This window comes from Verrucomicrobiia bacterium, from assembly GCA_035765895.1.
Lineage (GTDB): Bacteria > Verrucomicrobiota > Verrucomicrobiia > Limisphaerales > DSYF01 > DSYF01.
In genome coordinates this window covers 1-41,384 of the sequence record DASTWL010000024.1, presented here as the reverse complement: position 1 = coordinate 41,384, position 41,384 = coordinate 1, and the positions used below count along the sequence as shown (strand labels likewise).

At 63.0% G+C, this 41,384-nt stretch carries 41 protein-coding genes and 1 pseudogene; 33 read left to right on the top strand and 9 right to left on the bottom strand.

The window, feature by feature from the left end; all coding sequences use genetic code 11:
• The coding region (locus VFV96_05555) for a fatty acid desaturase (GenBank protein ID HEU5069867.1) at positions 1-965 on the bottom strand (965 nt) is incomplete at its 3' end.
• A gap of 137 nt (positions 966-1,102) precedes the next feature.
• Positions 1,103-1,909 (bottom strand): NIPSNAP family protein, encoded by an 807-nt coding sequence (locus VFV96_05550; GenBank protein ID HEU5069866.1) that lies wholly within the window; start codon positions 1,907-1,909, stop codon positions 1,103-1,105.
• A gap of 121 nt (positions 1,910-2,030) precedes the next feature.
• On the opposite strand from VFV96_05550, the gene radC reads away from it, so the two are divergent.
• Positions 2,031-2,741 (top strand): DNA repair protein RadC, encoded by a 711-nt coding sequence (gene radC / locus VFV96_05545; protein HEU5069865.1) that lies wholly within the window; start codon positions 2,031-2,033, stop codon positions 2,739-2,741.
• 15 nt (positions 2,742-2,756) lie between these two features.
• Here the strand turns inward: radC and VFV96_05540 are convergent, their stop codons facing one another.
• Both VFV96_05540 and VFV96_05535 read right to left on the bottom strand, forming a co-directional pair.
• Positions 2,757-6,212, bottom strand: a complete 3,456-nt coding sequence (locus VFV96_05540; protein HEU5069864.1) for a DUF5696 domain-containing protein — start codon at positions 6,210-6,212, stop codon at positions 2,757-2,759.
• A gap of 27 nt (positions 6,213-6,239) precedes the next feature.
• Positions 6,240-6,638, bottom strand: a complete 399-nt coding sequence (locus VFV96_05535; GenBank protein ID HEU5069863.1) for a cupin domain-containing protein — start codon at positions 6,636-6,638, stop codon at positions 6,240-6,242.
• Between the two features lie 317 nt (positions 6,639-6,955).
• Between VFV96_05535 and VFV96_05530 the strand changes: the two genes are divergently transcribed.
• The 5 genes and pseudogenes from VFV96_05530 to VFV96_05510 all read left to right on the top strand — a co-directional run bounded on the left by VFV96_05530 (position 6,956) and on the right by VFV96_05510 (position 9,476).
• Positions 6,956-7,213 carry a type I restriction-modification system subunit M N-terminal domain-containing protein gene (locus VFV96_05530; GenBank protein HEU5069862.1) on the top strand — a complete coding sequence of 86 codons (258 nt, stop codon included), beginning with the start codon at positions 6,956-6,958 and terminating at the stop codon, positions 7,211-7,213.
• Positions 7,210-7,920: pseudogene (locus VFV96_05525) on the top strand (DUF4268 domain-containing protein). Before VFV96_05530 ends, VFV96_05525 begins: the two are co-directional and overlap by 4 nt.
• Positions 7,905-8,156, top strand: coding sequence for a DUF4268 domain-containing protein (locus VFV96_05520; protein HEU5069861.1), 252 nt, complete (start codon positions 7,905-7,907; stop codon positions 8,154-8,156). Before VFV96_05525 ends, VFV96_05520 begins: the two are co-directional and overlap by 16 nt.
• 171 nt (positions 8,157-8,327) lie before the next feature.
• On the top strand, positions 8,328-8,924 hold the full coding sequence (locus VFV96_05515; protein HEU5069860.1) for a hypothetical protein: 597 nt from the start codon (positions 8,328-8,330) through the stop codon (positions 8,922-8,924).
• A 21-nt stretch (positions 8,925-8,945) separates the two neighbouring features.
• The gene (locus tag VFV96_05510; protein HEU5069859.1) at positions 8,946-9,476 is read left to right on the top strand and encodes a GNAT family N-acetyltransferase; all 531 of its coding nucleotides are present in this window, start codon (positions 8,946-8,948) and stop codon (positions 9,474-9,476) included.
• Here VFV96_05510 and VFV96_05505 read toward each other — a convergent pair.
• A complete protein-coding gene (locus tag VFV96_05505; GenBank protein HEU5069858.1) occupies positions 9,473-9,772 on the bottom strand; it encodes a DUF1778 domain-containing protein in 300 nt (99 codons plus the stop codon). The genes VFV96_05510 and VFV96_05505 overlap by 4 nt on opposite strands.
• 162 nt (positions 9,773-9,934) lie before the next feature.
• On the opposite strand from VFV96_05505, the gene VFV96_05500 reads away from it, so the two are divergent.
• The 12 genes from VFV96_05500 (at position 9,935) to VFV96_05445 (ending at position 21,611) form a co-directional block, all read left to right on the top strand.
• Entirely contained in the window at positions 9,935-10,072 is a 138-nt protein-coding gene (locus tag VFV96_05500) for a hypothetical protein (protein HEU5069857.1), read from the top strand.
• 70 nt (positions 10,073-10,142) lie between these two features.
• Positions 10,143-10,607, top strand: a complete 465-nt coding sequence (locus VFV96_05495; protein ID HEU5069856.1) for a TspO/MBR family protein — start codon at positions 10,143-10,145, stop codon at positions 10,605-10,607.
• Between the two features lie 4 nt (positions 10,608-10,611).
• Positions 10,612-11,211 (top strand): CIA30 family protein, encoded by a 600-nt coding sequence (locus VFV96_05490; protein ID HEU5069855.1) that lies wholly within the window; start codon positions 10,612-10,614, stop codon positions 11,209-11,211.
• 387 nt (positions 11,212-11,598) lie between these two features.
• Positions 11,599-12,411, top strand: a complete 813-nt coding sequence (lpxA, locus tag VFV96_05485; GenBank protein ID HEU5069854.1) for an acyl-ACP--UDP-N-acetylglucosamine O-acyltransferase — start codon at positions 11,599-11,601, stop codon at positions 12,409-12,411.
• A gap of 137 nt (positions 12,412-12,548) precedes the next feature.
• On the top strand, positions 12,549-14,318 hold the full coding sequence (locus VFV96_05480; GenBank protein ID HEU5069853.1) for a cytochrome b/b6 domain-containing protein: 1,770 nt from the start codon (positions 12,549-12,551) through the stop codon (positions 14,316-14,318).
• A 243-nt stretch (positions 14,319-14,561) separates the two neighbouring features.
• Positions 14,562-15,638, top strand: coding sequence for a glutamyl-tRNA reductase (hemA, locus tag VFV96_05475; GenBank protein HEU5069852.1), 1,077 nt, complete (start codon positions 14,562-14,564; stop codon positions 15,636-15,638).
• 208 nt (positions 15,639-15,846) lie between these two features.
• A complete protein-coding gene (locus VFV96_05470) occupies positions 15,847-18,138 on the top strand; it encodes a cytochrome c3 family protein (GenBank protein HEU5069851.1) in 2,292 nt (763 codons plus the stop codon).
• 211 nt (positions 18,139-18,349) lie between these two features.
• A complete protein-coding gene (locus VFV96_05465; GenBank protein ID HEU5069850.1) occupies positions 18,350-19,222 on the top strand; it encodes a Gldg family protein in 873 nt (290 codons plus the stop codon).
• Between the two features lie 68 nt (positions 19,223-19,290).
• Complete coding sequence (locus VFV96_05460; GenBank protein ID HEU5069849.1) at positions 19,291-20,136, top strand: C1 family peptidase; 846 nt, start codon at positions 19,291-19,293, stop codon at positions 20,134-20,136.
• A gap of 104 nt (positions 20,137-20,240) precedes the next feature.
• Positions 20,241-20,654, top strand: a complete 414-nt coding sequence (locus VFV96_05455) for a DUF202 domain-containing protein (GenBank protein HEU5069848.1) — start codon at positions 20,241-20,243, stop codon at positions 20,652-20,654.
• A 137-nt stretch (positions 20,655-20,791) separates the two neighbouring features.
• A complete protein-coding gene (locus VFV96_05450) occupies positions 20,792-21,250 on the top strand; it encodes a hypothetical protein (protein HEU5069847.1) in 459 nt (152 codons plus the stop codon).
• A gap of 73 nt (positions 21,251-21,323) precedes the next feature.
• Positions 21,324-21,611 carry a hypothetical protein gene (locus VFV96_05445; GenBank protein HEU5069846.1) on the top strand — a complete coding sequence of 96 codons (288 nt, stop codon included), beginning with the start codon at positions 21,324-21,326 and terminating at the stop codon, positions 21,609-21,611.
• Positions 21,612-22,122: 511 nt separating this feature from the next.
• Here the strand turns inward: VFV96_05445 and VFV96_05440 are convergent.
• Together VFV96_05440 and VFV96_05435 are read right to left on the bottom strand one after the other, a co-directional pair.
• Positions 22,123-22,266 carry a hypothetical protein gene (locus tag VFV96_05440; GenBank protein ID HEU5069845.1) on the bottom strand — a complete coding sequence of 48 codons (144 nt, stop codon included), beginning with the start codon at positions 22,264-22,266 and terminating at the stop codon, positions 22,123-22,125.
• Positions 22,267-22,517: 251 nt separating this feature from the next.
• A complete protein-coding gene (locus VFV96_05435) occupies positions 22,518-22,871 on the bottom strand; it encodes a hypothetical protein (protein ID HEU5069844.1) in 354 nt (117 codons plus the stop codon).
• 403 nt (positions 22,872-23,274) lie between these two features.
• Here VFV96_05435 and VFV96_05430 point away from each other — a divergent pair, with 403 nt between their 5' ends.
• From VFV96_05430 to VFV96_05375, 12 genes are all read left to right on the top strand, one after another.
• Entirely contained in the window at positions 23,275-24,864 is a 1,590-nt protein-coding gene (locus VFV96_05430) for a multiheme c-type cytochrome (GenBank protein ID HEU5069843.1), read from the top strand.
• 39 nt (positions 24,865-24,903) lie between these two features.
• Positions 24,904-25,764 (top strand): cytochrome c3 family protein, encoded by an 861-nt coding sequence (locus tag VFV96_05425; protein ID HEU5069842.1) that lies wholly within the window; start codon positions 24,904-24,906, stop codon positions 25,762-25,764.
• A 19-nt stretch (positions 25,765-25,783) separates the two neighbouring features.
• The gene (locus tag VFV96_05420) at positions 25,784-27,907 is read left to right on the top strand and encodes a hypothetical protein (protein ID HEU5069841.1); all 2,124 of its coding nucleotides are present in this window, start codon (positions 25,784-25,786) and stop codon (positions 27,905-27,907) included.
• A 60-nt stretch (positions 27,908-27,967) separates the two neighbouring features.
• Positions 27,968-28,243: an isoamylase early set domain-containing protein gene (locus VFV96_05415; GenBank protein ID HEU5069840.1), complete on the top strand. Its 276-nt coding sequence runs from the start codon at positions 27,968-27,970 to the stop codon at positions 28,241-28,243.
• Between the two features lie 237 nt (positions 28,244-28,480).
• On the top strand, positions 28,481-29,503 hold the full coding sequence (gene hemE, locus VFV96_05410) for a uroporphyrinogen decarboxylase (protein ID HEU5069839.1): 1,023 nt from the start codon (positions 28,481-28,483) through the stop codon (positions 29,501-29,503).
• Positions 29,504-29,560: 57 nt separating this feature from the next.
• Positions 29,561-30,937: an oxygen-independent coproporphyrinogen III oxidase gene (gene hemN, locus VFV96_05405; protein ID HEU5069838.1), complete on the top strand. Its 1,377-nt coding sequence runs from the start codon at positions 29,561-29,563 to the stop codon at positions 30,935-30,937.
• Positions 30,938-30,992: 55 nt separating this feature from the next.
• Entirely contained in the window at positions 30,993-31,172 is a 180-nt protein-coding gene (locus tag VFV96_05400) for a hypothetical protein (protein ID HEU5069837.1), read from the top strand.
• 16 nt (positions 31,173-31,188) lie between these two features.
• Complete coding sequence (locus tag VFV96_05395) at positions 31,189-31,344, top strand: hypothetical protein (protein HEU5069836.1); 156 nt, start codon at positions 31,189-31,191, stop codon at positions 31,342-31,344.
• Complete coding sequence (locus VFV96_05390; GenBank protein HEU5069835.1) at positions 31,322-31,651, top strand: helix-turn-helix domain-containing protein; 330 nt, start codon at positions 31,322-31,324, stop codon at positions 31,649-31,651. The genes VFV96_05395 and VFV96_05390 overlap by 23 nt, the downstream gene beginning before the upstream one ends.
• 77 nt (positions 31,652-31,728) lie before the next feature.
• Positions 31,729-33,138 carry a protoporphyrinogen oxidase gene (gene hemG, locus VFV96_05385; GenBank protein ID HEU5069834.1) on the top strand — a complete coding sequence of 470 codons (1,410 nt, stop codon included), beginning with the start codon at positions 31,729-31,731 and terminating at the stop codon, positions 33,136-33,138.
• A 94-nt stretch (positions 33,139-33,232) separates the two neighbouring features.
• Positions 33,233-34,243, top strand: coding sequence for a ferrochelatase (hemH, locus tag VFV96_05380; protein HEU5069833.1), 1,011 nt, complete (start codon positions 33,233-33,235; stop codon positions 34,241-34,243).
• 134 nt (positions 34,244-34,377) lie between these two features.
• Entirely contained in the window at positions 34,378-35,841 is a 1,464-nt protein-coding gene (locus VFV96_05375) for an NAD(P)-dependent oxidoreductase (GenBank protein HEU5069832.1), read from the top strand.
• Here VFV96_05375 and VFV96_05370 read toward each other — a convergent pair.
• Positions 35,798-36,088 (bottom strand): FeoA family protein, encoded by a 291-nt coding sequence (locus VFV96_05370; GenBank protein ID HEU5069831.1) that lies wholly within the window; start codon positions 36,086-36,088, stop codon positions 35,798-35,800. The genes VFV96_05375 and VFV96_05370 overlap by 44 nt on opposite strands.
• 503 nt (positions 36,089-36,591) lie before the next feature.
• Here VFV96_05370 and VFV96_05365 point away from each other — a divergent pair.
• From VFV96_05365 to VFV96_05355, 3 genes are read left to right on the top strand one after another with little or no spacing between them, the layout of a single operon-like run.
• Positions 36,592-37,773: an aminotransferase class I/II-fold pyridoxal phosphate-dependent enzyme gene (locus VFV96_05365; GenBank protein ID HEU5069830.1), complete on the top strand. Its 1,182-nt coding sequence runs from the start codon at positions 36,592-36,594 to the stop codon at positions 37,771-37,773.
• A gap of 17 nt (positions 37,774-37,790) precedes the next feature.
• The gene (locus tag VFV96_05360; protein HEU5069829.1) at positions 37,791-38,774 is read left to right on the top strand and encodes an NAD(P)-dependent oxidoreductase; all 984 of its coding nucleotides are present in this window, start codon (positions 37,791-37,793) and stop codon (positions 38,772-38,774) included.
• Between the two features lie 3 nt (positions 38,775-38,777).
• The gene (locus tag VFV96_05355) at positions 38,778-39,755 is read left to right on the top strand and encodes a phosphatase PAP2 family protein (GenBank protein HEU5069828.1); all 978 of its coding nucleotides are present in this window, start codon (positions 38,778-38,780) and stop codon (positions 39,753-39,755) included.
• Between the two features lie 7 nt (positions 39,756-39,762).
• Here the strand turns inward: VFV96_05355 and VFV96_05350 are convergent, their stop codons facing one another.
• Positions 39,763-40,896: an N-acetyltransferase gene (locus VFV96_05350; protein HEU5069827.1), complete on the bottom strand. Its 1,134-nt coding sequence runs from the start codon at positions 40,894-40,896 to the stop codon at positions 39,763-39,765.
• Between the last annotated feature and the right edge of the window lie 488 nt (positions 40,897-41,384).

Here is a 41,384-nt window from a genome sequence, read left to right as displayed (position 1 = left end):
AAGGTGAAGGATTTGAAGCTGGCGAAGAACGTGACGGGCTTCACGGTCTGGAACAGCGGCTCGGCCTGATGGCATTTTTCCAGGTGGTAATTGGGAATGCGCGGGCTGAGGTGATGGATGTGGTGGTAGCCGATGTTGCCGGAGAACCATTGCAGCACCTTGGGCAGCTTGTAGAAGGAGCTGCCCTGCAAGGCGGCCTGCGCGTAGTCCCAATTCTCGCCGCGCTCCCAATAGACGCCTTCGAACTGGTGTTGCACGTAGAAGAGCCACACGCCGGTGGAGCCGGCCACGAGCAGCACGGTCAGTTGCAGGATGATGTAGGCCTTGAGGCCGAACAGCCAGATGAGTCCGGCCGCGACGGCGCCGAGCCCGAGATTGGTCCAATAGACGGAATAGCGTTCGCGCGTGGGGGCCTTGAGCGAGGGCACGCGTTGTTTGACGAGGAACAGCCCAAGCGGCGCGAGGACGAACAGCACCACCGGGTTCCGCGCCAGCCGGTAGGCGAAGCGTTTCCAGCGCGAGGCTTCGAGATATTCTTGCACGGTCAACGTCCAGACGTCCCCGGTGCCGCGGCGGTCGAGGTCGCCCGCACTGGAATGGTGGATGGCGTGTTCCCAGCGCCAGTGGTAGTAGGGCGTAAAGGTCAGCACGCCGGTGATGGCGCCGAGGATGTGGTTGGCGGTCTGCGATTTGAAAAAGGAGCCGTGCCCGCAATCGTGGAAAATGATGAATGTGCGCACGAGAAATCCGCCCGCGAGCACCGCCAGCGGAATGGTCAGCCACCAGGACACCCGCAGGCTCAGCCACATGAGACACCAGAGGCCCAGATAGGGAACGATGGTGTTGAGCATCTGCCAGGTGGCGCGGCCGACGGAGGGCTTCTGGTAGCGGGCAACAATGTGTTTCCACCCCTGGTTGGCGGGTGTGCTGTCCGCGGCGGCGGCTGGATTGGCCTGAGCAATCATAGTTTCAATCAAAATACAGTGAGATTCGCCAAACGCAGGGAAAACCAGGGCTTGGGTGGTCGTAACAAGCCCACTCTAGTCGGCCTTGGGCGATGTCGCAACTCAAGGCTTCGCGGGGCGCAAAAAAAATGCCATCGTCAAATCTGCGAGCACGCGAGCGGCCGCAGGAAGATGTTGCTGATGTTGCAGACGATTTCCGCGTCGGTGTAACCGGGTGTGGTGCTGAGCTTTTTCCACGCGGGGTCGCGGCCGAACGTGCCCCAGCACTGGTCGTGCGCCGCCATGTCATCGAACACAATCAGGTAGGTCAGGTTGGGCAGCTTCGGGCCGGTCAGGGTTTCGCCAAAGAACACCGGTGCCAGCCCCGCCCGGCGGAAGATGGCCAGCTCGCCTTCGTTGAACATCTCGATCTTCTTCAGGTTCGCGGCCTTGCTGTGGCTCTCGTAGGTGCGTAACTCGAACAGGCGCGATTGGCCGGCGGTTTTCTGCGCCGGCACTTCCAGCCGGGGCACGCCAGCGAACGCGTGCAGCAGCGAGCTTTCGTAGCGCACGTAGGAGGGATCGGTGGCGGCGGCCCGGAGAAATTCCGCGCCGCGCTGTTGATGTTCGCTGTCGGCTGCCAGCCGTTCCTCCAAGGTGGTGAAGTCGGTGAGGGAACGAAACGGCAGCAGCACATACGCCGCCGGCGTGTCGGGTCCGCTCGCGGGACTGAACACGCCCACCGGTCCGATGCCCAGCCGGCCCAGCGCCGGCAACGCCGCGTGTGCCCAATAATCTTCAAAGCGTTTCACCATCGGTCCGCGGCGAAACTGGTAACGACGCAGCTCGTAAAATTCGCGGACCGGGGCAGCATCGGTTTCGGCCGCGAGGGCGGGCAGGCCGGCGGTGAGCCCCGCGAGGCCGGTGCTAAGGGCAGTGCGTTTCAGAAAGTCGCGACGTTTCATGATGCGATGGATGATGGCGCCGAGTTAAGCGGCGATCTGGCTGCAGTTCACGGAAAAAGTGAGGTTGCGGCGGGGGAAATTTGGACGTGTCTTTCGCCGCTGTCGTGGTTAACCAATGCGCATGTCCACCCACCTGCGTCTCAAGGACCAGCCGGCGTCCGAGCGCCCGCGCGAACGGCTCGCGGAGCGGGGTGCGGACGCATTGAGCCATGCGGAATTGATTGCGATCCTGCTGCGCACGGGACTCAAGGGCACCAACGTGGTCGAGGTGGGCCGGCAGTTGCTCGGGAAGTTCGGCTCGCTGAACGCGCTGGCGGGCGCGTCGCTCGAGGATTTGCGCGGCATCAAGGGCATCGGCCGCGACAAGGCGGTGACGCTGATGGCGGCGTTCGCATTGGCCAGACGCATGGCGGCGGAACTGCGCAGCGAGGCGCCATTGCTTGACACGCCAGAGCGCATTGCCGACGTGCTGCGCGAGGAGGTGCGGCATTTGCCAGCGGAACAATTCCTCGTCGTCCTGCTCAACACCCGGCGGCGGCTCCTCAAGGTGGAGCGCATTTCCCAGGGCACGCTGGACACCATTCTGGTCCACGCGCGCGATGTGTTCCGTGCGGCCATCGCGGCCAATGCGTCGGCGATCGTGCTGGCGCACAATCATCCCAGCGGCGACCCGACGCCGAGCGAGGCGGACATCAAGGTGACGCGCGATCTCATTCGCGCGGGACAGTTGCTGAAAATTGAACTGCTGGATCACGTCATCCTCGGCCGCGCGACACAGGAACGGCCGAAGGATTACTGTTCGCTGCGCGAACTGGGTTACTTCTTCAGTTGAGGTTTTGCGCCCGGATTATTTCCACGTCACCGTGTAGCGTCCAGCACCGGACTGGCCCAGCGTCAGGCGCAGTTTTCCGTCATCAACGGTGAAGGGCACGGTGCCAAGGTCTGCCTGTGTTTTGGCGGCGAGCGCGTGAATCTCAATCGCTGACGCCCGGCCGCCTGGCAGCAGTTGCTTCAGTTCCAGGTTAACGTGGAAGGCCTTGTCGCGCGGATACGGAAAAATCACCAGTTGCCCCGGCGCGCGATTGATTTTCACCGCGCCATCGGTGGCCAGCAGACCAAAATCGATCCACGTGCCATCCGGATTCGTGTGGGCCGTAAAATCTGCCGGAGTGACCGCGCTTTCCGGCGGCGTTCCGGGTGTGGCGGCTTGGAAAGTGATGTTGGTGATGGTGCCGTTCTGCCGGGCGACGTTCAATTCCCCCAGCAACACCCGGTTGCCGGGAGCCGGCGCGCCTTTCAACCGCAACCGCTCGTCGCGGTAAAGCCCGATGGTCAGGTCGTAACGATCAAATGCCGCGCTCACGTCGAGCACGTGCGGGCCGTCCGTAATCACGTCGCCCTTGTGCCACTGGCTTGTCGGGCGCGGCAGGGTGTGGTCGCCTTGAAAGACGATGTGCTCGCCCTTGGTTTGCGCTGCGTTCAGCGCGTGGACAAAGCAGTGATAATCGCCGCCGGGCGCCGCGTTCACGTGCCAGACGTAGGTGACCTCGATGCGGTTGCCACCCAGGTAGCGGAACGAACTCAGCCTGGGCTCGATGTCCGCCACGGCGGGCAAATAAGGCTGGTCGAACCGCGTGCGCGCATCGGCAAAAATGTATTCCGGGCAGCTCGCGAAATCGGCCACCCGGCCGGCGTGCAGACCCGTGTAAACCTCCGTGTCCGGACCCAGGGCGAGAAAGCCCCATTGAGGCAGCAAATAAGATTGGGCGGAACGGGTTGGCGGGCCCGCCGGAGGATGCAATGACCAGGGTTCGGCGCGCCAGTTGACCCAGAGTGTGAGCCCGTTGGCGTAGCGGATGCGTTGCCGGGAAGTGTCGCCCGCAATCAGCGCCGCACTGGCTGTGACGAATTGTCCGTCCACTTCGTAGCTGATTTCGACCGGCGCTGAGGTGCCGTAGAGCCGTTGCACCGGATGCATCAGGTGATGTTCGCGGGCCACCGCCTGGACGGTGTGCACGAGCCGGTTGCCGAGAAAGCCCGCATGACCGTAGGCCAGCTCCATGGCGCGGTATTTGTCGAACTGTTCCACGCTCCCGGCGTCGAAGCCAAATTGCGCGTCGTAACCACGCCGGAACCAGCGTTCCAGATAGCCCATCCCGTGATTCACCATCTGCGGATGAATTTTCAGCAGGTCGAAATCGAGCAGGGGCGCATGATCCTCGCCGCCGTGCACCTGGGCTTCGACGCCATCGCAACGGCCCGCCCAATAAAAATGATTCGCACCCTCGCCGAACAGCGGCCCGCCGTGGGTGTCACGTTCGAACTGAAACAGCGCCGTGTCGCGCTGAACCTTGAGCAACGCCATGGCGGCCATCGGTTGCGAGGCGTCGTGGTCGAGTTCGTGCCACGGCGGCACGCAGGTGTGAACGTCGAGATACGCGGCGGTGGTGCCGTAATGTGCGTGTGCGGCGGGCGAGTTCTGGCGGGCGAAGTCGAGCGCACGATTGCACTTGAGGCCGAAGCTCTGCACGCCGGTGCCGGAGTTGAACCACGCCAGTGAAGGCGTTCCATCCGCCCGCAACACGCGGGCCGCGGGATCGTAGGAAGGCGCGTCAGGATAAAGGTCGATGTAGTTTTCGTGCAGCGCCCAGAGGTAGCCACAATCGTTGGCCGTCTGGCCAAACTGGCGCAGGCCGGCATCGCCGCCGTATCGTTCATTGGCCGGCATGTGATCGGGCAGCTTGACGTCGTAACCGAAGTGCTGCCAGTCGTGCTGGATGATGGCGAGATGATCGACGCCATTGTCCTTGAGTTCGCGGAGCTTGGCGGCGTCACCGGCGAACATGCCGTGGTCATGCCCCCAAATGTCCAGCATCACGCGCGGTGCCAGCGTCGCCCGATACGGCGAAGGCGGGTTCGGCAGGTTGGGCAGCACTTCGTCGAGGTCCGGCGATACGGCGATGTAGCCGCGCTCAAACAATGGATTGCGCGTGCCGTCGGTTTTGGTGTCGTAGGTGGCGATGCCCTGTGGGCTTCGTGACGCGTGGGAGACGGTCCAATCAAGCTGGCGGAACACAAACGCGCCCTGCGCCGGAAGAAAGGAAGGCAGGCCGTCCAGATACGGCACCGGAAAGCTCCGTCGGAACGGCACCGGCCCGATGGCTCCCAGCGACATCTGGCTGAGGACCGGCTCATCGCACTGGGCGGAAACGACGAGGGCCTTGCCTTGGATGTCGAACGTCCAGGTCACGATCAGCGGTTTGCCGGCGAACTCGTATTGCCAGCGAACGGTGAGCTGATTGTCTTTGGCCGTCGTGTGAAGCGCGTGGCCGCCGCGTAATGCCACCAGGCGGGAGGTTTGATTGCTGGTCACCGTCACGCTGACACCGCCGCCGCGTGCCGGCTGGAAGGCGGATCGCTGCTCCACGATTGCCGTAAAATCATCGAGCGTTCCCGTCTCGGGAACGTAGCGGTAAGTGAGGTGCGTGTCGGCGGCCGCGTAGGTGAACTCCCACCGGTTGCCGGAGTGGACGAGCGAATTCGTGCACGGCAAAAGATTGGACGGGGTGACGCCCTGATCGGAGACGTTCCGCAGCGCCAGGCGGCTGACATTCTTGGTCGCGCGATAAGCGGGCGTTTGCAGGAAGGCGCGAAAATGCGTGGTCGAATCCGCCTCGTGGTTGCCCACGCGCAGGGTTGCGTCGCCGAAATAGGAAAAGTCGAAGGACGGATTGTTTTTGGGGCCCGGCTCGACTTGCAAACGGAGCGTCACCGTCCGTCCAGCGTAAGCGGAAAGGTCGAAGGCGTAGTCGCGCCAAGCGGCTGTCGTTTGGTGCTGGCGCAGCAGCTCCCGCTTCTGGCCGTCCGCCAGCACGGCGCAGGAGAACGTCACGCCATCGCTTTTGCCCGGCTGAACGGCGTCAGGGCCCATGGCGGTGCCGAAGCGGAGCTGGATGGGTTTTTGCGCGGGCAGTTGGAGCGGGTAATCCACCCACGTCCGGCCCGGTGGAACGCGCCAGGGCGAATGCAGGAACCACGCGTCCCGGCCCAGCACCGTGCCCGCCGGCTCGCAGGCGACGCCGGTCGCATCGTCAAAATGTCCCGCCCAGGACAACGGCAGCCAATTCGTTGGGCCGCCATACGATTGCCAGCCCACCCGATACGTGCCGATTTCCGCCAACCGCGTTTCGCCCGCCGGCAACGCCACGGGCGGGACAATTTCTTCAGCCGCGTGCCCGGCCAGACCTGCCGCCAGCAGAACCGTGGCGAACCGGGCGCCGGATGCCGTGCGTTTGGGTTTCATGGCGGCGCACACTGTCCGGTTGGCAACTCAACCTCCCCGGTATTGTTCATCGCTGACGTGCTCCAGCCAGTCCACGGCTTTCCCGTCGAGTTGTTCCTGGATGGCGATGTGTGTCATGGCTGTCGTGGGCGACGCGCCGTGCCAGTGCTTTTCACCGGGCGGGAACCAGACCACGTCGCCCGGCCGGATTTCTTCCCTCGGCCCGCCCCAGCGTTGCACGCGTCCGCAACCGGCGGTGACGATGAGCGTCTGGCCGAGCGGATGCGTGTGCCACGCCGTGCGGGCGCCGGGCTCAAATGTGACGCTGGCCCCGGCAACGCGCGCGGGTTCGGTGCCTTTGAACGGTGAATCAATGCGCACCGTGCCCGTGAACCAGTCGGCCGGGCCGGTGACGGAGGGCTGTGAGCCTGCTCGTTTGATTTCCATGGTGTCATTTCAGTTGGGTTGGATCCGGCCGGTGGTCATTCAACGGCGCGTCCGCCGGGCCGGATGTCGACGGAACTGGCCTTCCGCCGGCTGGCCTGCAAGGAAGCATCAGACTGCGCCCGTTCCGTTTCATGAGGGCAAAGCTTACCTTCGGCGGTCGCGCCGGGGCGAGTTCAGACTTCCCGGCAACTGCGTTTTGGAATGCTCAAGCAGCTTTCCTCCGCAAAGGTCAATTGAGTCCAGGTAGCAGCAGTTCCTTCAAGTTGAGGGTTTTGAAATTGCCTGCGGCGGCGCGGGCATTACGATGCGGGCACTTCATGCACTGGGTGGCACCAACGGAAAGGGACGTGGCGAATGGCGCATTGGAAAAACAGCTCTGGGAAGCCGCCGATCAATTCCGCGCCAATAGCGGGCTCACTGCACAACAATATTCCGGGCCGATCCTCGGTCTGATCTTCCTCCGCTTCGCCGAGGTCCGGTTTGCAAAGCAGCGCGCCAAGCTTGAGCTACCCTCGCCCTCCCACCAAGCTCTGCAAGGAAGGTCAATCTCACAACGAACTGAGCCACGAACATGAACAAGAACCTGAGCAAACTTGAGCGCGTGCCGCTGAACGAAGCGTGGAAGCATGAAGCCGGCGAGTTCACGCCCTGGCTCTCCGAGACTGAGAACCTGAACGCGCTGGCAGACGAGCTGGGATTGAGCGAACTGGTCAAGGTGGCCACCGAGCACTGGGTTGGCGACTTCAAGCTCGATATTCTCTGCACAGATGGAGACGAGAAAGTCATCATCGAAAACCAATTGGAGGAAGCGAACCACAAACACCTGGGCCAAATCATCACGTATGCCGCCGGAGTCGGCGCGAAGAAGGTAATTTGGGTGGCAGAGTCGTTTCGGCCTGAACACGTCGCTGCGCTTCAGTTCCTGAACGAGAACACCACGGATGCATTGAGTTTCTTTGCTGTCGCAATCGAGTTGTGGCGCATTGGGAACTCGCCGCTTGCTCCCAAGTTCGAGGTCGTGGTGAAGCCAAACGATTGGGCCAAGTCCGGACGTGAGCAAGCCAGCGCGGTGGCATCCGCCTCACCCACCAAACAGTTGCAGCAAAAATTCTGGATGGCCCTGATCGAACACCTGACCGCAAAAGCACCGCAAATCCGACCGCAGAAGCCTCGGCCGCAGCACTGGCTCAACAATTCAATCGGTCGTGCTGGATTCGGTCTGAATATCACCGCCAACACCCGCGACGAGCGTCTTGGCGTTGAGTTGTGGATTCCCGGCGCGGAGGCCAAGAAGCACTTCGCCAACCTGTCGGCGCAGAAAAAAGAGATCAGGGCAAGCTGGGCTTTGAGTTGGATTGGCAAGACCTTCCAGACGCCAAGGCTTGCCGGATTGCAAGTTGGTATCCGAAGGCGTCCATCGAAGAAGAGTCCCGCTGGAATGAATACCTGGACTGGCTGACGCAGCGATTGGTCAAAATGGACCAAGTGCTCCGGCCCATCGTGAAGGCTCTGCCATGACGAACCACCTCCGCCGGACGCGCGACCTGCTGCTGCCGCGTCTGTTGTCGGGGGCAGGTGGAAGTGGGTGAGCCGGAGGGCGTTATTTCATAGCCGGCATGTCGTTTTGAAAATACATGTGTATTATGTATTGACAAGTATACAATGTGCTGCTAATTTGTCGCTAAGTTTATGGAGCAGAAATACACAGTAGAGCTTGTCGGGCCGGGTTTGAGCCTTAAGAAGGAACTCCCTGAGCCCGTTGCACACGAACTTCTAGTCTGGCTGTTGAAAGGTGGGCGGTTGCAAGCGCAGGGTGCTGCGATCACGCCTCAGCCGACTCAGGCGGAAGTTAAGGTCTCGGCAGCACCGCAACCGGCAGGTCACACAGCTTCCGCAGTCGTGTCGGTGCGCGAGTTCATGGAGCAGTATTCGCCGGCGCGCGTCCCGGACAAGATTGCCTGCTTCGGGCTCTACCTTCGTGAGCACCGCAACCAGAGAGAATTTGCCAAAGAGGATTTGGTTGGTTTGTTCCAAGACGCGGCCGACCCACTGCCTAAAAACCTGACTCGCGACATTCGATGGACGCAACAGATTGCGTGGGTTGCGCCGTCCGCCACTAATCCAGAAATGTATTACCTGACGAAGAAAGGTGAGGACGCGGTGCGCGCCAAATTTGCAAAAGAACTTGTCCAGAAGACGCGCTTTTCTGCGCCTGCTCGGCGAAGAAACGGCGCACCAGATGACAAGTCCGATACTGCGACGGAAAGCTCGCCGGATGCGACCTAATCAAACCAAAGTGCCAATCCCGTGAGCGAACCTCAGCAATACAGACTAGAGCAGCTTGACCCGAGCAAGCACCGGCGAGAGGACTTCAAATGTGAGTCTTCGGAATTGACGGAGTTCTTGCAGAAGAGAGCGCGTAAAGAAATGCAGGCGCGAGCCTCGGCCTGCTTTGTTCTTGTGCCGGAGGCAGACCCGGGACGGATCGCGGGTTACTACACGCTGTCGCAAACCGCTGTCGTTGTGCAGCAGTTACCGGAGTCGCTCATAAAGAAACTGCCGCGCTATCCGCAGTTGGGAGCGACCCTGATTGGACGACTCGCGAGAGACATCGAATGGAAAGGGCAGCAGTTGGGACGATTGCTGCTCATTGATGCATTGCGCCGTTGTGTGCGGCATAGCGCAGAAGTCGGGGCTGTTGTTGTGGTGACCGACCCCAAGGATGAGAAGGCCCGGAAGTTCTACGCCGACCACGGCTTCCTGGCACTGGATGAGCACAGAATGTTCCTTCCGATGAGCGACTTGGTTGAACGCGAGGCGAACGGATGGAATGTTTAGCCCAAATCGCTCTTCACCGATTCCCGATAAGCGCGGATGGAATCCGTCATGGCCGGTGTCGGCTGACGAGGCGGTGCAAGCAACGCCTCGACGAAACGAACGGATTCGTCGGCGTTCAGTTGGATCAGGTTGCTCTGGCTGATGATCTGGCGGGCCACTTCGCGAGCGTGGGCAATGACGAAAGTCGCCATCGAGCGTCCTTCAAGGGTCGCCGCCCGCTGGAAAAGCTGCTTATCCGCCGCCGAAACTCGGGCAACGAACCGTTGAGCTTTCTGCTCTTTCATGACTGCATTCACGTGCAGAATGTATGCCGCACAGGCACACATTGCAAGAGTTCTTCCTCAAGTCATCCCTTTCCGATGGCCCTTGTTTGTCAATGTGGACCATACAAGGAAATGGGAATAAGGTCACAAGTTGCATTGTTCCAGCTTCTTAAAACCTGACATGTGTCTGCAAAAATGAGCGCACTCGCCTACACTGAAGACCAGCTTGTCGAACAACCTGTCATTGACGGGGCTGTGCTGGAATCTCGCGGTTGGGCGGCGCGGTTGCGCACCATTGAGTCCGAGCTGCCGATTGATGTCGGCGAATACTAGCCGTTCCTGCTGCACCGATGAACAAGACCAGATAACAAATTTTTACCGAACCGTATCCCGGCCAATCTCAATGAACCGCCATATTCCAGCTCTGATCGGGTGGGTGTTGCTCTGCTTCGCCGCCGCGGCGATGGGCGGATTGTTCATGCCGGGCGAATGGTATGCCTCATTGAAGAAGCCGGTGTGGAATCCGCCGGGGTGGATCTTCGGTCCGGTGTGGACGGCGCTTTACTCGTTGATGGCGGTGGCGGCATGGCTGGTGTGGCGACGCGATGGCTGGGACAAACAACGCAAGCCGCTGCTCATCTTCCTCACGCAACTGGCGCTCAACGCGCTTTGGACGCCGCTGTTCTTCGGTCTGCACTGGACCGGCGTGGCATTTGCAGAAATCGTGCTGCTTTGGTTGGCCATCGCGTGGACCATCGCGGTGTTTTGGCGCGTGCATCGCGCAGCCGCCTGGCTGCTCGCGCCATATCTGGCGTGGGTGGGTTTTGCAGCCGTGTTGAACGGCACGTTGTGGAGGCTGAACCCTTGAACTTATGAAACTTAAAATGGCTTCGGCTTTAACCAACTCCGCGCGCCTGATTCTCGTGTGCGCGCTCACATCCCTGACCATCGCCATGAAAGCTGAACCGGCAACCAACAAAACCCTCTTTGACTTCCAGACGACTACCAACTCGCCCGCCTGGGAAGTGGTCAACGATGATGTGATGGGAGGGGTTTCCACCAGTCAGTTTAAGGTGCCAACCAACGGCTGCGCCATTTTCAGCGGCACGGTTCGACTGGAGAACAACGGCGGGTTCGCCTCTGTGCGTTCCGCGCCCGTGCGCGACGATCTCGCCGGGCTGACCGCCTTCATCCTGCGAGTGCGCGGGGATGGACGAACTTACAAATTTACCGTTCGCACCGGGGCGGGTTTCGACACGCCGCTTTACCAATGCAGTTTCACAACAAAGCCGGGTGAATGGGAAGAACATCGGCTGGCCTTCAAGGATTTTGTTCCCACCTTCCGTGGCCGGGTGCTGACGGACGCGCTGACACTGAATCCCGCGAAGGTGAACTCGGTCGGCTTTCTCATTTCGGATAAACAGGCCGGACCGTTCCGGCTGGAAATCGGCTGGATCAAAGCCGCCCGCTGAAGACTCATGCCCCACGCCTACACCGAGGACCAGCTTGTCGAGCAGCCCGCTATGCGGCTGTTTGGCAAATTGGGGTGAGCGGGATGCAAATGTTTATTCGGAGGCAGTCTGAATTCATGGCCGGCAGACTGCGCCTTTCATCGCCGCTGCGCTCTTCTTGCTGAAAGTCGCGACTGCCGACGGGACTTCAGTGAGTCTGACCTCTGACCGCTTGAAATCACCACCGACGTGCACCTGAACCCGTCTGATTTCCACACTGGCACTGTCAGTAAGGGCAGCCGCCGGTTAAGGGAAATTCTGCCGGGTTCGCCCGAATAGGCTTTAGTTTTCCCAGCAATTTGCCAATTTCTCCCCATCTGAAATCAATGCAACCGACCGGCGCAATCTGTGGCTAACCCAGCGATTCATCCCACGGCCATTGTGCACCCGGACGCAAAACTGTCCCCGACGGTGCAGGTCGGCCCCTACGCGGTGATTGACGGCGGCGTCGAATTGGGCGCGGGCTGCGTGGTCGGACCGCACGTTTACCTCACCGGCATCACCACCATCGGCGCGCGCAACCGCTTCCACGCCGGCTGTGTCATTGGCGACGCGCCGCAGGATTTGAAATACCGGGACGAACCGACGCGCCTGCGCATCGGCGAGGGGAACGTCTTCCGCGAACACGTCACGGTGCATCGCTCGAACAAGCCGGCCGAGGACACGGTCATCGGTTCGCACGGGCTGTTCATGGCGCACTGTCACGTCGGGCACAACTGCCTCGTGGGCGACCACGTGATTCTGGCCAATGGCGCGCTGCTCGGCGGCCACGTGACGGTGGGGGACCGTGCGTTCATTTCGGGCAACTGCCTGGTGCACCAGTTCGTGCGCGTCGGCCCGCTGGCGCTGATGCAGGGCGGCGCGGCCATCAGCAAGGATTTGCCGCCGTTCTGCATTGCGCGCGGCGACAACGGCGTGTGCGGTTTGAATGTGATTGGCCTGCGGCGCGCCGGTTTTTCCGCCGCGGACCGGCTGGAGCTGAAACAGCTTTATCACCTGGTCCTCCGGTCGGGCCGTCCGTTCCGTGACGCCCTGGCCGCCGCGGAACCGCAGTTCACCAGCGCGCCCGCGAAGACGTTTCTCGAATTCGCCGCGGCGACCCGGCGCGGCCTGTGCGCCGACACGGGACGGGCGGCGGAAGGGGACGGCGCAGAGGACTGAACGGAAAGGGTGGGCGGCACGCCCCAAGCCCAAAACCTGTTGCCTTGGCCGCCTGCCGGCGGCGCGTGCTCGCAAAAAATGCGAAGCAATCGCCAAGCGGTGTAGAGCAGTTTGGGCGCGCGGGCCGATGCTGGGGCATGATGCCGGGCGCCAGCAATACAGTGCGGGCGGCGCTGGGCCTCTTGCTGGTTGTGCTGGCGGCAGGCGGCCACGCCGCGGAAACCATCAAGGACAGCGATTGTCTCGAGTGTCACAGCGACACGACGCTGACCAAAACCAACGCCGAGGGGCGCGCCGTTTCCCTGTTCGTGAACGCGGCGGTGTTGCGCGCGTCGGTGCATCAGACGAACACCTGCCAGGCCTGCCACGCGGACATCACCACCAAACATCCCGACGACAACGTGGCGGCGGAGAAGGTGAATTGCGCCCGCTGTCACGCGCGCCAGTCGGAGAGTTACACCGAGAGTGTGCACGGGCTGGCCCTCGCGGCGGGCGATGCCGCGGCGCCGACCTGCACGGATTGTCATGATTCCCACGAGCTGAAGCCCATCACCGATCCGGCGTCGCCGCTGTATTTCGCCAATCTCGCGAAGACCTGCGGGAACTGTCACGACCAGGCGGCGGCCGACGTGGCGGCGAGCGTGCACGGGCAGGCCGTGGCCGCAGGCAAACGCGAAGCGCCCACGTGCATCGATTGTCATTCAGAGCATCGCATCGAGCAGTTGAAGACCAACGCCTCGCTCAAGATTTCCGCGGACGTTTGTAGCAAATGCCACGCCTCCGAGCGCATCAACAGCAAGTTCAACCTGCCGGCGGACCGCGTGAAAACCTTCTTCGAGAGCTACCACGGCCTGGCCTCGCAATACGGGTCCACGCTCGCGGCGAACTGCGCGAGCTGCCACGGTTACCACCTCGTGCTGCCGTCGAGCGATCCGCGCTCCAGCATCAATCCGAAGAACCTCGTGGCCACGTGCGGCAAGTGTCATCCCGGCGCGACGACGAAGTTTGCCAGCGGCAAAATTCACGTGGCCGAGGTGCCGCCGGCGGAGGCGACCGATCTGGGCGGGAAGGTCAACGCGTGGGTGCGGCGCATTTATGTGGTGCTGATCATCGTCACGATCAGCGTGATGCTGGTGCACAATGGGCTGCTGTTCCTGCGCAAATGGATCCGGCTGCACCGGGCGGAACGCCGCACGGTGCAGCGCATGAACCGCCAGCAACGCTGGCAGCATTTCATCCTGCTCACGAGTTTCATCGTGCTGGCCGTGACGGGCTTTGCCTTGAAGTTCCCCGATTCGTGGCTGGCGCGGCTGCTCGGAGCGCATGAGGATTTCCGCCGCTGGACGCACCGCGTGGCGGGCGTGATCATGCTCGGGCTGGGGCTCTATCACGTCAGCTACCTGCTGTTCACCCGGGACGGCCGGCGGCTGCTGCGGGATTTCCTGCCGGAGGCGAAGGACGCACGGGACGTTGTGGCGAACGCGCGTTATCTCACGGGCACCCGCCCGGAGAAGGCGCGGTTCAAACGCTTTGGCTACGCGGAGAAGCTGGAGTATTGGGCCGTTGTGTGGGGCACGATCATCATGGGCGTCACCGGGCTCGCCATCTGGTTCAAGATGGAAGTCACGCAATTCCTCCCGCGCTGGGTCATCGACGTGGCAACCACGATTCATTATTACGAGGCGATCCTCGCGTGCCTCGCCATTCTCGTCTGGCACTTCTACCACGTGATGTTCGATCCGGACATTTATCCCGTGAACCTCGCGTGCTGGGACGGCCGCGTGTCGGAGCATTGGATGGAGGACGAACATCCGCTGGCCACGGAGCCGGCCGCGGACGGTGTCAAACCCGGGTCGCCAGCCAGCACGACGATGCCCGCCAAAGATGCGCCGGCATCCGGCCAATAGCGACGGCTCACCAATCCATGGCCGGGTCGGGCAAAAAAGGATGAGTCTTTGGCAAGCCCGGACAAGCCGCCCCGGCGCGTTGACTTAGAGTGCCACCGTGATGACAGCACGCAAACGGAACGGATTGGGAGCCGGCACGGAAATTGGCGGCCGGCGGCGGAACGTTTGCATCAAGCGGTGCGGAACAGGGTCCGTCCGCCGGGATTTCAACCTTTTATCACCCTCGTAACCAGAGAGTTCAACATGAAGTTTTTTGTTGCCGGGTTGAGTTACAAGACGGCCAGTGTCGATGTGCGGGAGCAGGTGGCGGTGCCGCCGGCGCGGGTGCGGTGCAGCGCCTGCCGGCTCAAGATCAACGGCGGTCTGCGCGAAGTGGTGCTCGTTTCCACCTGCAACCGCGTCGAGATTTACGCGGTCACGGACGCCGCGTGGCCCGACGGGGCCGCCTTGTTCCGTCTGCTGGCGCGGGACGGCAACGACGTGGGCGGGTCGTTGTATGTGAAGGAGGGGGCGGAAGCGGTCAAACACCTGTTCGCCGTGGTGAGCGGGCTGGACTCGATGGTGCTGGGCGAAACGGAAATCACCGGCCAGGTGAAGCAGGCGTATCTTGCCGCGCAGGAGGCAAAATTGACGGGCCGCATCACCAATCGCCTCTTCCAGACAGCCTTCCAGGTGGCCAAGGAAATCCGCTCCGGCACGGCCATCGGCCGCGGCGCCACCTCGGTCGGCAGCGTGGCGGTGGAACTGGCCGAGCGCATTTTCGATCACGACTTCTCCGCCAAGACGGTGATGATTGTGGGGGCGGGCAAAATGGGCGAGGCGTGCGTCCGGCACCTGGCCAAGAAAGGCGCCAACCGCGTGCTCGTGGTCAATCGCTCACTCGAGAAGGCGCGCGTGTTGGCCGCCGAAATCGGCGGGCAGCCGCTGCCTTTCGAGCAACTGCTGCCGGCCCTGGTCGAGGCGGACATCGTCGTCAGCTCCACCGGCGCCCGCCGCGTGATTTTGGAGCGGCCAGCGGTGGCCGCCGCCATGCGCGCCCGTCACGGCCGGCCGCTGTTCCTCATCGACATCGCCGTGCCGCGCGACATCGATGCGGACGTGCAGCAGGTGCCGGGCGTTTACCTTTACAACATCGACCACCTGCAGGCGATCGTGCAGGAGCACGTGCGCAACCGGGAACACGAACTCGGCCTCTGTCGCACCATCATCGCGACGCGCGCGGCCGAAATTCTGGCGCGGCTCAACGCGGTGCCGCCCGCAGCAGGCCGGGCGGTTGCGGAACCGGCCGCTGCGCTGGGCGCGGTGGCGTGTTTCGGCTGAAACCTCCCGACCGGTTTGTTCACCCCCAGAAACAACGCGCCACTTTAGACTCCATCAACCATCAGAACCTCTGGTGGAACCGGATGCAAATGACAAAGCAAATAATGACGGGCATTTGGCAAGAAGCGAGTAGTCGCCGGCTGGCGCCCTTTTAATTTCCAACCAAGATCGTGTGACCTCAAAAACTCAACAACAGGACAGATCGACTATGTGCAACTCCATGACACGCGTCGCGGGCCGGCTTGGCTCGGTGGCGCTGCTAACCCTCGGTGCCGCGCTCGCACAGGCGGCTGCGCCGGCGTTGAACGCCCTGCTCGACACCCGGCCGCTTACGCCCCAGGAAATTAAAGACTACGGCCTGCCTGGCGGCTCGGAGACTTCGGGCGGCCTCAACACCGTGGGCGTGGGCGTGCCCTTCTACCTGGATGCCCTGGTGAACCTGAGCATCCCATCCTCGAACATCACCAGCGTCACCTGGACCCTGGTCACCAAGCCGGTGGGTTCGGCGGCGGTCATCACCAACAGCCCGCTCGGCGGCAACGTGCCGACCTACAAGATGGCGGACCGCCTGACGTTGCGGGTGGCCGGCCGCGCGTTGCTGCGGCCTGACGTGGTGGGTCAATACGCCGTGCAGGTGGCCATCGTTACCGACAATGGCAGCGGCAGCACCAACATCACCAAGCCGCTCACGGCGGCGACCTACATGGGTGTGCAGACCTGTGCGCTCTGCCACAGCGGCGGCGCCATCGCGGAGAATGTTTACGGCAGTTGGACGAACACGCTGCATTCCCACGCCTTCAAGGATGCGATCAACGGGGTGAGCACCGACCACTTTACCAAGAATTGCACGTCGTGCCACGTGGTGGGCTACGACACGAATTCGCTGGCCGTGAACGGCGGGTTTGACGACATCGCCACGGCGACCAACTGGACCTTTCCGACAACGCTCAGCCCGACCAATTGGGACGCCATGCCCGCCAGCTTGCGCGCGGTGGCCAACATCCAGTGCGAAAGCTGCCACGGCCCGGGCAGCGAACACGCCGCGGCGTTGGGTCAGACGAATGTAGCCAACTGGCCCCGGCTCGGCGTCAGCATGGCGGCGGGCGATTGCGCGCAATGCCATGACAGCCTGACCCACCATTTCAAAACGGCGGAATGGAACAACTCGGCACACGCGTCGGCCACACGCACTCCGTCCGGCCCGTCCCGGGTGGCCTGTGTCCGTTGCCACACGGCCTCCGGCTTTGAAGCTTGGGCGGAAGCAGGCGGCATGACAAATCAGAATGCCCATCCCACCACGCTCAACTACACGCCAAACACCGCATACGAGGCGATTACCTGCCAGACGTGCCATGATCCGCATGATGCCACCAATCCGCACCAACTGCGGCTGAGCACAAGCATCACGCTGTCCGAAGGCACGGTGGTGACGAATGCGGGCATGGGAGCCTTCTGCATGCAATGCCATAACAGCCGCAACGGTTCGGTGACCAACAGCCTTGTGAATTATCCGGCCGGCCTGCCCACGTGGGTTGGCGGTTCGGCCTTTGGGGTGCATGACAGCCCACAGGCGGACATGCTCGAAGGCGTCAATGCCGTCACTTACGGCCAGAACATTCCCAGTGCGGCGCATCGCTATGCCATCACCAACACCTGCGCCGGCTGTCACATGCAGGAAGTTGCCGCTACCGATCCTGGCTTCACCAAAGCCGGTGGTCATACCTTCAAGATGAGTTACACCAACGGCACCGGCACGGTGGACATGGTTGGTGTCTGCGTTCAATGCCACGGCCCGATCGAGTCGTTCGACATGGTTCGTCAGGACTACGATGGCGACGGACTCACTGAGGGCGTGCAAACCGAGGTGCAACATCTGCTCAATAAACTCAGCACCTTGTTGCCCAATGCCAATGGCGTCGTCGACGGTGCGGTGCAAACGCGTCTTTCAGTCAAAACCAATTGGCCAGCGAAGTATCTGCAGGCCGCCTACAACTGGCAGTTCGTCAGTGCGGACGGCAGCTTGGGCATTCACAACGCGCCGTTCGCCGTCGGACTGCTCAAGGCGTCCATCGGCGACCTGACGGGTGACGCCAACATGGATGGCCTGCCGGATGCCTGGCAGATCCAGTATTTCGGTTCCATCACCAACGCCAACGCGGCGCCGAATGCGATGCCGGCGGGTGACGGCATCCCGAACTGGCTGAAGTTCAGCCTCGGCCTGAATCCGACCGTCGCGGGCATCGCTCTGCCGGACGGCGTGGTCTGGGCGAACACAGGCTCCGTGGGTGGCACCAATTCGCCGGTGCGCATCTACACGGCGGCTGAGGTCGTCTTCGACACCGAAGCGGGCAAGACCTACCAAATCCAGGCCATCTCCACCTTGGGCGGCGGCTGGACCAACGTGGGCACGCCCATCGCCGGCACCGGGACATCGATGTCCTTCATGACGTCAACGCGCAACAACGTGCAGCAGTTCTTCCGCGTCGTGCCGAGTTTGTAACGCGCGGCGAGCGGTCGCTTACAGCCCCTCCCCGCGCCACGGGGAGGGGTCTTGAATTTCACGGCGCCGGTGGCGGGAGCCGGCGCCCGAGGTAAAACAAAAATCCCGCGCGTTCGCCGGTTTGGGTTGCCGGCGGAGGGAGCCGTAATAACCCGATTGTCGTATGCCAAGAAGTAACATCCCCACGCCAGGCGCGCGCCCGGCGGCAACTTTGTCCCGCCAAACGGCCAGCGTCCGCACCCCGATTCTGGTGGCCGTCTGCTTTCTCCTCGGGCTCGCGGCCAGCGCCGTTTGGTTTCATCGTCCGGTGGGCCGCGCGGGCGCCGACGCGGCCGGGGCCGATGCGGCGAGCGGCTTGACGGAAACCACCCGGGGTGTGCTCGGCGGACTGACTGCCCCGGTTGAAATCCGCCTTTACGCCGTGCTCGATCCGTCCAGCGCGCCGGAAAACCTGCGCGCCTTCGCCGGCCGCGTGGACCGCTTCCTTGCGCTGTATCAGACCGAAGCGAACAGCCGTTTGACCGTGACCCGCGTGGCGGCGGACGTTGCCCCGCGGACGGCCGCCAAGGATGGCATCACGGCCTTCAACCAAGATCAGGGCGATGCGTGTTATCTCGGTCTCGTGGTGGTTTGCGGCGACCGGAAGGAAACCCTCAGCCGGCTGTCGCCCGATTGGGAGCCGGCGTTGGAATCGGATTTGACCCGGGCGATTCAGCACGTGACGACGCGCACCACGGAAGCGGCCGTGGTCGCCGCCGCGGCGACGCAACCCGACGCGGTTGCGGTCGCATCGCTCAAACAGCAATTGCCGGACGTGGCGACGCTGACGCTGGAGGACGGCTCGCAACGGCTGCGCGAAGTGGCGTTGGAGAAGTTCAAGGCGGCGGTGGCCGAAATGCAGACCGAACTGGAACAGGCCCAGCAAAAACTGGCGGACGCCCGCCGGCAAGGCTCGGTCAGCGAACAAGAAGCCGCCGCCAAGACCCTGCAACAGGTGCAAACCGCCCAGGCCGAAAAGCTCAAGCAAATCACCGCCGATTTTCAGGCGCAGCTGGATGTGTTGCAGCGCATCAAACAGCCATAGCTCGGCGCCGGCTTTGACGGTCGAAGTTTTGGCTGTGCGGATGGGCAGGCGCGGGTAATTCTCCCGGCATGCGTTCCCGATTTTGGCGGTCGTGGGCGATGATTTGTTTCTTGCCCGGTTTGGTCGGTGGCGGAGCGGCAGCGGACGTGGCTGCGCTGCCGGCGAAGGCCGACCTGCGGCCCGCGTTTGTTCGCTGGCAATTGCCGGTGCGCCCGCAGGGCCACCGCGGCACGTGCTCGGTGTTCGCGCTGACGGGCGCGCTGGAGTTTGCGCTGGCCGAACGGCAGCATACCGGAACCGTTCTCAGCGTCGAATTCCTCAACTGGGCCTCCAATCAAGCCGCCACCAATTCCCAGGACGGCGGCTTCTTCGCGGACCTGTGGCGCGGTTATCAGGCTTACGGCATTTGCACCGAAACAAACTTTCCGTATCACGACGACTTTGACCCGCAGCTCCATCCGGCGGAAGCGATCCTGTCGCGGGCGCGTGAAACCAAAGAGGCCGGTCTCAGCCTGCACTGGATCAAACCGTGGGATGTGACCACGGGGGTGACGGAGGCCCAATTCGCGGAACTCAAGCGCACCCTCGCGCGCGGCTGGCCCGTGTGCGGCGGCTTCCGCTGGCCGAAGCACGAGGCGTGGACGGACCACGTCCTGCAAATGACGGCGCCGGCCGACGTGTTCGACGGCCACAGCGTGCTGCTCGTGGGATACAAGGACGAGGCGGGGGCGCCCGGCGGCGGGGTGTTTCTGATTCGCAATTCCGGTGGCGGCCCGCGCGACGCCGCCATTCCCTACGATTACGTGCGCGCTTATCTGAACGACGCGGTCTGGATTGAAGCGGCGCCGGCCGGAAAAACCACTGCCAGCACGGTGCTCCGCAGCGCGGCGGCACCGGCGCGGCCGGCGTTGTAAATGGGCGCGCGTCCTTCCTGATCTTCCGCGAATGGCGCGTTGGGGCGGTTGACGGTCCGGCGGGCGACGCCTAGGCTCCGCGGTTGCCGGGCCTTCCGGCGGCCATGAAAACCACCGATGAAAAACCTCGAGCCGGCGGCGGGTTTCCGCCCGGCGACCCGCGCACCTACCTTTCCGCCGAACGCACCTTCCTGGCCTGGGTTCGCACCGGGATTGCCCTCATGGGCTTTGGCTTTGTGGTGGCGCGCTTTGGCCTGTTCTTGCAGGAATGGTTTGCGATGAACAAGGCATCGGCCAGGATTCCCCACAACGGCTTTTCCCTGCCGGTGGGCGTCACGCTGATTGGGATCGGCCTGCTGGTGAACATCACGGCCGCGCTGCGTCACCATCGCCAGATCCAGGCCATCGACCGCGGCGAATTCCGGGAAGCCTACGGCTCGCTCTTCGCCTTCGCGGTGGCGGGCGTCCTTGCGCTCACCGGGCTGGCGGTGGCGATTTACCTGCTGACCCTGATGTAGGCGCGCCCGGCCCTGCCCGAACGCTGTGGCCTGCATGACTGCATGGCCTTTCCGCCCGGGCGGGCCGATCCGCAACCGGTGAGGCGGCGATTCTGGGTTTGCCAGAAGGATGCGGCTCCGGCATTACTGCACCCGTCATGAAACCCACCTTCGCCGGACTCGGAATTTTGCTCGCCGCCATCCTGCTGACGGCCTGTGACCGGAGCGCCTACACCAGTTCCGGACTGCCGGACACGTTGCTGGCCAAATCCCTGGTGGAGCGGGTCGGTGGCGCGCAAGGGGTCCGGATCACCGAACTGGCCGGCGGCGGCGGGAATGACCGGCGCAGCCACGAGGTCCATGCGCAATACGCGGTGACGATGACTTCGGGAACCCGCGAACAATTGCTGGAGGGTCTGCGGGCGGAGATGCAGCGGTTGATTCTGGCGTCCGGCGAAACCCTCTACGGTTCCGAGACCGTGGCGGCCACCGCCCTCCGGGACTTTGCCTTTCATTACACTGACAACCACCACAAGGGAGTGGTCCGGGTTTACACGGCGGACGCGGCCGCCAACGAGTTCCGGCTGATTCTGTTCTGCTACGAACACCCGCAATGAACCGGGCCGGGGCGCAGACACGGCGGGAGCTTTCAGTGAAAGCCTTGCTGTTCAGGTGGCATCCCCTCACGCCATGAATAACGAGAATCAAGACACGCCGGCAGCAATCCGTGAACTGGCAACGGAGATGCGGCGGTTTCGACAGGCCATTCTGTTGGGCTTTGCAATCTTTGCCTTCATCGGTGGGTTGCTGCTCCTGTGCTACCCTTCTTACGAAGTGCCCCTTTGGGCTTTCTTTGCGGCCACCGCGGTTTTCCTTTTTTTAGCAGCGTATTCGCGCATTGCCAGAGTTGCCAGTGGCCTGCGTGAGGAGGCGAAGCGGCAGCACTCCTCACCGAGTCGTTTGTCAGGTGAACGATGAAAGGCTGCCCGTCTTCCGTGGGGGCGCATGAGTTAAACGGGCGGTTGCGTTGATGGGGAGCGGGATGGGCCGGGCCCGGCGCTTGGCGCGGGACGGCCGGGGTCTGCCGGATTAGATAGGCCTGCATGGCATTTGCGCTTCGTTCCTGGGTTGTCCGGGGCGTGAGCCCCACAACTGGTGGCTCGGCGGCGCTCATTCGGCGCAACTCCCGTTTACGCCGGAGAGCTGGCCCTTTTCGTTCTCAGCAAAAGCCATGCTAACTAGCAGCTCGCATATGGATGCCGGAATCAAGCTATGCCGGGTTTTGTTGCTCGTATTTGGCTGCCTGCCAATGATTGTGTTGCACGCTTTGCTGAGCCTTGGAGTATTGCTGTTCGCGTTGCCGGCGGTATTTATGGGAGGCCACCCTGGAAACATTGTGTTTGTGATTTGGTGGCTCTTGGGCACGTATGCTTTGGTATCGTTGGTTTGCAGTTGCGCCACCTACCGGCGTGGTTCGAGTCCGAAAAAGTTATGGCAGCAGCTTGGGTTGGTAATCGGGATCCTTGTTACTGTGCCACTCGTGTTGCTCGGGTTTACGCATGGCATAGAAAAGATAGCTGCCGCCCTTGGTGCCATAGCCGCCATCATTGTGCTTCTCACAGACCGCAGACATGAAGGTCTAGTTGAAAGGGACGAATCCGGGCGCACCTCGTAAGAAACCAAGACAGTGACGGAAGCCTGTTTTTGAATCGCGATCGGGACAAGCCCAAGAAGGCCGAACACGGGATGCTCTCAAAAATGCCCCCGCCGCCGGAGCAGGCTTTCCAGTTGAGGAACCGGAGGCGAGCCGCACAGTTGCCCCTGATTCAAACAAACTGGAGCGGACAGCCGATTCGCCGTCCGCTCCATGGCAAGGCGGCCGTCTTACGAGGACGTGCCGCAGCACGTGCAATCACTCGCCGTGCAGGTATGCTTCACTGCCGTAACCGCCAGTTTGCCGTGTCCCTGGGTCACGCTTTGGTTTGCGCAGGTCGGGCATTGATGGACCATCACCTTTTGCGCGGGTGCGGTGCCGGCGCCCTTGAACTGGGGCGCAGTCATGCGCATGGCCTTGTCCTGGCATTTGGGGCAGGCCTTGGGTGCGCTGTTGGCTTCACTCACCGGCGCCTTGCGGGTGATGAGCAGCTCGGCCCCCTTGGGCTGGGCCAGCACGGACGGGGCGGCGGTCAGGGCCGCCACCGCAAACGTCAACAGCACATAACGCGGAATTGAATTCATGGCTTTCATGTTATCCTCTTTCTTTGTGGGTTTTGTTTTGCGGTCATTGACCGCCTTCAATTCTGCTTACACCGCGCCGCGCGTTATCACGCACGCCTCATTCGAGCCAAAGACGTCCCTGTTTGTCTGCGGGGCGCATCCCCCCTTTGCGTGTGCCTGCCGCCGGGTGGTTCATCAAACTGCTTGACGGCCTTCAATGCGGGGATTTTGTTCAGTCATAGCCAACGCAGGGAGAGCATCCGCCAATATCCGTGAAGTCAATTCTGGCCGGCCGATTAGTCTGAAGGCGCACTGGGGCAACCGATTCGACTTTCGGACCGGTGTGGGCGGCGGGGGCTGGCTGGGTCATCGTTCTCCCCCGCGCCCGGACGACAACCATTGCAGGATGACCGGCTTGCAACTTATGAACGGCATCAAGGCCAGATGGGTCAACGCGGCAGGCGCCGTTGCCTTGGCGGTGGCGATGGGCGGCGTGGCACTGACTGCGTTTGCTCAAGAGGCGCAGCATTTGAGCATCACCCAGCCCGGCGGCATGCCCGGTCTGCCGGTGATGACCGGCATCACCAAGGACACCAACGGCGTCACGCTTACCTGGGATGGGCCTTCGGGTTACTACAAGGTTTACCAAAAGCCGGCGTTGCAGAGTTCCGCCTGGCTGCAGGTCGGCGCGGCGAATCTCAACCGGATGGTCACCATTGCGAACCTGACCAACAGCGCATTATTCCGCGTGTCGGGTCCGGCGCCGCAATACGCCGGGGCCGCCGCCTGCGCGGAGTGCCACGGGAACATTCACGATTCGGAAATGAACACCCGGCACGCGCACGCGCTGGAGACGCTGCAGGCCGTGCGCCAGGATCAAAATCCCAGCTGCCTCGTGTGCCACACGGTCGGTTACGGCCTGCCGAGCGGATACCAGAATCAAACTGCAACGCCTTACCTGGCCGGCGTGCAATGTGAAAACTGTCATGGCCCGGCCGGCAATCACGCCGCGAATCCGGACGACCTCGCCTTCCGGCCGCGCGTGGAACTGGCGGCGCAGGTGTGCGGCGGCTGCCATACGGGCGCGCATCATCCGACGTTCGACGAATGGAGCACGAGCGGACACTTCCAGGTGGTCGAGGACATGAGCGATCCCGGCCGCGTCAACACTTGCGGCCGGTGTCACTCGGGGTCGGCGCGGCTGGCCTTGATCAAGGGAGAAAACCCGCTGACCGTCACCAACGACGCGAATGTGGGCCTGACGTGCGTGGTCTGTCACGACCCGCATCAAACGAACGCGAATCCGGCGCAGCTGCGTTATCCCGTCGCCTCGACGAATGATTACTTCCTGGCGACGTCGGACGTCTTCACGAACAAATACAACCCAAACATCAACGTGTGTGCCCAATGCCACAACCATCGCGGCGCCACGTGGAGCAGTTCCAGCCGGCCGCCGCATCACTCGCCGCAATACAACATGCTCTTGGGCACGGTGGGCGAACGGACCGATGGCTCGACCAACGCCTTTCCGGCGGCGCACGCGCTGTTGATCACCAACCAATGCGTCGGCTGCCACATGCAAACCCGCCCCGCCGAGGGGGAGACGGTCGCGGCGGTGACGGGCCATTCGTTCCAGGTGAATTCGTATGACGCCTGCGCGCAGTGCCATCCGTTCCCTGAATTGCTGGCGCAATTTACGATGACCACCATCGGCACCCGCATTCAGGACGTGAAGGCGGCGCTGGATCAGTGGGCGCTGACAAAGGCGCCCGCCGCCTTGCAGTCGAAGTATGGCGCGCTCGCCTGGGAATATTCGACGCCGGGCGGCTTGTCCGCCGGCCCGGCGGGACCGACCAGCACCGAACAAAAGCTGATTCCCGCCAACATCCAGAAGGCGCGCTACAATCTTTATCTCGTCTACCACGACGGCAGCTTCGGTGTTCACAATGGGCCGTATTCGATCACCCTCCTCGATGCCGCGATGAACTGGGTGCAGGCCGAGTTGAAGCAATGACGCAGCGGATTCACGACGTAACCCCCAACCGCAAACGACATGAGCAAGCGCAACTTTAATCCCTTCAAATCCGGGATCACGCCGCGGCGGCGCGGGCTGCTGCTCGCCGCCGGCGCCCTGGTGCTGGTGGTGGCGGCCATTTCGTGCCGGACGGTCAACCGTGCGGCGGTCGTGCTGCCCGAAGTGCCCGGCGCAAAATACATCGGCTCGAAGGAATGCGAGCAGTGCCACGACGACATTTATCGCGACTTCAAGACGGCGGATCACCACCGGCTGATTGCCGAGGGCAAAAACGCGCTGGACGTCGGCTGCGAATCCTGCCACGGCCCGGCCAGCCTGCATTCGGATTCGGGCGGCGAAGTGAAGCCGCCGTTCAGTTTCACCTCCGGGCGTCCGCGTTCCGCAGGGCTGGGCGCCCAGCCCATGCTGACCAAGGCCCGGGCCACGGAGACGGTATGCTACCAATGCCACGCCGACGTGCGCGGCCAGTTCAACCTGCCGAGTCATCACCCCGTGCCCGAGGGCCGCATGTCCTGCACGCAATGCCATCCGCCGCACAAGGGCTCGGCGCACGTGGGCGGCAGCACGGCCCTGCTGGCCTCCGAGGAAAACTGCCTGCAATGCCATCCGGCGCAGCGCGGTCCGTTTGTGTTTGAACACGAAGCCACCCGCGAGGGCTGCACGACGTGCCACATTCCGCATGGCAGCGTGAACGCCAAGCTGTTGACGGAGCGGAACTCGACGCTGTGCCTGAAGTGCCATTTCCAACAGGTGCAGAGCGGCCGGGTTTTGATTGGCGGTTCCGACCACACGGTGCGTTTGCAACAGGGCACGTGCTGGACCGCGGGCTGTCACGAGGCCGTCCACGGCTCCCGGGTGAACTCCTCGCTCCGGTTCTAACGACGCAACGGGCAAGCAGATGAAAACCACATCGCGATCCAGACGGAAAAAACTTCCCCGCCGGGCGGCCTGGCTGGGCCATTGCGTGATCGGCACCGCGCTCGCGGCGGGCGTCGTGGCGGCGCGGGCGGCCGACGAACCGAAGGCCGAAAAGCCGCCGACGCCCGAGGAGATGTTCGAGGGCGGCAAGGACACCTACAACAACTGGGTGGAATTTTCCGCCGGCGGCTTGTTCACAAAAGGCAGCCAGGCGCAGGCGGAGGAACGGCTGCGGCACGGCGCCGGCGCCTTCGGCGGGCTCGAAGACCTGCATTACCAGGCGAACGTGGACAAGCGCACCACACTCACGCTCGACGGGCGCGCGTTGTTCGATCAGCACGATTACAAGCTCGGCCTGGAATTGCGGCGCGAAAAGCTGGGTTACCTGCGGTTCAACTACACGGAGTTCCGCACGTGGTATGATGGCAACGGGGGATATTACCGGCCGGACGACCTCTGGTATCCATTGCCCGGCTCCGACGAGGCGCTGGGGCTGGATCGCGGCGAGTTTTCGCTCGAAGCCGGGCTGCGGCTGGAGAACGTGCCGCAGGTGACGTTCAAATACACGCACCGCTTCCGCGACGGCGACAAGAGTTCCACGAGCTGGGGCCAGTCACATCCGAACTTCAACGCCTTCACGCGCGCGTTGAATCCCGGCTTCTACGACCTCGACGAGACGGTGGACATTTTCGAGCTGGACGCGAAGCACCACATCAAGTCCACCACCCTTGGCCTGGGCCTGCGTTACGAAACCGGCACGCTGGACGACGCGCGCAAGATGGTGCAGTTCCCGGGCGAACCCACCCAGGCGTATCTCACCGATCGCGAAGGCACGTCCTACGACTTCTTCAGCGTGCATGCGTTCAGCGAGACGTGGTTCAAGCAGAAGATCTTTCTTTCGTCGGGTTTTCTGTTCAGCACGATGAACAGCGATTACTCCGGCAGCCGCGTTTACGGCAACGACTTCGATGTCAGCTACGCGCCGAGCGTGGCCAACGGACTGGGTTACTACGACCTCAGCGGCGGCGGCGAGGTGAACGACTACGTGATGAACCTGAACCTGATGACGCTGCCCGCGAAGGATCTCACCATCACGCCATCCCTGCGCGTGCAGAAGGAGGATTGGAACGCGGATTCCGGCGCCTTTCGCACGTCCGGCACGAGTGCGCCGGTGTTCACCAGCAGCCGGTCCGACGGCGACACGCTGGACGTGACCGAACGGCTCGACGTCAACTACTCCGGCATCACGAACTGGGTGCTGTATGCGCGCGGCGAATGGACGCAGGGCGACGGCAATTTGAACGAGAACGGCGGCCTCGAACAAATCGCGCCGGTGAACCGGCAATCGGAGGACAGCCGGTTCTTCCAGAAATACTCGGCCGGCGTCCGCTGGTATCTGGCGCCGCGCACATCGCTCGACGTGGGCGGTTATTACAAGCGAAACGCCTACGATTACGACCATCCGGTGGACAGCACGGCCAACGATTCCGCCAACCGCTACCCCGCGTATCTCGTGATGCAGAACTTCGAGACGTATGACGGCAACGTGCGGTTGACGCTCCGGCCGTGGCGCAACGTCACGCTGGTCAGCCGTTACGAATACCAGCTCTCGACGGTGCACACGAAGCCCGACGCCGTTTCCGGCCTGGGTGAAACGGAATCCTCGGAACTGAACAGCCACATCATCGCGCAAAATGCCACGTGGACGCCGTGGTCGCGGCTGTCGTTGCAGGCCGGCTTCAACTACGTCCTCAGCACGACGCACACGCCGGTGTCGGACTACACGCAGGCGGTGCTGGACGCGCAGAACAATTACTGGACCGTCAATTTCAACTCGACGCTGGTGCTGGACGACAAGACGGATTTGAACCTGGGATATTTCTATTACCGCGCCGACGATTATCAGGACAATTCCGTCGTCGGCGTGCCGCTCGGCGCGGGCGCGGAGGAACACGGCACCACGGCCATGATTTCGCGCCGGCTCACGCCGCACGTGCGGGCGAATTTGAAATACGGTTACTTCCGTTACACCGACCAACTGAGCGGCGGCCACGACGACAGCGAGGCGCATCTCATCTACGCCAGCATGCAATACCGTTTCTGAGCCGGACGGGTGGCGCGTTCGCGTCGTCGGGCGTAGGATAAGTCCGGAAAACCGTGGTTTATGGCAACGACGACCGTCATTCCCAAGCGGGAATTCGCGCTGGACGCTCCGGCGGCGCAGTCCGTCCTGTTGGCGGGCGACTTCACCGGCTGGCTGGCGCACCCGATTCCCCTCAAACGCAGCCCACGCGGGCGCTGGAAGGTTTCCGTGCCGCTGCCCCCGGGCACCTATCATTACCGCTTCCTTGTGGATGGCGAATGGCGCGATGACCCCGTCTGTCCGCTCCACGTGCCGAACGCCTTTGGCACGCAGGACGCCGTGCGGATCGTGGCGTAGGCGCGGCGGCCCGGCTTCACAAAATATGTGCATTAACCGGCAAGAACGGTATAGTTTTGCCCGGTTTCGGCCTTATGCTGAATGACACGTGAACGCGACGTTTTCGTGCGTGGCCTAAGTCGTAGCGAAGCTCGCAGGTTGGCGTTAAACGTGATGTATTCGACAAGCAATCTCCCGGAGCGCAGTTCCGCGCAGGGTCGGCAGTCTGATCAACCGCGGTCCGGCTCCGCCGAAACCATGAACAGCCGAAACCTCTTCCTCGCCGCCGTTCGTTGTGAACCGGTCCCGCGTCCGCCGCTGTGGCTCATGCGCCAGGCCGGCCGCGCCCTGCCGGAATACCGGACGTTGAAGGAGAAGTTCACGTTCCTGCAACTGGTCCAGACGCCCGAACTCGCCGCCGAAGTCACGCTGCAACCCATCCGCCGCTTCGGCTTCGACGCGGCGATTCTGTTCAGCGACATCCTCGTCGTTTGCGAGGGCCTGGGCCAGGGCTACCAGTTTCGCGAAGCCGGCGGCATCGGCATGGACTTCGCCGTCCGCACCGCGGCCGACGTGGAAAAGCTCGACGTGAACGCCGTGGTGGACCGGCTGCACTACGTGGCCGAGGCGCTCAAGCTGATCCGCGCCCAGCTCGGCACCAAGACGGCGTTGCTTGGCTTTGCGGGCTCGCCGTGGACGCTGGCCAACTTCATGGTCGAAGGTGGCAGCGCGAAGGAATTTTCCGGCGCCAAGGCGATGTTTTACCGCGAACCGAAGCTGTTCAACCGCCTCTGCGAAAAACTCACCGAAGCCTGCACCCGTTATTTGCAGATGCAGATTGATACGGGCGTGGATGCCATCCAAATCTTCGACACGCTCGGCGGCAGCCTGAGTTCCAGCGCCTTTCCCGAAGCGTCCGGGCGTTGGATGCAGCAGATCATCAGCGGCCTCAAGGGCCACACGCCGGTCATTGTGTTTTCCAAGGGGGCGCACGGGAACTGGGACGACCTGGTGGGCACCGGCGCGGATGTGCTGGGCGTGGATTGGGGCGTGCGCCTCGCCGACGTGGCGGCGCGGCTGCCGAAGAACGTGGCCGTGCAGGGCAACCTCGACCCGTTCCTGCTCAGCACCTCGCCCGAAGCCGCGGCCGCGGAAACCCGGCGCATTTTGGCGGACCTGAAGGGCCGGCCCGGCCACATTTTCAACCTTGGCCACGGCGTCACCCCCGAGTCGAAGCTGGAATGCATCCAGGCCGTCGTGGACACGGTGCATGGTGGTTGAGCCTCGCGCCGCAAATCGGGGTGCATCCGCCGCCGTCCGTGGTTAAAGTCGTTTCGCATGAGCACGCTCAAAGTTGATCTTGCCCTGGTTGAGAAATACAACCAGCCCGGCCCGCGCTACACGTCGTATCCGCCCGCCACCAAATTCACGGAGGCCGTGACGTGGGAGGCGCTGCGCGACCGCATCTCGGCCAACAACGAGACCGAACGCGGTCTGTCGCTCTATTTTCACATTCCGTTCTGCGAAACGCTCTGCTGGTTCTGTGGCTGCACCACGGTCATCACGCTCGATCACAGCCGCGGCATGGGCTACGTGGAGGCGCTCGGCCGCGAAGTCGCGCTCATGGCGCCGCTCCTCAACCGGCAGCGCAAGGCCGTCCAACTCCATTTCGGCGGCGGCTCGCCCACGTTCCTCAAGCCCGACGAAATCCGCCGCCTCGGCGAAATCATCCACCAGCACTTCGATTTCGCCGCCGACATCGAGGCCAGCGTCGAGGTGGATCCGCGCCGGCTGACGCGGGACCACGTGGTGGCGCTGGCGGAGATTGGCTTCAACCGCGCCTCGATGGGCGTGCAGGATTTCAACCCGCAGGTGCAGGAGGCCGTGCACCGCATCCAGCCCGTCGCCATGACGCAGCAGGCGCTCGACTGGCTGCGCGAACTGGGCTTCCGCTCGGTGAATCTTGACCTGATTTACGGCCTGCCGCATCAGACCGTGGCGTCGTTCAACCACACGCTCGACACGGTGCTCCAGATGCAGCCCGACCGTTTGGCCGTGTTCAGCTACGCGCACGTGCCGTGGATCAAGCCGGCGCAGAAAATTTTGCAGGCAAAAGTCCTGCCGACTGCGGACGTGAAGCTGCAGATTCTCAAGACCGTCATCGAGCGCCTGACCGAGGATGACCGCTACGTTTACATCGGCATGGACCATTTTGCGAAGCCGGACGACGAACTCGCCGTGGCGCAGCGGAACAAGCAGTTGCAGCGGAATTTCCAGGGTTACAGCACGCGCGCGGGGACGGACATTTACGCCTTCGGCATGTCCAGCATCTCGCAGATTCCCGACGCCTACTGGCAGAACGAGAAGGAACTCCCGGTCTGGCAGGCGGCGGTGGATGGCGGCCGCGCGCCGTTGCACAAGGCGTATTTCGTGACGCCGGAAGACCACATCCGCCGCGAAACCATCATGCGGGTGATGTGCGATCTCTCGCTCGACTTCGCCGCGATGGGCCGGAAGCTCGGCATCAACTTCGCGGAGCACTTCGCGCCGGAACTGGCTGCGCTCGCGCCCTTCGAGGCGGATGGACTGGTGCAACGCACGGCCGCGGGCCTGGACGTCACCGAGACGGGCCGCCTGTTCATCCGCAACATCGCGATGTGCTTCGACAACACGCTCGCGCCCGTCGGCGAACGGCGGCATTCGCGGACGATTTGATCGCCTGTCGTTCCCGGCTTGCGGTGTGTTACATGGTAGTATAGAATCCGCTCGTATGAAGGCGCTGGAGTTTGTGGAGGTGCCGGAGTTCACGCGCGACCTGCATCGGATCGCCAACGAGGAAGCGTTGCGGGCGTTGCAACTCGAACTGCTTCACAATCCAGACAAGGGCGATGTGATCCGAGACTCGGGGGGGCCTCCGCAAGGTGCGGATGAAGTTGCCGGGGCGGGGTAAATCGGCTGGCGCCCGGGTGATTTATCTGCACCTGCCACGCGTGGAGAAGGTGATCCTGTTGTTTCTCTACACGAAATCCCGGCAGTCAGACCTGTCGGCCGACCAGCGGTTCCGTCTGCGCCTGCTGGCCCGACAAATCGAACAAGCTTATGCCGCGCAAAACAAAAAATGAGATTGAATTCGACGCTGAGGAACTGATCCGGCGTCTTGAGGGGGTGGCCAAGCACGTCAGCGGCGGTAAACGCCTGACGATGCGCACCACGCGGCTGGCCCTGCCGCCGCGCGAGAAGTCCATCAAGCCCCGCGAAATCGCCGAGTTGCGAAAACGCCTGGGCGTCAGCCAAGCCGTCTTTGCGGCGCTGCTCAACGTGCCCAAGCCCACCGCCATCAGTTGGGAATCGGGCCAGCGTGAACCCAGCGGTGCCGCCTTGAAGTTGCTGCGGATCGCGGCACGTCATCCGGAACTGCTCGCGGCCTGAACCACATCGCGATGGGCTTCGACAACACGCTTGCCCCCGTGGGCAAACGGCGCCCTTCGCGGACGATTTAATTTTTCATGAAACCCGTAGCCATCATCGGCGGCGGTATCACCGGACTCACGGCGGGGTTTTATCTCCAGCGCCGCGGGATTCCGGTCACGGTCTATGAAGCCACGGGCCGGGTGGGCGGGGCGATTCAGAGCCTGCGCAAGGACGGCTATCTCGCCGAGTTCGGGCCGAACACCATCCTCGAAACGTCCCCCAAGATCACGCAGCTCGTGAATGACGCCGGGCTGCAGCCGCGGCGCCTGGACCCGGACCCGCAGGCGGAGGCGCGTTACGTGGTGCGCTACCGCCGGCCCATCGAAATGCCGGGCTCGCCGCTGGGATTCTTCACCACGCCGCTGTTCACGCTCGGCGCCAAGTGGGCCGTGCTGCGCGAGCCGTTCCGGCCGGTGAAGCGGGACGGGCAGGAGGAGAGCATCGCCAATTTTGTCCGGCGCCGGCTGTGTCCGGAGTTTCTGGACCACGCGATTGATGCGCTGGTGGCGGGCATTTACGCGGGCGATCCGGAAAAGCTTTCCGTGCAGCAGGCGTTTCCCAAGCTCGCCGCGCTCGAAGAGAAATACGGCTCAATGATCAGGGGCCAGATCCTCGGGGCGCGTGAACGCAAGAAGCGCGGCGAAGTCGCAAAGGACCGCGCGCCGAAGTTTTCCTTCGACGAAGGCTTGCAGGTGTTGCCCGACACCCTGCGCGAGCTGCTCGGCGCCGCGGTCAAACTGAATACGAGCGTCACGCAGCTCAAGCAGACGGCCAACGGCTGGACGGTGAACTTCAAGAATGCCGCGGGTGCGGGCCAGGCGGAGCACAGCGCGGTGCTTTATGCGGGCACGGCGTTCAGGCTGGCGGAACTGCACGTTGAACTCGGAGCGCCGAACTCCGGTTCGGCGCTCCAATCAAGCGGTCGGCTCGACCTCTCCGCCTTCTCCGAAATCCGCTATCCGCCTGTGGCGAGCGTGGTGCTGGGCTTCCGGCGCGAGGACGTGGCGCATCCGTGCAACGGCTTCGGCATGTTGATTCCCCGGGTGGAAGGCTTCAAAATCCTCGGCACGATCTTCTCGTCCGCCTTGTTTCCGAACCGCGCGCCGGCCGGACATCTCACATTGACCAACTACATCGGCGGTGAGCGTTATCCGGAACTGGCGTCGCTGCCGGCGGAAAAGCTGTATGAGCTGGTGCAGGCCGATTTGCGCGTGTTGCTCGGCGTGCACGGCGAGCCGACATTCCAGCACACCGTGTTTTGGCCCAAGGCCATTCCGCAATACAATCTCGGCTACGGCAAATACCGCGCGCGAATGACGGAAATCGAGGCGCAGGCGCCGGGTTTCTTCCTGGCCGGCCATTACCGCGGCGGCATTTCGCTGGGCGATTCGATTGTGTCCGGGGTGAACGCAGTCGAACGCATCGCCCGCACGATGAATCTTTGAAGTGATCTGGCGTGGCCGCGTTACCACGTGACCTGGCACCGCCGCCGGGGTAACGTGGCCCCGATTTAACGATGCAACGACTGCCCTTAGCCGCATGAGCAAAGCCGTTCTCCTGGTCAACCTGGGGTCGCCCGATTCGCCGTCCGTGCCGGACGTGCGCCGTTACCTGAACGAATTCCTGATGGACGGGCGCGTGATTGACGTCGCGTGGCCGCTGCGCCGGTTCATCGTGGGGATGATTCTCCTCAACCGGCCCAAGGAATCCGCGCACGCCTATCAGAGCGTTTGGACGCCGGAAGGTTCGCCGCTCATTGTCATCAGCCGTCACGTGCAGGCCCTCCTGCAACAGCGCGTCTCCGTGCCGGTTGAACTGGCGATGCGTTACCAGAACCCGGGCGTGCCGGACGCGGTCAAGAAACTGGCCGGGCAGGGGATCACCGAGCTGTTGTTGATTCCATTGTTCCCGCACTACGCCATGTCGAGCTACGAAACGGCCGTGGTCTGGGTGCGGGAAAACATCGCCCGGCACGCGCCGCACATCCGGCTCACGGTGCAGCCGCCGTATTATGCCGCGCCGGATTACATCGCCGCACTGGCGGCGGTTTCCGCGCCGGCGTTGCAAACGGACTTCGATCACCTGCTGTTCAGCTTTCACGGCGTGCCGGAGCGGCAGATCAAGAAGTCGGACCCGACGAAATGCCATTGCCTCACGGTGCCGAACTGCTGCGAGGTGCCGGGCCCGGCGCATGAGTTTTGTTACCGCGCCCAATGCTTCCAGACCGCGAAGCAGGTGGCGGAAAAGTGCCGGGTGCCGGCGCAAAAATGGTCCGTCGCCTTCCAGTCACGCCTGGGCAAGGATCCATGGCTGAAACCATTCACGGACTTCGAACTGGAACGCCTGCCCAAGGCGGGCGTAAAAAAACTGGTCATCATTTCGCCCGCGTTTGTGAGCGATTGCCTGGAGACGATCGAGGAAATCGGCATGCGCGGCCGCGAAACGTTCCTGCAAGCCGGCGGTGAGCGCTACACGCTGATTCCCTGCCTGAATGAGCATCCGCTTTGGATCACGGCCTTGGCAAACATGGTGAAGCCGTTTGCGGGCTGATCCAGCGGCCATTTGCCGCCGCCCGGCGGCGTCCGACGCGGCGTCCACGGTGGCAAGGTTTGAGCAGCATTTGGCAATAAATGGGTGTGCGGACCGCCCGCTTGGAGGGAGACTGCGCTGTCCCCTTGCAAACCATGAATGCGCCCGGCAAAACCCCTTGGGACGCCCGTCATGCGTGGCTGGAAGTGCCGCGCCGGCTGCCGCCGAAGCGGCCGGCCGGTGAACGCCTTGCGGATTTTCGCGAGATTTATTCCCTCTACGATGAGGCCACGGTCCGCGCCCAGGCCAGCCGCTGCATCCAATGTCCCGATCCCTTGTGCGTGCGCGGCTGCCCGCTGGCCAACCGGATTCCTGAATGGCTGGCACTGGCGGCGGAGGGGGAATTTCTGGCCGCGGCGGAAATCTCTGGCGCCACGAGCAACCTGCCCGAGATTTGCGGGCGCATTTGTCCGCAGGAACGGCAGTGCGAAGGGGCATGCATCCTGAACTCCCATTCGGCGCCGGTGAGCATCGGCGCCATTGAGGTGTTCATCAACGAATATGCGTTTGCGCACCGCGACCGGCGCGTCATCCGGGCGGCGCCGAACGGCCGCCGCGTGGCGTGCGTGGGGTCCGGTCCGGCCAGCCTGAGTTGCGCCGATGAACTGGCCAAACGCGGCTTCGCCGTGACGATCTTTGAAGCGCAGGCAACCCCGGGCGGACTGCTGCGCAACGGCATTCCGTCGTTCAAGCTCGAAAAATCCGTGGTGGAGCGCCGTGTCGCGCTGTTGCGGGAACGCGGCGTGGTCATGCGGGTGGGCCAGCGGGTGGGCTGCGACGTCTCGCTTTGGACGCTGGCGCGGGATTTTGACGCGGTATTTTTGGGCATTGGCTGCGAACAGGCCAAGCCGCTTGACCTTCCGGGCGAGCACTTGAGCGGTGTGCATGCGGCCATCCCGTTCCTCGTGCAGAAGAACACGCCGGGGCCGCACGTCGTTGCACCCATTGATTGCCGCGGGAAGGATGTCGTCGTCCTCGGCGGCGGCGACACGGCGATGGATTGCCTCCGCACGGCCATCCGCAGCGGGGCCAAATCCACCGTGTGCGTTTACCGGCGCGATCTCGAAAACATGCCGGGCAGCCGGAAGGAGTATTTGAACGCGGTCGAGGAAGGGGCGGTGTTTCTGTTTTTGACCAATCCGCTGCGCCTCGAAGGCGACGCCCACGGGAATCTGAACCGGCTGCATTGCCTGAAAATGGAGCTGGGCGAACCCGATGGTTCGGGCCGGCGCAAACCCCGGGCGGTGCGCGGCTCGGATTTTGCGATCTCGGCGGATTTGATTCTGGTCGCCTACGGATTCGATCCGGTGCCGTTTGCGGCGGACAGCGACTTTGCGCCACTGCTCAGGAACGCCTGGGGCGGTCTCATCGTGGATGAGCACCAGATGACCAACATTCCGGGTATTTTCTCCGGCGGTGATTCCGTGCGCGGCGCGCAACTGGTGGTTCACGCCGTGCGCGATGGACGGCGGGCCGCGGCGGGAATCGTGCGGTGGCTGGGCGGACGGGCGGTGGTCAACCGCGAACCGGCGCTGGTTGCATCGGCTCAACCAGAATGAGCGCGGCGAGCTGCTCGCTGAGCGCGAAACGGGAGTTGCAGACCTGGCAGATGAAGCTCGTGCGGTTGGTGACGAGGCGGATGATTTGGTCCTCGCACAGACCCAGTTCACGGAGGCGGGTCTGAATTTCGGGCGTGGCGCACAGTTGCCGGATGCGCACCGCAACGCCGGCTTGCACCCGGTTCAGCGGACACAGATCGCAACGCGGCCCCGTGCCGCGTTCGTTGGTCGGAGATTCAGCACGCATAAACATCTGCGTCCACTGTCGCCGGCCGGCGTCTCGCCGACCACACCGATCTTGTCATTTGATGCGCATCTTTTGACCGAGGACAAATTTTCGAGTGAATTTTGGGGAACCGACGCGGGCGGACTTGGCTGCCGCAGTTTAAACCGTGGCTTTATCGTTGATGGCCCTTATTTGGTCAGGTTTGGGCCACCGGAATTCGATGGGCTGGAGTATTTATGCTGCAAATGCGGTGGGCCCCGCCGCGGTTCGTGTTTTTAGCCCGGGAACGTGCGTGGAACCAGGCGGCGCGGCAATGGTGGAAGGCGAGAATTTGATTGATTTACGGGGGTTAAGTTGCGACACAGTTCGCGTCAGAAACCTGATATTACATGAGTTTTCAGAAGCAATCGCAGACCGTCGCGTCTGCGGCCAGAACGCCCCAAAATCCGGTGCCAGCACCCGCAGCCAAAGCCTTGGGGGGTAATGGCCATCTCGCAACCCATCCGGAGGCGGAGTCCGCCGGTTTGCCGTTGTTCAGCAAGGTGCGGAACTACCACAGCGCCGACCAGGTGCGGGCACTCGGGTTGTATCCCTATTTCCGGACGATTTCCTCCGCGCAGGACACCGAGGTCACGATGAATGGCCAGAAGGTGCTCATGATGGGCTCGAACAGTTATCTGGGCCTGACGAATGACCCGCGCATCAAGGAAGCCACCGAAGCCGCAGTGCGCAAGTATGGCAGCGGTTGCGCCGGCTCCCGGTTTCTGAACGGCACGCTCGATCTGCACATCGAGCTTGAGACCGAACTGGCCCGGCTGATGAAAAAGGAGGCCGTGCTCCTCTACAGCACCGGCTTTCAGGTCAATCTCGGCGTGGTCAGCACCATCGTGGGCAAGGACGAATACATCCTGGCCGACAAGGCCAACCACGCGAGTCTGGTGGAAGGCTGCCGGCTGTCCCTGGGCGAATTCATCCGGTTTGCCCATAATGACATGAATGCGCTGGAACGGCGCCTGCGCCAGTTGCCGCACGGGGCCGGCAAGCTGATCGTCGTGGACGGCGTCTTCAGCATGGAAGGCGACATCATCAAGCTGCCCGAGCTGGTCAAGCTGGCCAAGCGATACAACGCCGCCGTCATGGTGGATGACGCCCACGGCATCGGCGTGCTCGGGCAATGCGGTTCCGGCACGGCCTCGCACTTCGGTTTGGAGGACGACGTGCAGCTCATCATGGGCACGTTCAGCAAATCCCTCGCGAGCCTCGGCGGGTTCATTGCCAGCGACGCGGCCACAATTGATTTTCTCAAGCACAACTCGCGCACCCTCGTGTTCAGCGCGAGCATGAGCCCGGCCAATGCGGCGGCGGTCCTCGCGGCGTTGAAGATCATGATCAACGAGCCGGCCCGGATCGCCCAGCTGTGGAAAAACACCGAACGCATGAAGCAGGGGCTGATTTCCCTGGGGTTTCATCTGGGCGCCTCCGAAACCCCGATCCTGCCCGTTTACGTGCACGACATGCTCAAGACCTTCCAGTTCTGCAAGGGGCTCGAAGAAGAGGGCGTGTTTGTGAATCCGGTCGTTTCGCCCGGCGTTCCGGTTGGTCAGGAATTGCTGCGTGTGAGTCTCATGGCCACGCACACCTTCGCGCAAATTGACCGCGCCCTGGAAAAGTTTCAGAAGGTCGGCCAGCGGCTCGGCATCATCTGACCGGGGCCCGCACCGGCATGAAAGTCCTGCTCACCGGCGGCAACGGTTTCGTGGGCAGCCACGTGCTGGACCAGCTCCTGGCGCAGGGCATTCCCACGGTGGTTTTGCTCCGCGCAGCCAGCGACCGCCAGTTCATCGCCAACCAGCTTTCCCGGGTTGAAGTCCGGACGGGCGGCATGGACCAGCCGGAAGCCCTCGCGGCGGCGCTCGCCGGCGTGACGCATGTGGTTCATTGCGCCGGCGCGACCAAGGCCCTGGATGCCGCGGGATTCTTCGCGGCCAACCAGCAGGGCACCCGCCAGCTCGTGGAGGCCGTCAACCGTTGCGGCCCGCGCATCCAACGATTCGTGCACGTTTCCAGCCTGGCCGTGGCCGGGCCGCACACGCCGGACGAACCGGCGCGGGAAAACCAGCCCCCCCGGCCGGTTTCCGATTATGGCCGCAGCAAACTCGCGGCGGAGCAGGAGGTCATGACCCACTGCACGACGGACTGGGTGATCCTGCGCCCGCCGGCGGTGTATGGGCCGCGCGATCGTGAATTTCTCCGGCTGTTCAAGGCGGTCAACGCGCATCTCCGCCCGCAGTTCGGCGGCGGCCGGCAGTTTTTAAGCCTGGTGCACGTGGCCGACCTGGCGCGGGTCATTGTCGCCGTTTTGATTGAACCGCGCGCGCGCCGGAAGGTCTTTTTTGTCGGTTCACCGGAAGTGGTGACGGCCGCGGAACTGGCCCGGCGGATGGCGACCGAACTGGGAACCTGGACGATTCCGCTGCCGCTGCCGCGGGTGGTGCTGTGGCTGGCGTGTCAGTGGGCGGACTGGCGGGCGCGGCGCACCCGGCGGCCCAGCGTGTTGAACGCGCAGAAGTTCGCCGAGCTGAACGCGCCCGGCTGGGTGTGTGACGTGGCCCGGCTGAAGGCGGAACTGGATCTCGAATGTGCCACGCCCTTGCGCGACGGCGTGGTGGACACGCTGCGTTGGTATCGGGAGCATGGCTGGCTCTGACGCATGACGAAGCATTACACGTTTATTGACTACGCGACGCAGGGTTACATCGCCCTGGTGGCGCTCATCGTCCTGATTTTGCACGGCACGGCCGTGCCGGGGTGGGGCTGGTTGTGTGCGGCCCATGTCGGATGCCTGGCGCTGATTCACGGGTTGATCAGGGCCAGCGCGGCCCGGCCGGCCAACCGGGTGCTCGACTTCCTGCGCCACTTCTATCCGGTGCTGCTCTACACGGGATTTTACCGTGAAACCGGCCTGCTCAATCAGATGCTGCACACGGGCTATCTGGATGGGCACTTCATTCATCTGGACCGGCTGCTGTTCGGGTTCGAGCCGAGCGTCCGGTTCATGCAGACCTTTCCGTCGTTGTGGGTGAGCGAGGTGTTCTACATCGCCTATTTTTCCTACTACGTGATGATTGTCGGCGTCGGCCTGGCGTTGTTTCTCCGGAACCGCCGCCAGTTTTACCACTACATCTCCGTCGTGTCGTTCGTGTTTTACGCGTGCTACCTGATTTACATTTTCCTGCCGGTCATCGGCCCGCGCATTGCCTACAGCGACATCGTGTCGTCCGATCCGCCGGCCAACGCGCCGCCCGAAGCGGCCTGGGTCTTCCCCGAAAGTGTGCAGGCGGGCCTCTTTTACAAAATCATGGCGCTGATTTACCGCGAGTTTGAAGCGCCGGGGGCTGCGTTTCCGAGCAGCCACGTCGCCATCGCGCTGGTCACGGTCTATTTTTCCTTCCTGTATCTGCGGCGCATCCGCTGGATTCACCTCGTCATGGCGGTGTTGCTGTGCGGCTCAACGGTGTATTGCCGCTATCACTACGCAGTGGACGTGCTGGCCGGCGCCTTGACGACCGCGTTGCTGCTGCCCCTGGCCAACCGCCTGTATGCCCGTTTTGCCGGGGCGCCGGCGGCCCCGGACAAGGTGGCTTCCCAACCGTCGTTGGGCGTGGCTTCGGAAGAATCGCCACCCTGACCGCCGGTCAGGCCGGGCGTTCGTAGATGCGGTAAGTCTTGTAAACCTTGCCGCCAAACAGCTCGATCATCCGGATCACCGGCACATTGTCCTCCAGGATCCACGAGGCTTCGCAGCGTTGGATGCCCAGACGCAGCGACGTGAAGACGCCTTCCGCCAGCATGGCCGCTTCGATGCCCCGGCCGCGGGCCTTCGCTGTGACCCCGAGCGTTACGCACCGCACGTATCGCGGCGCCTTCCAGCCGAGCAGGTAGGGCACGGCCCGCAGCAGTCCCGGCGAAAGCAGCCGGCCGCGCAACGGCAGGAAGGCCTCGTTGAAATCCGGCATGGCCAGCATGAAGCCGACCGGTTCCTGCGGTGTTTCGGCCAGGAACGCCAGGCCGTCGGTGAGCAGGGGCTTGAGCCGTTCCGCCATGAAATCGATTTCGGCGTCGGTCATCGGCACGAAGCCCCAGTTCTTTTCCCACGCCTGATTGTAAACCGCCTTCACCTTGACGAGCTGCTCCTTCAACGTCTTTTTCGCCAGCGGCACGATTCGCAGATCGGGTTCGCGTTTGCGGAACTTCTCCTGAAACCGCTTCAGCCGCTCCTGCGGACTGCCCGCCACCGCAAACTCGAAGGCGAGCAGATCCTTCGCGCGGCGGAACCCGGCGCCTTCGAGCAGCTTCACGTAGTAGCGCGGATTGTAGGTCATCATGAACACCGGCGGCGTCTCGAAGCCGTCCACCAGCAGCCCGCACTCGTCGTTGGTCGTCGGGTTCATCGGGCCGAGCAAACGGTCCATGCCCTTCTGCTTCGCCCACGCCGCCACCGCCTCGAACAGTTTCGCGCTCGCGGCCGCGTCGTCCACGCATTCGAAGAAGCCGAAAAAGGCGGTTCGCTCCTGGTGAAACGCGTTGTGGTTCCGGTCAATCACGCCGGCAATGCGCCCCACGTCGCGGCCGTCGCGCCGGGCCACCCACAACTGCATCTCGGCGTGCGTGAACAGCGGATTGGCGTCCGCGAACACCTTGTGCATGTCCATCAACAGCGGCGCGAACCAGCGGGGGTCGCCGTCGTAAATACGGTAGGCGAGCTTGAAAAAACGGCGGACATCCCGGGGCTGCCGCGTCAGGGCGATGATTTCGAGCGGTGAACTCATGTCAATTGGTTTGGTGCCGGACTCCGGCGGCGGGATTGTCGGCCGGCGGTGGGCGGCACGTCAATGGTTTGCGGTGGTCTGGGGAAGGGCCCGCCGGGACGAAACCGGAGAGCTGCCGGTTAACGAAGGACGGCGGGGTGATCCGGCGCGCGACTGCCGAGCCACGACTTTTAAAATGAAAAGGTAAGGCCGGCTGCCAGCGCAGCGGAACGATCTGTGGGGTTCGCCGGTCCCACCGCTGCCGTGCGCGACTCCGGACTGCTGACGCAGCTCCTCCGCGCGTCAACGCCTCACTGAAGAAAACCTGACGGAAAATCCATGACCCGGTTGACAACCCTCATAGGCGCTGCAGCGCATGGTTAGCACACCAACCACCCTTCGGTTGGGGCAATGACTCAAGAAACTGGCTTGGGCTCCGTTGCATTCGATAGCTTCAAAATAGTCCGGCGGGCGGCGGCAAGTAAACCGGCCTGCCACTGGTGCCCTTT

Coding starts and splice junctions, on each gene's coding strand:
- radC (HEU5069865.1), top strand. CDS start 2,031: ATGTCCACCCACCTGCGTCTCAAGGACCAGCCGGCGTCCGAGCGCCCG.
- VFV96_05535 (HEU5069863.1), bottom strand. CDS start 6,638: ATGGAAATCAAACGAGCAGGCTCACAGCCCTCCGTCACCGGCCCGGCC.
- VFV96_05435 (HEU5069844.1), bottom strand. CDS start 22,871: ATGAATTCAATTCCGCGTTATGTGCTGTTGACGTTTGCGGTGGCGGCC.
- hemN (HEU5069838.1), top strand. CDS start 29,561: ATGAGCACGCTCAAAGTTGATCTTGCCCTGGTTGAGAAATACAACCAG.
- VFV96_05490 (HEU5069855.1), top strand. CDS start 10,612: ATGAAACTTAAAATGGCTTCGGCTTTAACCAACTCCGCGCGCCTGATT.
- VFV96_05390 (HEU5069835.1), top strand. CDS start 31,322: ATGCCGCGCAAAACAAAAAATGAGATTGAATTCGACGCTGAGGAACTG.
- VFV96_05540 (HEU5069864.1), bottom strand. CDS start 6,212: ATGAAACCCAAACGCACGGCATCCGGCGCCCGGTTCGCCACGGTTCTG.
- hemA (HEU5069852.1), top strand. CDS start 14,562: ATGAAGTTTTTTGTTGCCGGGTTGAGTTACAAGACGGCCAGTGTCGAT.
- VFV96_05430 (HEU5069843.1), top strand. CDS start 23,275: ATGAACGGCATCAAGGCCAGATGGGTCAACGCGGCAGGCGCCGTTGCC.
- VFV96_05550 (HEU5069866.1), bottom strand. CDS start 1,909: ATGAAACGTCGCGACTTTCTGAAACGCACTGCCCTTAGCACCGGCCTC.
- VFV96_05445 (HEU5069846.1), top strand. CDS start 21,324: ATGAATAACGAGAATCAAGACACGCCGGCAGCAATCCGTGAACTGGCA.
- VFV96_05350 (HEU5069827.1), bottom strand. CDS start 40,896: ATGAGTTCACCGCTCGAAATCATCGCCCTGACGCGGCAGCCCCGGGAT.
- VFV96_05480 (HEU5069853.1), top strand. CDS start 12,549: ATGATGCCGGGCGCCAGCAATACAGTGCGGGCGGCGCTGGGCCTCTTG.
- VFV96_05370 (HEU5069831.1), bottom strand. CDS start 36,088: ATGCGTGCTGAATCTCCGACCAACGAACGCGGCACGGGGCCGCGTTGC.
- hemG (HEU5069834.1), top strand. CDS start 31,729: ATGAAACCCGTAGCCATCATCGGCGGCGGTATCACCGGACTCACGGCG.
- VFV96_05530 (HEU5069862.1), top strand. CDS start 6,956: ATGCACTGGGTGGCACCAACGGAAAGGGACGTGGCGAATGGCGCATTG.
- hemH (HEU5069833.1), top strand. CDS start 33,233: ATGAGCAAAGCCGTTCTCCTGGTCAACCTGGGGTCGCCCGATTCGCCG.
- VFV96_05450 (HEU5069847.1), top strand. CDS start 20,792: ATGAAACCCACCTTCGCCGGACTCGGAATTTTGCTCGCCGCCATCCTG.
- VFV96_05515 (HEU5069860.1), top strand. CDS start 8,328: ATGGAGCAGAAATACACAGTAGAGCTTGTCGGGCCGGGTTTGAGCCTT.
- VFV96_05500 (HEU5069857.1), top strand. CDS start 9,935: ATGAGCGCACTCGCCTACACTGAAGACCAGCTTGTCGAACAACCTGTC.
- hemE (HEU5069839.1), top strand. CDS start 28,481: ATGAACAGCCGAAACCTCTTCCTCGCCGCCGTTCGTTGTGAACCGGTC.
- VFV96_05460 (HEU5069849.1), top strand. CDS start 19,291: ATGCGTTCCCGATTTTGGCGGTCGTGGGCGATGATTTGTTTCTTGCCC.
- VFV96_05440 (HEU5069845.1), bottom strand. CDS start 22,266: ATGTCTGCGGTCTGTGAGAAGCACAATGATGGCGGCTATGGCACCAAG.
- VFV96_05375 (HEU5069832.1), top strand. CDS start 34,378: ATGAATGCGCCCGGCAAAACCCCTTGGGACGCCCGTCATGCGTGGCTG.
- VFV96_05400 (HEU5069837.1), top strand. CDS start 30,993: ATGAAGGCGCTGGAGTTTGTGGAGGTGCCGGAGTTCACGCGCGACCTG.
- VFV96_05455 (HEU5069848.1), top strand. CDS start 20,241: ATGAAAACCACCGATGAAAAACCTCGAGCCGGCGGCGGGTTTCCGCCC.
- VFV96_05355 (HEU5069828.1), top strand. CDS start 38,778: ATGACGAAGCATTACACGTTTATTGACTACGCGACGCAGGGTTACATC.
- VFV96_05470 (HEU5069851.1), top strand. CDS start 15,847: ATGTGCAACTCCATGACACGCGTCGCGGGCCGGCTTGGCTCGGTGGCG.
- VFV96_05415 (HEU5069840.1), top strand. CDS start 27,968: ATGGCAACGACGACCGTCATTCCCAAGCGGGAATTCGCGCTGGACGCT.
- VFV96_05420 (HEU5069841.1), top strand. CDS start 25,784: ATGAAAACCACATCGCGATCCAGACGGAAAAAACTTCCCCGCCGGGCG.
- VFV96_05495 (HEU5069856.1), top strand. CDS start 10,143: ATGAACCGCCATATTCCAGCTCTGATCGGGTGGGTGTTGCTCTGCTTC.
- VFV96_05360 (HEU5069829.1), top strand. CDS start 37,791: ATGAAAGTCCTGCTCACCGGCGGCAACGGTTTCGTGGGCAGCCACGTG.
- VFV96_05425 (HEU5069842.1), top strand. CDS start 24,904: ATGAGCAAGCGCAACTTTAATCCCTTCAAATCCGGGATCACGCCGCGG.